This is a genomic window from Amycolatopsis sp. NPDC114505 (genome assembly GCF_055633615.1).
On sequence record NZ_JBVKDV010000001.1, the window covers coordinates 1112101 to 1167566 of the forward strand.

At 70.9% G+C, this 55466-nt stretch carries 56 protein-coding genes (2 of these 56 only partly in view); 20 read left to right on the plus strand and 36 right to left on the minus strand.

What is annotated here, in order from left to right:
- From ACZ7OU_RS05695 to ACZ7OU_RS05705, 3 genes are all read right to left on the minus strand, one after another.
- On the minus strand, positions 1-46 hold the 5' portion of the coding sequence (locus tag ACZ7OU_RS05695) for a YiaA/YiaB family inner membrane protein (protein ID WP_470240001.1). Its footprint begins 248 nt before the window's first position; the window shows 46 of its 294 coding nt (coding positions 1-46); its start codon is at positions 44-46; the stop codon falls past the left edge of the window.
- A gap of 68 nt (positions 47-114) precedes the next feature.
- Positions 115-513 (minus strand): immunity 7 family protein, encoded by a 399-nt coding sequence (locus ACZ7OU_RS05700; RefSeq protein WP_470240002.1) that lies wholly within the window; start codon positions 511-513, stop codon positions 115-117.
- A gap of 21 nt (positions 514-534) precedes the next feature.
- On the minus strand, positions 535-1077 hold the full coding sequence (locus ACZ7OU_RS05705) for a DUF2716 domain-containing protein (protein ID WP_470240003.1): 543 nt from the start codon (positions 1075-1077) through the stop codon (positions 535-537).
- 118 nt (positions 1078-1195) lie between these two features.
- Here ACZ7OU_RS05705 and ACZ7OU_RS05710 point away from each other — a divergent pair, with 118 nt between their 5' ends.
- Entirely contained in the window at positions 1196-1882 is a 687-nt protein-coding gene (locus ACZ7OU_RS05710) for an alpha/beta hydrolase (protein WP_470255886.1), read from the plus strand.
- On the opposite strand, the gene ACZ7OU_RS05715 is transcribed toward ACZ7OU_RS05710, so the two are convergent.
- A complete protein-coding gene (locus ACZ7OU_RS05715) occupies positions 1867-3342 on the minus strand; it encodes a serine/threonine-protein kinase (RefSeq protein ID WP_470254355.1) in 1476 nt (491 codons plus the stop codon). The genes ACZ7OU_RS05710 and ACZ7OU_RS05715 overlap by 16 nt on opposite strands.
- A 66-nt stretch (positions 3343-3408) precedes the next feature.
- Positions 3409-4032: a hypothetical protein gene (locus ACZ7OU_RS05720; protein ID WP_470254356.1), complete on the minus strand. Its 624-nt coding sequence runs from the start codon at positions 4030-4032 to the stop codon at positions 3409-3411.
- Between the two features lie 214 nt (positions 4033-4246).
- On the opposite strand from ACZ7OU_RS05720, the gene ACZ7OU_RS05725 reads away from it, so the two are divergent.
- Positions 4247-5386 carry a hypothetical protein gene (locus ACZ7OU_RS05725; RefSeq protein WP_470254357.1) on the plus strand — a complete coding sequence of 380 codons (1140 nt, stop codon included), beginning with the start codon at positions 4247-4249 and terminating at the stop codon, positions 5384-5386.
- Here ACZ7OU_RS05725 and ACZ7OU_RS05730 read toward each other — a convergent pair whose 3' ends face one another.
- Complete coding sequence (locus ACZ7OU_RS05730; protein ID WP_470254358.1) at positions 5387-8557, minus strand: glycosyltransferase; 3171 nt, start codon at positions 8555-8557, stop codon at positions 5387-5389.
- Positions 8558-8677: 120 nt separating this feature from the next.
- Between ACZ7OU_RS05730 and ACZ7OU_RS05735 the strand changes: the two genes are divergently transcribed.
- Positions 8678-9994 carry an alginate O-acetyltransferase AlgX-related protein gene (locus ACZ7OU_RS05735; RefSeq protein WP_470254359.1) on the plus strand — a complete coding sequence of 439 codons (1317 nt, stop codon included), beginning with the start codon at positions 8678-8680 and terminating at the stop codon, positions 9992-9994.
- Positions 9995-10146: 152 nt separating this feature from the next.
- Complete coding sequence (locus ACZ7OU_RS05740; protein ID WP_470240010.1) at positions 10147-11376, plus strand: DUF1707 domain-containing protein; 1230 nt, start codon at positions 10147-10149, stop codon at positions 11374-11376.
- A 178-nt stretch (positions 11377-11554) separates the two neighbouring features.
- Here ACZ7OU_RS05740 and ACZ7OU_RS05745 read toward each other — a convergent pair whose 3' ends face one another.
- The 3 genes from ACZ7OU_RS05745 to ACZ7OU_RS05755 form a co-directional block, all read right to left on the minus strand.
- Complete coding sequence (locus ACZ7OU_RS05745; RefSeq protein ID WP_470240011.1) at positions 11555-12223, minus strand: response regulator; 669 nt, start codon at positions 12221-12223, stop codon at positions 11555-11557.
- Positions 12220-13326 (minus strand): sensor histidine kinase, encoded by a 1107-nt coding sequence (locus ACZ7OU_RS05750; RefSeq protein WP_470240012.1) that lies wholly within the window; start codon positions 13324-13326, stop codon positions 12220-12222. The genes ACZ7OU_RS05745 and ACZ7OU_RS05750 overlap by 4 nt, the downstream gene beginning before the upstream one ends.
- A gap of 76 nt (positions 13327-13402) precedes the next feature.
- The gene (locus ACZ7OU_RS05755; protein ID WP_470240013.1) at positions 13403-14236 is read right to left on the minus strand and encodes a helix-turn-helix transcriptional regulator; all 834 of its coding nucleotides are present in this window, start codon (positions 14234-14236) and stop codon (positions 13403-13405) included.
- A gap of 101 nt (positions 14237-14337) precedes the next feature.
- On the opposite strand from ACZ7OU_RS05755, the gene ACZ7OU_RS05760 reads away from it, so the two are divergent.
- The 3 genes from ACZ7OU_RS05760 to ACZ7OU_RS05770 are packed head-to-tail and all read left to right on the plus strand — an operon-like array spanning position 14338 to position 17214.
- On the plus strand, positions 14338-15762 hold the full coding sequence (locus tag ACZ7OU_RS05760; protein ID WP_470254360.1) for an MFS transporter: 1425 nt from the start codon (positions 14338-14340) through the stop codon (positions 15760-15762).
- Between the two features lie 53 nt (positions 15763-15815).
- The gene (locus tag ACZ7OU_RS05765) at positions 15816-16340 is read left to right on the plus strand and encodes an RNA polymerase sigma factor (RefSeq protein ID WP_470240015.1); all 525 of its coding nucleotides are present in this window, start codon (positions 15816-15818) and stop codon (positions 16338-16340) included.
- Positions 16333-17214 (plus strand): VOC family protein, encoded by an 882-nt coding sequence (locus ACZ7OU_RS05770; RefSeq protein ID WP_470240016.1) that lies wholly within the window; start codon positions 16333-16335, stop codon positions 17212-17214. Before ACZ7OU_RS05765 ends, ACZ7OU_RS05770 begins: the two co-directional genes overlap by 8 nt.
- On the opposite strand, the gene ACZ7OU_RS05775 is transcribed toward ACZ7OU_RS05770, so the two are convergent.
- From ACZ7OU_RS05775 to ACZ7OU_RS05785, 3 genes are all read right to left on the minus strand, one after another.
- Positions 17211-18977, minus strand: a complete 1767-nt coding sequence (locus ACZ7OU_RS05775) for a gamma-glutamyltransferase family protein (protein ID WP_470254361.1) — start codon at positions 18975-18977, stop codon at positions 17211-17213. The genes ACZ7OU_RS05770 and ACZ7OU_RS05775 overlap by 4 nt on opposite strands.
- 30 nt (positions 18978-19007) lie before the next feature.
- Positions 19008-19400: a VOC family protein gene (locus ACZ7OU_RS05780; RefSeq protein ID WP_470240018.1), complete on the minus strand. Its 393-nt coding sequence runs from the start codon at positions 19398-19400 to the stop codon at positions 19008-19010.
- Between the two features lie 123 nt (positions 19401-19523).
- Positions 19524-20828, minus strand: coding sequence for a UDP-glucose dehydrogenase family protein (locus ACZ7OU_RS05785; RefSeq protein ID WP_470240019.1), 1305 nt, complete (start codon positions 20826-20828; stop codon positions 19524-19526).
- 145 nt (positions 20829-20973) lie between these two features.
- Between ACZ7OU_RS05785 and ACZ7OU_RS05790 the strand changes: the two genes are divergently transcribed.
- Positions 20974-21732 (plus strand): SDR family NAD(P)-dependent oxidoreductase, encoded by a 759-nt coding sequence (locus tag ACZ7OU_RS05790; protein WP_470240020.1) that lies wholly within the window; start codon positions 20974-20976, stop codon positions 21730-21732.
- 40 nt (positions 21733-21772) lie between these two features.
- Here the strand turns inward: ACZ7OU_RS05790 and ACZ7OU_RS05795 are convergent, their stop codons facing one another.
- From ACZ7OU_RS05795 to ACZ7OU_RS05805, 3 genes are read right to left on the minus strand one after another with little or no spacing between them, the layout of a single operon-like run.
- Positions 21773-22426, minus strand: coding sequence for a class I SAM-dependent methyltransferase (locus ACZ7OU_RS05795; protein WP_470254362.1), 654 nt, complete (start codon positions 22424-22426; stop codon positions 21773-21775).
- Positions 22427-22432: 6 nt separating this feature from the next.
- On the minus strand, positions 22433-22825 hold the full coding sequence (locus ACZ7OU_RS05800) for a hypothetical protein (RefSeq protein WP_470254363.1): 393 nt from the start codon (positions 22823-22825) through the stop codon (positions 22433-22435).
- A 55-nt stretch (positions 22826-22880) separates the two neighbouring features.
- Positions 22881-24521 (minus strand): TM0106 family RecB-like putative nuclease, encoded by a 1641-nt coding sequence (locus ACZ7OU_RS05805; RefSeq protein WP_470254364.1) that lies wholly within the window; start codon positions 24519-24521, stop codon positions 22881-22883.
- A gap of 90 nt (positions 24522-24611) precedes the next feature.
- Here ACZ7OU_RS05805 and ACZ7OU_RS05810 point away from each other — a divergent pair, with 90 nt between their 5' ends.
- Positions 24612-25073, plus strand: coding sequence for a DUF6474 family protein (locus ACZ7OU_RS05810; RefSeq protein WP_470254365.1), 462 nt, complete (start codon positions 24612-24614; stop codon positions 25071-25073).
- 96 nt (positions 25074-25169) lie between these two features.
- Positions 25170-25922, plus strand: a complete 753-nt coding sequence (locus ACZ7OU_RS05815; protein WP_470254366.1) for a class I SAM-dependent methyltransferase — start codon at positions 25170-25172, stop codon at positions 25920-25922.
- Positions 25923-25947: 25 nt separating this feature from the next.
- Here the strand turns inward: ACZ7OU_RS05815 and ACZ7OU_RS05820 are convergent, their stop codons facing one another.
- The 4 genes from ACZ7OU_RS05820 to ACZ7OU_RS05835 are packed head-to-tail and all read right to left on the minus strand — an operon-like array spanning position 25948 to position 29495.
- Positions 25948-26916 carry a glycine betaine ABC transporter substrate-binding protein gene (locus tag ACZ7OU_RS05820; protein WP_470254367.1) on the minus strand — a complete coding sequence of 323 codons (969 nt, stop codon included), beginning with the start codon at positions 26914-26916 and terminating at the stop codon, positions 25948-25950.
- Positions 26913-27692 (minus strand): ABC transporter permease, encoded by a 780-nt coding sequence (locus ACZ7OU_RS05825; RefSeq protein ID WP_470254368.1) that lies wholly within the window; start codon positions 27690-27692, stop codon positions 26913-26915. Before ACZ7OU_RS05825 ends, ACZ7OU_RS05820 begins: the two co-directional genes overlap by 4 nt.
- Positions 27689-28855 carry an ABC transporter ATP-binding protein gene (locus tag ACZ7OU_RS05830; protein ID WP_470254369.1) on the minus strand — a complete coding sequence of 389 codons (1167 nt, stop codon included), beginning with the start codon at positions 28853-28855 and terminating at the stop codon, positions 27689-27691. The genes ACZ7OU_RS05825 and ACZ7OU_RS05830 overlap by 4 nt, the downstream gene beginning before the upstream one ends.
- Complete coding sequence (locus ACZ7OU_RS05835; RefSeq protein WP_284743350.1) at positions 28848-29495, minus strand: ABC transporter permease; 648 nt, start codon at positions 29493-29495, stop codon at positions 28848-28850. The genes ACZ7OU_RS05830 and ACZ7OU_RS05835 overlap by 8 nt, the downstream gene beginning before the upstream one ends.
- A gap of 252 nt (positions 29496-29747) precedes the next feature.
- On the opposite strand from ACZ7OU_RS05835, the gene ACZ7OU_RS05840 reads away from it, so the two are divergent.
- The 4 genes from ACZ7OU_RS05840 to ACZ7OU_RS05855 all read left to right on the plus strand — a co-directional run bounded on the left by ACZ7OU_RS05840 (position 29748) and on the right by ACZ7OU_RS05855 (position 32720).
- Positions 29748-30302 carry a hypothetical protein gene (locus tag ACZ7OU_RS05840; protein ID WP_470254370.1) on the plus strand — a complete coding sequence of 185 codons (555 nt, stop codon included), beginning with the start codon at positions 29748-29750 and terminating at the stop codon, positions 30300-30302.
- Between the two features lie 76 nt (positions 30303-30378).
- A complete protein-coding gene (locus ACZ7OU_RS05845; protein ID WP_470240030.1) occupies positions 30379-31137 on the plus strand; it encodes a YcnI family copper-binding membrane protein in 759 nt (252 codons plus the stop codon).
- Entirely contained in the window at positions 31138-31686 is a 549-nt protein-coding gene (locus tag ACZ7OU_RS05850; protein WP_470254371.1) for a copper resistance CopC family protein, read from the plus strand.
- 5 nt (positions 31687-31691) lie between these two features.
- Positions 31692-32720: a copper resistance D family protein gene (locus tag ACZ7OU_RS05855; protein ID WP_470240032.1), complete on the plus strand. Its 1029-nt coding sequence runs from the start codon at positions 31692-31694 to the stop codon at positions 32718-32720.
- Positions 32721-32931: 211 nt separating this feature from the next.
- Here the strand turns inward: ACZ7OU_RS05855 and ACZ7OU_RS05860 are convergent, their stop codons facing one another.
- Both ACZ7OU_RS05860 and ACZ7OU_RS05865 read right to left on the minus strand, forming a co-directional pair.
- Positions 32932-33819: a phosphotransferase gene (locus tag ACZ7OU_RS05860; protein ID WP_470254372.1), complete on the minus strand. Its 888-nt coding sequence runs from the start codon at positions 33817-33819 to the stop codon at positions 32932-32934.
- A 19-nt stretch (positions 33820-33838) separates the two neighbouring features.
- Positions 33839-35224 (minus strand): tetratricopeptide repeat protein, encoded by a 1386-nt coding sequence (locus ACZ7OU_RS05865; RefSeq protein WP_470240034.1) that lies wholly within the window; start codon positions 35222-35224, stop codon positions 33839-33841.
- A 337-nt stretch (positions 35225-35561) separates the two neighbouring features.
- Here ACZ7OU_RS05865 and ACZ7OU_RS05870 point away from each other — a divergent pair, with 337 nt between their 5' ends.
- A complete protein-coding gene (locus ACZ7OU_RS05870; protein ID WP_470240035.1) occupies positions 35562-35897 on the plus strand; it encodes a hypothetical protein in 336 nt (111 codons plus the stop codon).
- A 13-nt stretch (positions 35898-35910) separates the two neighbouring features.
- Positions 35911-36333, plus strand: a complete 423-nt coding sequence (locus ACZ7OU_RS05875) for a hypothetical protein (protein WP_470240036.1) — start codon at positions 35911-35913, stop codon at positions 36331-36333.
- A gap of 365 nt (positions 36334-36698) precedes the next feature.
- Here ACZ7OU_RS05875 and ACZ7OU_RS05880 read toward each other — a convergent pair whose 3' ends face one another.
- Both ACZ7OU_RS05880 and ACZ7OU_RS05885 read right to left on the minus strand, forming a co-directional pair.
- Positions 36699-37967, minus strand: coding sequence for an MFS transporter (locus ACZ7OU_RS05880; RefSeq protein ID WP_470254373.1), 1269 nt, complete (start codon positions 37965-37967; stop codon positions 36699-36701).
- Positions 37957-39282, minus strand: a complete 1326-nt coding sequence (locus ACZ7OU_RS05885; protein ID WP_470255887.1) for a GH1 family beta-glucosidase — start codon at positions 39280-39282, stop codon at positions 37957-37959. The genes ACZ7OU_RS05880 and ACZ7OU_RS05885 overlap by 11 nt, the downstream gene beginning before the upstream one ends.
- 129 nt (positions 39283-39411) lie before the next feature.
- Between ACZ7OU_RS05885 and ACZ7OU_RS05890 the strand changes: the two genes are divergently transcribed.
- Positions 39412-40059 carry a TetR/AcrR family transcriptional regulator gene (locus ACZ7OU_RS05890; RefSeq protein ID WP_470240038.1) on the plus strand — a complete coding sequence of 216 codons (648 nt, stop codon included), beginning with the start codon at positions 39412-39414 and terminating at the stop codon, positions 40057-40059.
- A gap of 543 nt (positions 40060-40602) precedes the next feature.
- Here ACZ7OU_RS05890 and ACZ7OU_RS05895 read toward each other — a convergent pair.
- On the minus strand, positions 40603-41787 hold the full coding sequence (locus ACZ7OU_RS05895) for an amino acid deaminase/aldolase (RefSeq protein WP_470240039.1): 1185 nt from the start codon (positions 41785-41787) through the stop codon (positions 40603-40605).
- Positions 41788-41874: 87 nt separating this feature from the next.
- On the opposite strand from ACZ7OU_RS05895, the gene ACZ7OU_RS05900 reads away from it, so the two are divergent.
- Complete coding sequence (locus ACZ7OU_RS05900; protein WP_470240040.1) at positions 41875-43170, plus strand: D-arabinono-1,4-lactone oxidase; 1296 nt, start codon at positions 41875-41877, stop codon at positions 43168-43170.
- On the opposite strand, the gene ACZ7OU_RS05905 is transcribed toward ACZ7OU_RS05900, so the two are convergent.
- From ACZ7OU_RS05905 to ACZ7OU_RS05915, 3 genes are read right to left on the minus strand one after another with little or no spacing between them, the layout of a single operon-like run.
- A complete protein-coding gene (locus ACZ7OU_RS05905; protein WP_470240041.1) occupies positions 43167-44117 on the minus strand; it encodes a ribose-phosphate diphosphokinase in 951 nt (316 codons plus the stop codon). The two genes, ACZ7OU_RS05900 and ACZ7OU_RS05905, sit on opposite strands and share 4 nt — an antisense overlap.
- Complete coding sequence (locus tag ACZ7OU_RS05910; RefSeq protein ID WP_470240042.1) at positions 44114-44764, minus strand: NAD(P)H-binding protein; 651 nt, start codon at positions 44762-44764, stop codon at positions 44114-44116. The genes ACZ7OU_RS05905 and ACZ7OU_RS05910 overlap by 4 nt, the downstream gene beginning before the upstream one ends.
- 10 nt (positions 44765-44774) lie before the next feature.
- Positions 44775-45425 (minus strand): hypothetical protein, encoded by a 651-nt coding sequence (locus ACZ7OU_RS05915; RefSeq protein WP_470240043.1) that lies wholly within the window; start codon positions 45423-45425, stop codon positions 44775-44777.
- A 421-nt stretch (positions 45426-45846) separates the two neighbouring features.
- Here ACZ7OU_RS05915 and ACZ7OU_RS05920 point away from each other — a divergent pair, with 421 nt between their 5' ends.
- Together ACZ7OU_RS05920 and ACZ7OU_RS05925 are read left to right on the plus strand one after the other, a co-directional pair.
- Entirely contained in the window at positions 45847-46917 is a 1071-nt protein-coding gene (locus tag ACZ7OU_RS05920; RefSeq protein ID WP_470254374.1) for an HpcH/HpaI aldolase/citrate lyase family protein, read from the plus strand.
- Positions 46914-47762, plus strand: a complete 849-nt coding sequence (locus ACZ7OU_RS05925) for an HpcH/HpaI aldolase/citrate lyase family protein (protein ID WP_470240045.1) — start codon at positions 46914-46916, stop codon at positions 47760-47762. The genes ACZ7OU_RS05920 and ACZ7OU_RS05925 overlap by 4 nt, the downstream gene beginning before the upstream one ends.
- 17 nt (positions 47763-47779) lie before the next feature.
- Here ACZ7OU_RS05925 and ACZ7OU_RS05930 read toward each other — a convergent pair whose 3' ends face one another.
- From ACZ7OU_RS05930 to ACZ7OU_RS05970, 9 genes are all read right to left on the minus strand, one after another.
- Positions 47780-48625, minus strand: coding sequence for a CU044_5270 family protein (locus ACZ7OU_RS05930; protein WP_470254375.1), 846 nt, complete (start codon positions 48623-48625; stop codon positions 47780-47782).
- Positions 48618-49133 carry an RNA polymerase sigma factor gene (locus ACZ7OU_RS05935; protein WP_470254376.1) on the minus strand — a complete coding sequence of 172 codons (516 nt, stop codon included), beginning with the start codon at positions 49131-49133 and terminating at the stop codon, positions 48618-48620. Before ACZ7OU_RS05935 ends, ACZ7OU_RS05930 begins: the two co-directional genes overlap by 8 nt.
- Positions 49134-49195: 62 nt before the next feature.
- Entirely contained in the window at positions 49196-50581 is a 1386-nt protein-coding gene (locus ACZ7OU_RS05940; RefSeq protein ID WP_470240048.1) for an amidase, read from the minus strand.
- Positions 50582-50590: 9 nt separating this feature from the next.
- The gene (locus ACZ7OU_RS05945) at positions 50591-51346 is read right to left on the minus strand and encodes an SDR family NAD(P)-dependent oxidoreductase (protein ID WP_470240049.1); all 756 of its coding nucleotides are present in this window, start codon (positions 51344-51346) and stop codon (positions 50591-50593) included.
- Entirely contained in the window at positions 51343-52755 is a 1413-nt protein-coding gene (locus ACZ7OU_RS05950) for an aldehyde dehydrogenase family protein (RefSeq protein WP_470254377.1), read from the minus strand. The genes ACZ7OU_RS05945 and ACZ7OU_RS05950 overlap by 4 nt, the downstream gene beginning before the upstream one ends.
- Complete coding sequence (locus ACZ7OU_RS05955; RefSeq protein WP_470240051.1) at positions 52748-53521, minus strand: ABC transporter ATP-binding protein; 774 nt, start codon at positions 53519-53521, stop codon at positions 52748-52750. Before ACZ7OU_RS05955 ends, ACZ7OU_RS05950 begins: the two co-directional genes overlap by 8 nt.
- On the minus strand, positions 53518-54249 hold the full coding sequence (locus ACZ7OU_RS05960) for an ATP-binding cassette domain-containing protein (protein ID WP_470254378.1): 732 nt from the start codon (positions 54247-54249) through the stop codon (positions 53518-53520). The genes ACZ7OU_RS05955 and ACZ7OU_RS05960 overlap by 4 nt, the downstream gene beginning before the upstream one ends.
- The gene (locus ACZ7OU_RS05965; RefSeq protein WP_470254379.1) at positions 54246-55052 is read right to left on the minus strand and encodes an ABC transporter permease; all 807 of its coding nucleotides are present in this window, start codon (positions 55050-55052) and stop codon (positions 54246-54248) included. Before ACZ7OU_RS05965 ends, ACZ7OU_RS05960 begins: the two co-directional genes overlap by 4 nt.
- Positions 55052-55466 carry the final stretch of an ABC transporter permease gene (locus ACZ7OU_RS05970; protein ID WP_470254380.1) on the minus strand. Its footprint extends 530 nt past the window's final position, so the window shows 415 of its 945 coding nt (coding positions 531-945); its start codon lies off the right edge, out of view; it ends in the stop codon at positions 55052-55054. The genes ACZ7OU_RS05965 and ACZ7OU_RS05970 overlap by 1 nt, the downstream gene beginning before the upstream one ends.

Below are 55466 nucleotides of genomic sequence, written 5' to 3' on the forward strand. Positions count from 1 at the left end.
CGTAGAAGGCCGTCGTGGTGGGGGACGTCGTTCCGGATTTGGTCATGTGACCACGGTCTCGCCGGGCCCCGCGGGTGTCTTGAGCAGTACTACTCAGGCGCGGTTGCGATGTGGCTACAGCTCGTAGACGTCCAGGACCGTCGGGGCGACCGGGGTCAGGTGCGGGTCTTCGCGTTCCGTCACCTGGCCGCGGGCCATGCGGTAGACGCGGAATTCGTTGTCGTGCTCGGTGTCCTGGTCGTCCCAGACGTGGAGCAGGCCGTACGAGCCCGCGGCCAGTTCGCCGACCCTGGTGAAGAGGTCGAGGAGCTCGAGGCCGGGGCCACCGTGCTTGTCGAAGCCGGCCAAGTGGAGCATCGGCATGCCCGCGCTCCAGCGGAGGTCGACCAGGTCGAAGTCACCCGCGTCGCGGATAGCGCGGTTTACGCGGTCGACCAGGCGCTCCAGGAGCGCCGCGTCGTCGTCGCCGCTCGCGGTCGCCTGGATGGTCACCCAGCCGTGATATTCGAACACCCGCAGAACAGTAACAAGAGATCAACCGCGGGCCAGGGCGGGCGGCTTCCCGTCGCGGCGCAGGACGTTCGACAGCACTCCTTCGCCGTGCCGCTCGAACGCCGGGACCAGCTTCTCGCCGAACACGCAGAGCGTGCGCTCCCAGGGGTGGCCGAGCGTGCCGAACGAGAAGTCGGCGGACAGGAACAGGTGGTAGTCCGCGCGCGGGAACACCGGCACCGGCCAGCGCGCGCCCGGGGTCATCAGGTGCGGGCGGACGCGGTAGGACTGGTGCTGCCAGTGCAGCGCCCACATCCAGTCGTCGGGGCCGCAGACCTCGCGGAACGCGGCCATCGCGATCGCCGAGACCTGGTGCTCCTCGACCGCGTACGGGCCGAGGCGGAACTCGGCCGAGGCGCGGTCCAGGTCGCCGGGCGAAAGGTCCCAGGTCCGGGACGGCGACGGCTCGCGGAAGCCCGGCCACGCGTGGGCGTAGGTGCTCGGCCAGAACCCCAGCTTGTCGTACACCCAGTACCAGGCGGGTTCGTCGGCGACGCGGGAGACGGCTTCCCAGGCAGCATTCACTGTTACGACCTCTGACTTGACCAGGCACGAAAGAACACGCGAAAGCTTCGTGTTCGGCCTCCGGTTTGTCCAGTCCTCATTCGCTCCGCGCGAACTGTGTCACTCGACCGGGTGTGTTCTGTCAGATTGTCACCATGCGAGTCCTCTCGTTCACGGTGCCTTCGTCCGCGACGGCGCCTGGTGGTGGCAGCCGACGGCGGACGTGCTCGCCCGGCACGGTCTGCGCAGCTCAGCCGTGGTGCTGCCGAGCTGCGAGGGCGAGCCGCGCGGCGACCTCCACGACGACGCCGCGGCCGTCCGCGCGCTGCTCGACGCCTCCGACGAGCCCGTTCTGCTCGTCGGACACTCGTACGGCGGGATGGTGATCACCGAGGCCGGAGACCACCCCGCGGTGCGACGGCTCGTCTACGTGACGTCGTTCCTGCCGGACGTCGGCGAGGCGCTCGCGGACTTCGGCGGCGCCGAGCCGCCGCGGCACGTCAGCCACGGCGACGGCACCGCGAGCGTCCGGGAGGAGCTGGTGCGGCCGCTGTTCGCCCAGGACTTCGACGACACGACGTACGCCGGCGCCGCGGCCCGGCTCACGCCCCAGAACGAAGCGGTGTTCGGCCAGCGGACGACGACAGCGGCGTGGCGGGCGATCCGGTCCACCTACCTCGTCTGCGCCGACGATCGGGCGACGTTGCCGGAGATGCAACGGAGCCAGGCCAAGCGCGCCACCGAGGTAGTCGAACTGCCCGTGCCGCACCACCCGTTCGTCACGCGGCCGGATCTGGTGGCCGAGGTGCTTCAGACGATGAGGTAACCCATCAGGAACTCCTTCGTCTTGCCTTCGCAGCCGGCGTCGAGCGAGTCGAAGTGGCTCGCGCCCGCATTGCAGCGGTAGAGCGCCCGCGTGCTCACCCCGGACGGCGGGTTCGCGTAGACATAGCCGAGCAGGCCGAGCGACTGCTGACTCTCGCACTTGCCGCTCTGGTCCGGCGAGGTGAACCAGTCCTTCTGGTCCTTCACCTTGCAGGCGAACAGCTTCCGCGTGCCCGGCTCGGCCGTCGCGACGAGGGAGCCGAACACGCCTTCCTTGGTGAACCCCGCCGGCGGGCCGACCTTCTTCGTGCCGCTGAAGTGCCCGCCTTCCGGGTGGTGGTACCGGATCAGCGGCACTTCGGCCGGGTGCGGCTTGTCCGCCGTCGTCGACGTCGGAGTGGAACTCGAGGACGGCGTCGGCTTCTTGGTACTCGGTTTTTTGGTGGTCGGCTTCGCCGAGGTCGACGTCGGCGTCGGCGTGGCCCCGGCGGCGACCGGCGTGGTCCGGTCCGGTTTCAGCAGGAAGATCGCCCCGAGCGCCGCGACGACGGCGACCGCCACCCCGGTCAGCACCAGCGGCAGGCGGCGCTTCTTCCGCGGCGGACCGTCCACTGTGGCCGTTGGCGGCGTGGCGAGCCACGCGGTCGGCGACGGCGACGCCGGGACGCCGGCCGTGCGCGCGGTTTCCAGCAGCCGTCGCAGGCCGGACGCGCCCAGCCGGTCCGAAGCGGACTGCGTGAGCAGCCCGCGGACGGCGTCGGCGAGCGGGCCGCGGGTGCGCTCCAGCACCGGCTGCTCGTACATGATCGCGTGCAGGGTCGCGGCCGTGGTGGTGCGCTGGAAGGGCGCCCGGCCTTCGGCGGCGTGGAAGAGCGTCGCGCCCAGCGACCAGAGGTCCGACGCGGGGGACGGCCCGGCCCCGGCGAACAGCTCGGGCGCCATGTACCCGGGCGAGCCCATGACGCCGCCGGTCTGCGTCAGCGACGGGTCGTCCATCGCCCGTGCGATGCCGAAGTCGGCGAGCTTCACGCGGTCGCCGGGCAGCACCATGATGTTGCTGGGCTTGACGTCCCGGTGCACGACGCCGGCCGCGTGCGCGCTCTCCAGCGCGCCCAGCACCTGCAGGCCGAGCGCGGCGACGCGGTCGTTCGCCAGCGGTCCTTCGCGCCCGACGACGTCGGCGAGCGTCGGCGCGATCACCAGCTCCATGACGATGAAGGTCGCGCCCTGCTCGCTGACGACGTCGTAAACCGTGACGACACCGGGATCGTTGAGCCGCCCCGCCGTGCGCGCCTCGCGCATGACCCGCTCGAGGTGCGCCGGCGACGCGCCCGGCGGCGTGGCCAGTTCCTTCAGCGCGACCAGCCGCCCGAGCACCCTGTCTTCGGCGCGCCAGACGACGCCCATGCCGCCGCGGCCCAGCTCGGCCGAGATCGCGTACCGCCCCGCGACCAGTCTCATCGTCGCCCCCTGACGCTCGGGGGCGATGCTAAGGGAGGCGCCGGGCGGGCCCGGCGCCTCCCCGGCTCAGGCGGCGTCCCAGAGGGTGAGGAACGCCGAAGCCTCGCTGCGGGCCCAGGGCCGCAACCGTTCGCGGTCACGCGTGGAGAGCTGGTACTCCTTGCCGCGCCGGACGTCGATCACCAGCGCGTGCCCGCCCGGCAGGATGTCCGGCATCGCCTGCTCCAGCACCCACAGCGCCAGCTGCGCCGAGGACTTCGCCAGCGGTTCCTCCTTGAAGTAGAGCCAGGTCGCGTAGCGACGGCCGTCGCTCTTGCGGAGCCCGAGCTGCGGGCTTACGCCGATTTCGAGGTCGCCGATCCGGCAGCGGCCGCGACCGACCTCGACCAGCCGCGGCGACTTCCGGCCGAGGTACCGCAGCCAGCCCTCGGCTATCGCCGCGTAGTGCGGCTTCGTCCGGTCGTCGGCGGCGTTGACGAGGGCGCGCAACGCCGTCGCGTCCTGCCCCGCCGCCCGCCCGGACCGGACGGCGTTCGCCGCCCGCCGGTAGTAGTTGAACGCCGCCCGCGCCGGATCCTCGTACTGCCGGCGTTGCCGCCGGACGAACGACGACCGCGACGGACCGTTACTCGCGCTGTAGCCCACGAACGTGGACAGGGTGATGTAGGCCATGGCCCTGCCTTCCTCCATCACGCCACCCGCGGGTGCGAGTGGCATCTCCCCTGGACAACGCCTATTTTAGAACATATGTACGACAGTTTCGGGGGCTGATGAGGTGACGGTCGGCGGGGACTCCCGGAAAGGGCGGACTTGCGCTAGGTTGCCGATCAACCTCGAACCGCAACCTCGCAGGTCGGCCCCACGTGCCAAACTGATGCCCCGAATGGTGGATGGGGGTCCATGGATGAGCTGGCAGGAAGAGCTTCGCCGTCTCGACACGGAGCTTGCCGAAGGCCGCATCGAGCCTGCTGAACACCGCAAACAACGCGACGAGCTGCTCGCGCAGGCCTCCGGTTCGACCGTGCCCTCACCCGTCCCCTCGCCGTTGCGCCGTCCGGGTGACACCTGGCGGAGCGCCAACCCCGCGAGTCACCCGGTGCCGCCGCCGCAGCGCATCGAATCGCCGCGATCCGCGGTGCCGCACCAGAAGCCCCACCCGCCCTGGCAGCGCACCGGGCTGCCGGTGACGATGAACGCGAGCCCGGTGCCGACCATCCCGGACCACATGACGACGGCGCCGAGCCCGGCCGACATCGTCCCGACGCGCTACCTGCGCATCGACGGCCCGGCCCGCCACGAACCGGGCAGCCGGTTCCCGCCGATCACCCCGCCCCGCGGCGAAGCCTCCGTGCCGCCGCCGCGCGACACCGGCTCGGAGGAGCCACCGGGCAAGCACCGCTTCGGCGGTGACGGCTCCGGGCGGGCCTGGACGACCTGGCCGTTCATCTCGCTCGGCGTGCTCGTGGTGCTGGCCATGATCGTCGGCGCGACGGTGTGGCTCGGCCGGGACGAACCCGCGTCCGACAACCTGGCCTCGCTGGCGCCCACGCTGTCGCAGGCGCCGCCCGCCGCCGCCACCCAGCCGCAGCTGGAGGACCAGGTGCCGCCGCTGCCGGGGATGCAGTACCCCGAGAGCTCGACGATGTCGCTGGCGAAGGGACTGGACCTCAAGCTCTTCCCCAAGGCGGTCGCCCAGACCTTCTCGCAACACGGCGTCACCCAGTTCGTCTACCGCGCTTCGACCGCGGGCGACACCGGCTACCTCGCGTACGCGGTGCCGACGACCTCCCCCGGCGACGCGAAGGCCGTCATCGACTACCTGCGCACGGCCGCGCTCGCCGGCGAGTTCACCCCGCTCGCCGCCGACGACAAGGTCGTCACCGGGCCCAGCGGCGACCGGTGGATGAACGGCACCTGGTACACGTCGGGCAAGGTCGCCGTCGTGATCTGGGTGTCACGACGGGCGAACAAGGAGCCCGCCGGGCTGAAGAGCAGCCTGGACAACGCGCTCACGGTGTTCCAGAAAGCGCTGCCGCCGAGCTGATCAGGCCGGGTCGAGCAGCGCGGCCAGCGTGCCGCGGGCGACGTCGGCGCCGAACCGGCGGTCCACCACGGTCTTGCCCTCCTCCGACAGCCGCCGCCAGAGCTTGTCGTCCTCGAGCAGGGTGACGATCCCTTCGGCGAGTTCTTCGGCCGACGCCCCGACGAGGATGTCGCGGCCGTGCGTCAGGTGCATGCCCTCGGTGGCCAGCGGGGTGGCGACGACGGGGACCCCGCACGCGAGGCTTTCGCCCAGCTTTCCCTTGACGCCGGCGCCGAAGCGCAGCGGCGCGACGACGACCCGGGCCTCGGCGTAGGCGCTGTCGAGGTTCTGCACCCAGCCGCGGACGACGACGCCTTCGCGGGCGAGGTCGAACATCTCCTGCGGCGGGTTGCTGCCGACGATCTGCACGACGGCGTCCGGACGGCGGCGCCGCACGAGCGGCATGATCTCGGTGGCCAGCCAGCGCGCGGCGTCCCGGTTGGGCACGTGGTCGAAGCTGCCGACGAAGAGCACCCCCGAGCGGCCGTCCGGGGCAGCCGACGTGCCGTCGACCCGGTGCACGTTGGACAGCACCTCGACCCGCGCCGCGGGCACGAGCTCCCGCAGCAGCTCACGCTCCACATCGGACACCGTGAACGTGACGTCGGTGGCGCGGGTGAGCCCGAGTTCGGACTCGCGCAGCACCTCGGCGCGCCGCCGCAGCGTCAGCTCCTCGCGGGTGTCCCCCAGCCGCGCGGCGAGGTCGGCCTGCCGGTTGAGCCGGACGAAGTGCAGGTCGACCGTGTCGTAGGCGATGACGCAGTCCGGCGCGTGCTCGCGGACCTGCTCCAGCAGCTGCCACGCGACGTGCGGCCGGGAAAGCACGGCCAGGCGCAGGTCGGCGCCGGCGTCGCGCAGGAACTCCAGCTGTTCGCCGAGCCCGGTCACCACGGTGATCCCCGCGCGGTACAGCGCCCCGGCGTACGGCTCGGGGAGCGCGTTGTTGAGCGGCATGAACACCACCCGGTGGCCGAGGCCGACGAGCAGCTCGAGGATGCGGAACATCCGCACCGAGCCGGAGTCCTTGTCCGGCATCGGCACCTGGTGGTCGGCGACCAGCACGGTGCCGCCGCGGTGACCGTCCTTCGTGCGCTGCCGCCCGGCCCAGACCGCGCGCGGGCTCGCCTCGGGGAAGTGGTCGCGAAGCTGGACGCTCCACTTGTCGACGAAGACGCCGCGGTTGAGCTCCTGGTGGCGCTTCACGCCGGAGGAGACGTCCGTGCCGTTGGTGATGCCTTCGTGGTGCACGACGACCGACGCGGGCTGGACCATCGTGCGGTACCCGTTCGCGCGGACGGCGAAGGCGAGGTCGGTGTCCTCGTAGTACGCGGGCGCGAAGCGCTTGTCGAAGCCGCCGATGCGCTCGAACAGCTCGCGGCGGACCAGGACGGCCGCGCCCGAGCAGTAGTCGACGTCGCGCAGGGCCTGGAACCACGGCGCGTCCGGCGACTGCAGCCTGCCGTAGTTCCAGCCGGTGCCGTCGGCCCAGATGATGCCGCCGCACTCCTGGAGCCTGCCGTCCGGGTACACCAGCTTCGAGCCGACGAGCCCGACGTCGGGGCGGGACTCGACCACGGCGACCAGCTCGTCGAGCCAGCCCGGCCGGACCTCGGTGTCGTTGTTGAGGAAGAAGATGAAGTCGCCGCGCGCGTTCTCGGCGCCCAGGTTGCAGGCCCCGACGAACCCGAGGTTCTTCGGCGCGCGCACCAGCCGGACCCCGGCGCAGCCCGCGACCCGGTCGGCGGAGTCGTCGCGCGACGCGTCGTCGACCACGATGACCTCGAACGGCGTCGAGGGCAGGTGCCGCTGGATCGAGTCGAGGCAGCCGCGGGTGAACGGCCAGTTGCCGTAGACCGGGATGACGACGCTGACGATCGGCCGGTCGCTGGTGGTGACCGCGACCGGTCCGGGCACCGGCGGGGTGGCGGGCACCGCGCCCTTCTGCCGCCCGAGGGCCGTCTCGTAGAGATCGCGGCGCTGCGTGCCGCGCGGGGCGTACTTCTCGATCGCGCCGCGGTACCGGCCGAGCAGCCGCTGCGCGAGCGCGGACGTCTCGGCGCGCAGCTTCTCGTTCTCGGCGGCGAGCCTGCCGACCGTCTCGGAAAGCCCCGCGTTGTTGCCCGCCAGCCACTCCAGCCGCTCGCTGTCGTAGCCGTTCTTGCGCTTGAGGAGGTTCAGCTCGTCGGACGCGCGCCGCCGGTCGTCGCGGGCGCGTTCGGCCTGCCCGGCCGCGTCGTCACGCTCGGCCGCCGCCCGCCGCTCGGCGGCCGTGACGTCGGCCAGCTCGGCGGTCAGCCGGCTCACCGAAGCCGCCGCCTGCTCGCGCTCGGCTTCGGTGCGGGCCAGCTCGCCGCGCAGCCGCGCCGTTTCGGCCGCCGCGCCGGCGACGAGTGTCAGCTTCGCGTCGACCATCGCCGACGTCGAGGGCACCTCGACGGGCTCGGCCGACGCGACGGAGACGAAGTAGGTGTGCGGCGCGCCCGGCTCGACAGCCCAGGAGCCGTCGTCGTCCGGCCGCACGGTGAGCACCTCGGCCTCCGTACCCGGGCCACCGTGGATCAGCGAGCCGACGGCGACGTTCTGGCGCAGCACGACGACGTGCTCGAAGCTGCCGGCGAGCAGCGACCGGAAGGCCGGCCCGGTCAGCTCGTGGACGTGGTAGGGGTTCTCGTTGCCGTGATCGTGGGTGTAGACCTCGATGTCCGGCGTGCTGCATAGGAAGATCCCGCCCGGCGCGAGCCGGTTGCGGACCAGCTCCATCAGCCGGTCCTGCGCCTCGACGTGCTCGATCGCCTCGAAGCAGGTGATGACGTCGAACCGCTCGCCGTCGAGGGCCGCCGGGTCGGTGATCGAACCGACCTCGAAGCGGACGCCCGGGTAGTTCCGCCGGGCGTGCTCGACGGCCGCCGGGTCGAGTTCGAGGCCGACCACTTCGGTGGCCGCGCCTGCCATGAGCGCGCTGCCGTAGCCCTCGCCGCTGGCCAGGTCGAGGACCCGCTTGCCGGTGGCGAAGCGGGTCGCGAACGCGTAGCGGTGGTAGTGCTCGTAGATCACCTGGATGTCTTCGGTCCACGGCACGCACCGCTCGCCGGTCCATTCGATCAGGCGCTCGCCGCTCGTCCCCTTGCCCATGGCGGGCAGATTAGCCGCCCGACCAGGTCCGCCGGGGCCGACCTCGCCTTTCGGGCGGCACCGCGGGCAGCTTCCCCGGTTCCGGCACGCCCGGCCCGGCCCCGGCGCTACGATACGGCCGTGCCCCCCAGCCTCCGTCCGCAGTCGCCTGCCGGCCGGCGGCAGCTGCAGACGCCGGAGTCCTGGCTCCCGAAGGAGCACAACCTCTACCGGCCCCGGCACAGCAACCGCCAGCGCACGGCTTTGACGTGCGCGATCGCCTTCTTCCTCACGCCGGTGCTGCTGTGGGTCGTCGGCGTGCAGCCGACGACGTTCGAGAACCGGCCGCTGCGGCCGTTCCCGAGCCTCGGCGACGGCTGGGGCTTCTTCACCGGGCTGACCGGCTGGGCCACCGACCACCTGCCGCTGCGGCAGGCCGGCGTGCAGGCCGCGGACGGCATCGGCACCGGCCTCTTCGGCGACCCGCCGGGCTCCGGGCAGGGCACCAACCACGACACCGTCGGCATCGACCAGGGCCAGCAGCCCGCCGGCACCGGCGACGTCCCCGGCTACGTCTACCCGGGGATCATCCCGGGCAAGGACGGCTGGCTCTACCTGGGTGAGGACGTCACCGCGAAGTGCCGGCCGGTGATGGACCTCGACCACGTCGTCTCGGCGCTCCACCGGCTGCGCGTGGCGGTCGAGAGCTCCGGCCGCAAGTTCGTGCTGGTCTTCGCACCGGACAAGTACACGGAGGAGCCGTCGCACCTGCCGGACGACTACGTCGGCAAGGCCTGCGCCCAGGCCCGGACCACCGACTTCTGGAACCGGGTGCCGCGCGAGACGGGCGCGATCGACCTGCGGCCCTCGCTCGCCGACGCCGAACGGCGGATCGGCCGGTCGGTCTACGACCCGAACGACACGCACTGGTCGTACGACGGCGGCCTGGTCATGACCTACGCGCTGGGCCAAGCGATCGCGCCCGGCTCCACGGCGAACTGGCACGCGGCGCCGATCGGCGTCCGGCCGTGGCCCGCGGACCTGTCCATTCTGCTCGGCCACACCGAGCAGAAGCAGATGACGGCCTACAGCCTCTCCACCGACGGTGGCGTCGATCGCGCCCGCTACATCGCCAGCGACTTCCGGTTGCCGCTCTACCTGACGCAGCCGGACGGCGCGCGGCCGGCCGGTTCGATCAGCCAGTCCGTCGGCCTGGTCGCCGACTCCTTCACGCAGTTCGCGACGCCGTTCCTGGCCGCGACCTGCCAGGACGTCACGATCGTGCACGCCGACACCGTGGCGCGGAGCACCGGCGACCAGCTGGCCGACATGTTCGCCGACCGGGACGTCGTCACCTTCGAATTCGTCGAACGGAGCGTCACCGGCGGCTCGTCGCCGCTGCTGCGAGACCAAGCGATCGACGAGCTGGCGAAGGCACTGGCCCGGCACCCGCGCTGACCTCGCCGACCGCACCGCGGCTCACATCGATAACGACGGGGTGGTGGTCGCCGACGGGTGAGCGGACCCGTGCACAATGGCTGCGTGCGGCAGGGAGATCGGGCCGTGCGTCCGCATGGTTCGGGGATTACCTACCCGAAGGGGGTACCGGGGTGACCTGGCAGGAAGAGCTGCGCAGGCTGGACGAGGAGCTCGCGGCCGGAAGCCTGTCGGCCGACGAGTACCGGACCCGGCGCGATCGGGTGCTGAGCATGGCCGTCACCAACGCCGACGGCCCGCAGCAGCAACAGCCGTCGCAGCAGGCACCCGGGCAGCCGTCGTCCGCCGCGGAGACGCAGATCATCCCGCCGGTGTCCCCGCCACAGCAGTCCGATCCCAACCAGCAGGCGGCCTCGGCGGAGGCCACGCAGGTCGTCTCCTCGGCCGACATGGGTGGCGAGCGCACGCAGGTCGTCCAGCCGTGGCAGCAGCAGCACCCGAACTCCCCGTCGCACGGGTTCGCCCAGCCGATGCAGCAGCAGCCGGGCCAGTACGGCCAGCAGTCCCCGGCGGGCGGGTTCCCCGCGCCGCAGCAGAACCCGTGGGACGCGGCCCCGCAGAACGTCAGCCCGCCTTGGGGCGCCTCGGAGTTCCCGTCGCTGGCGCAGTCGAACAACGCCGAGTGGATCAGCCAGGGCCCGGAGGGCTTCCAGACGCAGCCGTCCGGCAAGGGCAAGAAGATCGCGTTCGCCGCGCTCGGGCTCGTCGTGCTGGTGGGTCTCGGTTTCGGCGTCTGGGCGCTGTTCATCAAGGACAGCGGCGAAACCCCGGTCGCGCAGCCGACCACCAGCCAGCAGCAGCCGCCGCCGCTGCCCTCGACCAAGCCGCTGCCGGAACCGCCCGCGGCCAAGCCCGAACCGGCTGACAACGCGGCGGCGCTGGTGACTCCGGCCGGCAAGACCCGCGTCGGCGGGGGCACGTTCGACATGGCCAAGCTGGAGGCGTCGAAGTTCCTGCCGGCCACGGTCATCGAGCGGCTCAAGTCGGAAGGCATGACCGAAGGTCTGCTCAGGACCTCGACCGACGGTGACGTCACGCTCGCCGTGTACGCCCTCGAGATGCCGAACGCGCAGGCCACCAAGCCGGTCGCCCAGGAGTACGCGAACGCCCAGCAGGAAGGCGGCGTGACCGCCGCGCGCGACCTGTCGCTGCACGGGGTGCCGGTGTTCGCCACGCCGGACGGTGGTCAGCAGTCCGTGTATCGCGCGGTCTACGTCCTGTACAACCGCGTGATCATCGTCGAGGCCTTCGGCTCGGACAAGGCCACGGCCCTCGACTCGTTCAAGACGTTGCTGAACGCGCAGGTCCAGAAGTCGCCGCCGACCGAGCGCACGAACAGCTGACCGGTCGCCGGCTGACCCGAAGGTGTGACTTCCGCCGTGTCGATGAACGCCGTCCCACTCCCGGACGCCCTGTAAGCAGAGCATCGGTGGTGGGAAGGAGGCGACATGATCTGGATCTGCCTGGTCGCCGTCCTCGCGGTGGTGTTCCTGGTCCGGGCGTTCCTGGTGGTGCGCCGGGTCAGGCGGAGTGACGTGGGGTGACCAGCCCCGACTCGTAGGCCAGCACCACCAGCTGCGCCCGGTCGCGGGCGCCGATCTTCGTCATGATGCGGCTGACGTGGGTGCGGGCCGTCGCCGTGGAGATCACCAGGTGGGCGGCGATTTCGTCGTTCGACATGCCGCCCGCCACCAGGCCCAGCACCTCGCGCTCGCGGTCGGTGATCTCGCGGACCGCGCTCGTGTCGATGCGCCGGTTCTCCGGGCGGCCGACGAACTCCTGGATCAGCCGGCGCGTGACCGTCGGTGCCAGCAGCGCCTCGCCGGCGGCGACCACCCGCAGCGCGCGCAGCAGTTCGACCGGCTCGGTGTCCTTCAGCAGGAACCCGCTGGCGCCCGAGCGCAAGGCTTCGTAGACGTACTCGTCGACGTCGAAAGTGGTCAGGACCAGCACCTTCGTCCCGGCGAGGTCGGGGTTCGCGGTGATCCGGCGGGTGGCTTCGAGTCCGTCGACGCCGGGCATCCGGATGTCCATCACCACGATGTCCGGCTTGTGTTCGATCGCGCCGGCGACCGCCTGCTCGCCGTCGCCGGCCTCGCCGCAGACTTCGAAGCCGTCCTCGGTCTCCAGCAGCACGCGGAACCCGGCGCGGACCAGGACCTGGTCGTCGGCCAGCAGGACGCGGATCATGCTTCCCCCTCGATCGGTAGCTCGACGCACACTTCGAAACCGCCGTCGACCGGCCCGGCGGTGCACCGCCCGCCGAGCGCGGCGGCGCGTTCGCACATGCCCCGCAGACCGTGGCCCGGGGTCGGCTGGGCGGTGCCGCGGCCGTCGTCGCGCACCCTCAGCGTGAACGTCCCCGGCTGCCGTTCGAACCGGACGTCGACGCGGTTCGGCTGGTCGGCGTGCCGGACGACGTTCGTCAGCGACTCCTGCAGGATCCGGTAGGCGGCCGCGTCGACCGGCGCCGGGAGGTCGCCGGCCTCGCCGTGGACGTCGACCGTGAGCCCGGCGTCGCGCGCGTGTTCCAGCAGCTCGGCGGCCTGGGCAAGGCTCGGCGCGGGTGCCTTGTCCTCGCCCGAGCGCAGCACGGCCAGGGTCGCGCGCAGGTCCTTGAGCGCGGACGCGCTGGCCGCCTTGATGTTGAGCAGCGCCTCCTTCGCCTGCTCGGGCCGCCGGTCGGCGACGTGCGCGGCGACGCCCGCCTGGACGTTGATCATGGCGAGGCTGTGCGCGACGACGTCGTGCACCTCACGGGCGATCCGCAGCCGCTCCCGCTCGGCGAGCCGGTGGCGGTGCTCGTCGGCCTGCTCGCGGCGGGCGGCGAGCGCGTCGAGCTGGTAACGGACGGCGGTCCCGACCCCGATGACGGCGACCAGCCACACGACGACGAACCCGGCGCCGGCCTCCAGCGTGAACGACCTGATCGTGACGACGTGCACGGCGTAGGCCGCGGCGAGCGCGGAAGCTCCGGCGATCCCCGAGGTGAGCGGGCCGCGCTGCCGGGTCAGCACGAACAACGCGATGGTCGGCACCAGGATGATCGGCCCGCCGGGCAGGCCGGAGGCGTAGTAGCCGAACGCCGAAGCGGCCGTGACCAGGAAGAGCGTCAGCGGGAAGCGGTGGACGAGCAGCAGCGTCAGGACGGTCGCGGCCAGCCACGCGGCGCCGGGCGGGGTCAGCGGCGTCGCCCCCGGCTGCCACCGCGACGACGCGCTGGTCGCCCCCAGCACGAACACGAGGACGACGAGGGTGCGCACCACGCGTCCCACCCACGGCGACCATCTCATGCTGCGAAAGCTACCGGTCGCCGGGCCGCGGCGCGTCCGTCCTGAAGCGACTCCCGGCGTACGTCCGGCGCCGTAGTCACTCGAACATGAGCGGCAGCTTCGCCGCCGTCTCCTCGTCGGCCGGGGTGTACGTCGACACCGTGATCTCCGAGCGGCGGCCGGAGTAGAGGTACGTGAAGTTGAACCGCAGCAGCCCGACGTCCGGGTGCAGGTAGCGCTTGGTGCGGATGGGCTCGGAGTTGACGTCGTGGTGCGGCCAGAGCTCGGCGAACAGCGGCGACTCCGCCTTGAGGCGCTTGACCAGGTTCTTCCACGCCGGCTCGGCGACGTGCTCGGCCATCGCCGCGCGGAAGGACGCGATCACGCGCGGGATGTTCGTGTCCCAGTCGAGCATCCGCTCGCGCCACCGCGGGTTGAGCAGGCACTGGACCAGGGTGTTGCGGTCCTCGAACGGGATCGCGTCGACGTCGCCCATCAGCCAGGTGTAGCCGCGGTTGTAGCCGAGCAGGTCGCAGCGGGCGTTGCGCACGGCGACCGGGTACGGCTCCAGCTTCTTCAGCATCATCTCCAGCTGGGGCGAGAGGACCTGGCAGTCCTTCTCGCTCTCCGGCTCGGGCGCGCCGGCCAGTCGGAAGAGGTGGGTGTGCTCGTGCGGGTCGAGCCGCAGCGTGCGGGCGATCGCCTGCAGCACCTGCTCGGACGCGTTGATGTCGCGGCCCTGCTCGAGCCACGTGTACCAGGTGACCCCGACGCCGGCGAGCTGCGCGACCTCTTCGCGGCGCAGCCCCGGCGTCCGGCGGCGGCCCAGCAGTGGCAGGCCGACCTGCTCGGGCGTGATCCGCTCACGCCGGCTGCGCAGGAACCTCGCCAGCTCTTGGCGGCGGAGCTCGGATTCGACGGCGGTGGTCATGGTGCCAGGATCGCACGCGCCCGAACCTGGTACCAGGTAGTGGTGGTACCTGGATAAACAGCAACTGGTACTAGTTTGAGTTCGGGTCGATCGTAGTAGTCATGACCACGACTCAACTCGCGCCGATCACCCCCGGCGCCCCGGCCAGGCCGGGACTGACCCCCGCCGGCCTGGTCACGGTGCTGCTGGGGGCGGCGCTGCCCATCATCGACTTCTTCATCGTCAACGTCGCGCTGCCGACGATCGATGCCGACCTCCACGCGTCCACGGCGACGCTGGAGCTGGTGGTGGCCGCTTACGGCATCGCGTACGCGGTGCTGCTGGTGGTCGGCGGCCGCCTCGGCGACTCGTTCGGCAGGCGGCGGCTGTTCTTCACGGGACTGTGGCTGTTCACGCTGACGTCCCTGGCCTGCGGGATCGCCCCGACCGCGACCACGCTGGTGATCGCCCGCGCCGCGCAGGGGGCGGCGTCGGCGATGCTGCTGCCGCAGGTCCTCTCGATCATCCAGGCGACGACGTCCGGCGAAGAGCGTTCGCGGGCGCTGGGGCTCTTCGGCGCGACCGGCGGTCTGTCCACTGTGGTCGGCCAGCTGCTCGGCGGCGGCCTGGTGGCGGCGGACCTGTTCGGCACCGGCTGGCGGCCGATCTTCCTGGTGAACGTGCCGATCGGCCTGGTGGTGCTGGTGATGGCGCGCCGCCTGCCGGAAAGCCGCGCGCACAACCCGCTGGGCGTCGACCGCCTCGGCACGCTCCTCCTTGCGACGACCCTGCTGTCGCTGCTGGTCCCGCTGATGGAGGGCCGCGCACTGGGCTGGCCGGTGTGGTCGATCGTGCTGCTGGCGCTGTCGCCGTTCTCGGCCGCGGCTCTGGTGCACGTCGAACGGCGCTTGGAGCGGCTGGGCGGCACTCCGCTGCTGCCGCCGTCGGTGCTGCGCCTGCCGAGCGTCCGCCGCGGGCTGATGGTGGCGGTGCCGTTCTTCGGCGCGTTCGGCTCGTTCATGTTCGTGTTCGCGATGACGCTGCAGGAGGGCCTGCACTTCGGCCCGCTGGGCGCCGGCGCCGCGCTGACCCCGCTGGCGGTCGCGTACTTCACGGTGTCGATGCTCAGCAGCCGGCTGGTGGCCCGCTACGGCCAGAAGGTGGTGCCGATCGGCGGGGCGATCACGGCGGTGGGCATGGTGGCGCTGCTGTGCACGACGCTGGCGGCGTGGCCGCACGTGACCATCCTCGATCTGGCACCGGCGATGGTGGCGATCGGCGTCGGGAACGCGCTCGCGATGACGACGTTGTTCCGGATCGTGCTGTCCCACGTGCCGACCGACCTGGCCGGCGTCGGCTCGGGCGTGATGACGACCAACCAGCAGACGTCGCTGGCACTGGGGGTCGCGACGTTGGGGAGTTTGTACGCCGCGCTTTCGGGTTCGCTGGGGAGCCGGGACGCGTTCGCGCTGGTGATCGGGGTGGTGGCGCTGCTGGCGGCGATCGTCGCGGTCACCGGACGGCGGCTGCCCGACCCCCGGGTCTGAAAAAGTCCGGATTCACCCGTCGGAAAAGTCGTGCGCCGGACGACTATGAGGGTGTGACGGAACCTCGGGTACGACCGGACCCGGCCTTCGCGCTGCTCGGGCTCTACGAGACCGCGCTGCCGGAGGTTTACGGGTACCTGCTGTCCCGCTGCGGCGACCGCACGCTCGCCGAGGAGCTGACGTCCGAGACGTTCCTCGGGGCGGTCGCCGCCTGTCGCAAGGAGTACGCACCTCCAGTGAGCACCGGGTGGCTGATCGGCGTCGCCCGGCACAAGCTCGCCGACCACTGGCGGCGCAAGGAACGTGAGGAACGCGGGCTGCGGCTGGTGCACGACAGTGAGCCGGACGTCGAGGACCCGTGGGACGAGCAGCTCGACGCGCTGCGCGCGAGACAGGTGCTCGAATCCCTCGGGTCGCACCACCGCGCGGCCCTGACCCTGCGGTACGTCGACGGCCTCGGCGTGCCCGAGGTCGCCGGCCACCTGGGACGCAGCGTGCACGCCACGGAGGCGTTGCTCGTGCGGGCCCGTGCCGCGTTCCGGCGCGTCTACGAGGAGAAGGAGGGTCGCGATGCTTGAGCCTTTCGACGCGCTTCGCCGGCCTTCCGAGCGGGTCGGTCCCGACCCGGACTTCGCCGCCGAACTGCGCGACAACCTGCGTCGCGTCATCTTGAACGGAGCCGATATGACGACCACTTCAGAGGCGCCGGCCACCGACGCCGAACTGCGCTCGCTGACGCCCTACCTCGCGGTGTCCGACGCGCGGGCCGCGCTCGACTTCTACGTCGACGTCTTCGGCGCGTCCCGCCGCGGCGAGCCGATCCTCATGGACGACGGCCGCATCGGGCACGCCGAGCTGGCCATCGGCGACGCCGTGCTGATGCTCGCCGAGGAGTACCCGGAGATCGGGCACGTCGCGCCGCAGACGGGCGGCGCGTCGGTGCGGGTGGAGGTGCCGGACGCGGACGTCAGCGTGAACCGGGCGCTGGAGCTGGGTGCGACGCTGATCCGCGCGGTCAGCGACTCGCCGTACGGCCGCGGCGGCTCGTTCCGCGACCCGTTCGGCCAGCGGTGGCTGGTCTCGCAGGCGTCGCCGAAGCCCGAGCCGCAGCCGAAGCAGGGCGAGTCGATGTACTTCACGTTCCAGGTCCCGGACGCCGAGCCCGCGAAGACGTTCTACGGCGCGGTCCTCGGCTGGCAGTTCTCCCCCGGCTCGACCGAAGGCGCCTGGGGCATCGAGGGCGACGGACGGCCGGGCGGCCTCTGGGGCGGCCCGGGCCGCCAGGTCGGCTGGAAGCTGATGTTCGCGGTGGACGACCTCGACGCGGCCCTCACCCGGGTAGGCGAACAGGGCGGTCAGGCGGGCGAGATCGAGAACCACCCGTACGGGCTCACCGCCGACTGCACCGACAACCAGGGCATCGAGTTCTGGCTCTGGCAGCAGCCGAGCTAACGGCCCGCGGCGTAGCCCTGCATTCCCCGGGCGTTGGCCGCCGCGCGCAGCAACTCGCCGTCTCGCGACACCGCGGCCAAGCGTCCCAGCGCCCAGTCGCCCGCGTCCACGATCTCGTGGCCGCGGGCGCGCAGCGCGTCCAGAGTGGACGCGCCCAGCCGGGACTCGACCACCAGCTCGCGCGGGTTCCACGAGCGGGGGTAGAACGAGCTGGGGAACGCCGTCGTGTGCCAGGCCGGGGCGTCGATCGACTCCTGGAGGTTCAGGCCGCCGTACACGTGGGCCAGCCAGAAGCACAGCTGCCACTGGTCCTGCTGGTCACCGCCCGGGGTGCCGAAAGCCAGCGTCGGGACGCCGTCGCGCAGGGCGAGAGACGGCGACAGCGTGATCCGGGGACGCTTGCGGGGCGCCAAGGAGTTCGGCAGGCCCTGCTCCAGCCAGAACATCTGCCCGCGCGAGTCGAGGCAGAAGCCCAGCGACGGGATCGTCGGGCTCGACTGCAGCCAGCCGCCCGACGGCGTCAGCGACACGAGGTTGCCCGCCGCGTCGACGACGTCGAGGTGGACCGTGTCGCCGCGGGTCTCTCCCTGGGGGCCGACCGTCGGCTCGCCCGTCGCGCCGCCTTCGGCCTTCACGCCCTGCAGCGAATCCAGGATCGCCGGGAGCCGGGCCGGCCCGCGGGCGTCGCCGGGACGAAGCTCCGCGGACGCCGTGTCGGTGATCAGGGCCCGCCGGGAATCCGTGTAGGACGCGGAAAGCAGCACGTCCAGGGGCACGTCGGTGTCGCCGTACCAGGCTTCACGGTCGGCGAAGGCCAGCTTCGCCGCCTCGGTCGCCAGGTGCACCGTGCGCTCCGACGGCACGCCGTCCACAAAGGACAGCTCGTCGCGGAAGCCGTGCATCAGCAGCGCCTGCTGCAGCAACGCCGGACCCTGCGTCCAGCCGCCCATCTTGACCAGGCGCCAGTCGCCGACGTCCGCTGAGGCCGGTTCCTCGTACGACGCCGACCACGACGCCAGGTCGTCACCGGTCAGCAGGCCCGCGTGGTCGCGACCGGAGTCGTCGCGGAACGCCTGCCGGCTGAACGCGTCGATCGCTTCGGCGACGAAACCCTGTGACCAGGCACGACGTCCCGCGTCGATCTGTGCTTCGCGCCCCGAGACGGACTCCGCTTCACGCAGGAGACGCTCCCAGGTGTCCGCCAAGACGGGGTTCCGGTGCAGGCCGGAAGCCGGCTTGCCGTCCGGCATCCACAGCGCCGCCGACGTCGGCCAGTGCTCGGTGAACAGCTGTGAGACGGCGCGGATCGTGTCGCCGACCCGCGACACCAGCGGGACGCCGTTGCGTGCGTAGCCGATCGCGTACGTCAGCACCTGGCGAAGCGACTTCGTGCCGTAGTCGCGAAGCAGCAGGAGCCAGCCGTCCCACGCGCCGGGGACGGTCGCCGGGAGCAGGCCGCTGCCCGGAATCAAATCGAGCCCCAGCGACGCGAAGTGCTCCGGCGTGGCCCCCGCGGGCGACGGGCCTTGACCGGCCAGCGCCCGCGGGGTCGGGTCGTCCGCCGTCACGAAGAGGCCGGGTACCTGGCCCGCCGGTCCGCAGAGGTGCGGCTCGGCGACCTGCAGGACGAACCCGGCGGCGACCGCCGCGTCGAACGCGTTGCCGCCGTCTTCCAGCACCGCCATCCCGGTGGCCGAAGCCAGCCAGTGCGTCGATGCCACCATCCCGAAGGTGCCGGCCAGCTCGGGCCTCGTCGTGAACATGCCCCGATAGTACGCATTGCTAAGGAACTTTTACCAGGACGTCGCCCGGCGCCGCTCCGGCTCGTACGGCTGCGTGATGATTTCCATCCCGTTGCCACCGGGATCGAGGAAATAGACCCCGCGGCCGCCGTGGTTGTGGTTGATTTCGCCGATTTGCTTCCCCATCGGATCGGCGTGGTACGTCACGCCCGTTTCGACGAGCCGCGCGAAGACGGCGTCGAAGTCGTCCTCCGGGACCAGGAAGCAGTAGTGCTGCAGGCGAAGGTCGTCTTCGGGGATGGTCGCGAAGTCCAGCCGGACGCCGTTGCGGACCTCGACGGGAATGAACGGACCCCATTCCTCCCCGACTTCGAGGCCGAGCAGGTTCGCCAGGAATTCGGCGGATTCCCGGTTGTTCCGGGACGGGACGATCAGGTGGTTCAATTCAACGGAAACGGATACTGACACGAGTGAAATGCCTCCGGGGCACTCCCGCCACCTCCATGCCTCACCCAGCCGGTGACCGACACGCGATGCCGTGCGGCCAGCCTAGCCAAGATCGACGCGTCAAGAAACCTTGATTCGCGCCGCCGCCCGCGGCCGCCCGACGCCCTGCCAGGACAGCCCCGCGTCGACGATCACCCGCGGGTCGAGCAGGTTGCGCGTGTCGACGACGTCGATGCCGTCCATGAGCTCGGCCATCGCCGCCCAGTCGAGGTGCTTGAACTCGGCCCATTCGGTCAGCACGACGACGGCGTCCGCGTCCTTCGCGACCTGGTAGGCGTCGTCGACCACGGTCATCCCGTCGATCCCGCCGTCGACGGCCGGGTCGTAGGCGGTCAGCTCGGCACCCAGCGCGCACAGCACCGACGACACGGCGAGCGCGGGCGAGTCGCGCAGGTCGTTGGTGCCCGCCTTGAACGCCAGGCCGAGCACGCCGATCCGCGCGCCGGCCAGCGTGCCGCCGACCGCGCCGGCGATCTTCGCGACGATCCGGTCGCGCTGGGCGATGTTCTCGTCGATGGCCGAGGTCAGCATCTTGAAGTCGTAGTTGACCGACTCGGCCACCTTGACCAGCGCACTCGTGTCCTTCGGCAGGCACGAGCCGCCCCAGCCGGGGCCGGGCTTGAGGAACGTCCGCCCGATCCGCCGGTCGTAGCCCATGCCCGCGGTGACCAGGTCGATGTCCGCGCCGAGCCGTTCGCAGAGCTCGGCGATGGAGTTGACGTACGAGAGCTTGAGCGCGAGGTAGCAGTTCGCGGCGTACTTCACGAGCTCGGCGCTCGCCGCGTCGGCGACGACGACCGGCGCGTCCAGCTCGGCGTAGAGGTCGCCGACCCACTGTGCGGCGGCGAAGTCGTCCGAGCCGACGACGATCCGGTCCGGGCCCAGGAAGTCCGCGACCGCGGTGCCCTCGCGGAGGAACTCGGGGTTCGACACCACCGGCACGTCCGCGCGGCCGAGCATCTCCTCGATCCGCTTCGACGTGCCGACCGGCACGGTCGACTTGGTGACGAGCGCGCAGCCGGCGGGCAGGACGTCGCCGATCTCGGCGGCCACCGCCTCGACCGCGCGCAGGTCCGCGGAGCCGCCCGCGCCCATCGGCGTCGGCACGCAGAGGAACACCGCTTCCGCGTCGCGGACCGCGTCACGCGCGCCGACGACGAACTGGAGGCGGCCGGTCGAGAGCCCGCGGGCGACCAGGTCGGTCAGCCCCGGTTCGAGGATGTCCACCCGGCCGGCGCTCAGCCGGGAGACCTTCGCGCGGTCGACGTCCACGCAGGTGACGGAATGCCCGAGGCTGGCCAGGCAAGCCCCCGTGGTCAAGCCGACGTAACCGGTACCTACCACCACGATCCGAGCTGGCGTCATGGTGCTGAAGGTGACAGCCGGAGTTGACCACGACGCTAACGGAACCGGTCGTACCCGATAGCGGTGAGCGAAGACACGAATCGCCCGTGCGAACGAGCGTTAACCTAGGTCCGGATCCAGAGCAGCAGTCCGAAGGGAACGGCAGATGCAGATCACCGACACCGCGGCGCTCGTCACCGGGGGCGCGTCCGGCCTCGGCGGAGCGACGGCGAAGGCCCTCGCGGCCAAGGGCGCGCGGGTGTTCGCGCTCGACCTGGCGCCGTCCATCGAGAAGGCCGAGCAGATCGACGGGATCACCTACGTCGAGGCCGACGTGACCGACGTCGAGCAGGTCGAGGCCGCCGTCGCGACCGCGGCGGGCTCGGGTGTGCCGCTGCGGACGGTGGTGAACTGCGCCGGCATCGGGCCGTCCGCGCGGATCCTGTCCAAGAAGGGCCGCCACGACCTCGCGCTGTACGCGAAGGTCATCCAGATCAACCTGATCGGCACCTTCAACGTGCTCACGGTCGCGTCCGAAGCGATCGCGAAGACCGAGCCGCTCGAGGACAACGCCCGCGGCGTCATCATCAACACCGCGTCGATCGCGGCCTTCGACGGCCAGATCGGGCAGGTCGCCTACTCGTCGTCCAAGGGCGGGGTCGTCGGCATGACGCTGCCCGCGGCCCGCGACCTGGCCTCGCACGGCATCCGCGTGCTGACCATCGCGCCGGGCATCGTCGACACCCCGATGCTCGCCACGGTCAGCGACGAGTTCCGCGCGACGCTCGCCGCCGGCATCCCGTTCCCGAAGCGCCTCGCGCGCCCGGACGAGTACGCCCAGCTCGCGCTGTCGCTCATCGACCACGACTACCTGAACGGCGAGGTCGTCCGCATGGACGGCTCGCTCCGGATGGCCCCGCGCTGACCCACCCGCCGGGGCGCGGCTCGTGCCCCGGCGGTCGCGGTCAGCGGGAGAGGCGGACCTCCAGGCCGATGCCGTCGGTGGTGACCGAGCAGCCGCCGAAAGCGCTCTCCGCGGCCAGCGCCTCGAACTGCTCCCGCGTGAACGCCCGCCGCCGCAGCCACCCGAGCGTCTGCCGCACGGTGAACCCGGCGACGGCGCCGACGTTCATCCCGGCCACCTCGCGGCCGATGTCCGCGCCGGTGGCCTCGTGGTTCAGGTCGTGGATCACCGCGAACCCACCCGGGCGCAGCACCCGGTGCATTTCGTTCAGCGCAGCCACCGGCTGCCGGAAGTTCTTGAACGCGGCTTGGCAGACCAGGAAGTCGAAGGACTCATCGGCGAACGGCGCGTGCGTGATGTCGCCTTGCCGGAAGTCGATCTCCAGGCCAGTGCCGTTTTCCCGCGCGATTTCGACCATAGTGTGGCTGATGTCGAGCCCGGTGACGCGGAAGCCGCGCTTCGCCAGCTCGATGGCGAAGAAGCCCGGCCCGGGCGCGACCTCCAGAATGTCGGCACCGTCCTTCAGCCCGGACGTGACCTCGGCGGCCTGCTTCCGGTACTGCGCGAGCTGCGGCTCGGTGCCGCGGTTCTTGGCGTACCAGCGGGCCTGGAAGCCCTCCATCTCGGGGACTCTGTGCTTGCGGGTGGTCTCCATCGGTTCCTACCTCTCCACGAACTCCCCCAGGTCGTCCGGGAATTCGCCGGTTTCGTGAAAGTGGCGCCAGGCATCGATGCCCGGTAGCGCGCCCGTGGTCAGTTCTTCGAGGAAGCCGCGCACCCAGCGCCCCTCGGCTTCCGTCATCGCGATGTCGTACTCGACCTCCACCAGGAACAGCCGCGGCATCAAGGGCCCTAGCTGTTCCAGGACCGCCCGCTGCGCCTCGACGTGGTCCTCGAACTCCGCCCGCCCGGCCGGGGTGATCCGGTAGACGGTCCGCTCGGGCCGCCCGCCGCAGCCCCCCGAAGCGGCGGATTTCGAGGTTTGCGACGACCTGTAGCGAACCGCGCTTGATCGGCATGCCGGCGTCCTGGCCGCGCCGCTCGAGTTCGGCAAGACAGACAGTACCGACAAGCTTCTCGGTCGGCAAGTGTCTTAGTCGGCGAACTACTCAGAGATCGAACATGTACGGGACTTCGGCCTGCGCCCGCTCGGTGATCCACTCCCGCAGCGCGTGCGTCGCCAGGACGTCGTCCTCGTTGTAGCGCAGCAGGCGCTCGCGCTGGGCGGCGTCGGGGTTCTCGCCGTCCATGCCGACCGCGTCGCGGTACCAGCGCATCGATGCCTCGCCGCCCGCCTCCGGGTCGCGCCAGGAGAACCCGGCCACCGGGGCGATCACCTTCAGGCCCTTGCCCTGGGAGCACAGGAACTGGTCGGTGACGCTGCGGAAGAGGTCGACCCACTCGTCGGAATCCACAAAGAACTGGATTTCCTTCTTCGTGGGGATGCCGAGGTGGTCGCCGAAGCGCTCGACCGAGCCGAAGAGCCAGCGGTTCTCGGCGAGCGCGTTGTAGCAGTAGGCGCGGAACGTCAGGCCGGCCGCTTCGGTGCGCTCGCGGACGTCGGTGAACCAGGCCCAGAACTCGGCGAAGGAGCGGGCTTCGTCGTCGGTCGGCAGCGGGTCCCACGTCGCGAAGGCGCGGTAGCCGGGCTCCAGCCCGATGTCGGCGCCGGTCAGCAGGCAGCCCCAGAGGTACGCGCCGGCGTCGCCGAAACTCTCCATGTCGACGTCGACCTCGACGTCGGCGCGCGGCACCTCGACGCGGTCGACGCGGCGCACCAGCGTCAGGTCGGCCAGCCAGGCGCGGGCGAGCACGACGGCGTCCGGGAACGTCACGCCCGTCCAGTTGACCTCGGGTGCCTCGCCCGCCGGGTCGAGTGCGGCCAGCTTGTCCACAGTGGACACGCCGGCGCGGCGCAGCTCCACCGCGTCCTCGCCGCGGACCACCAGGCTGACGTCGCGGGTCTCGGTGAGCACCACCTCGCACGTCGGCCACCACGGGCAGCGGCGGCACTCCAGCACGCGCGACGGCTCGGCCAGCGCCTCCTCGCCGTTCGCGGCCGCGCTGGCGATCGCGAGCCGGTCGGCGAAGCGGGCCTGGTACTCGGTGAGCGCGCTGCGCCCGCCCGGCCAGGTGCCCGCGGTGAGGTCGTGCCAGACGACGACGTCGGCGTCGAGGCCGATGACGCCGCCGAGGACGAGGCTCTCGTCGGCCTGCCCGAGCGTCTGCAGCATGCGGCGGATGTGCACGAGCCGGAGCTGGTCGCGCGGCTGCGAGCGGACCTTGCGGGTCTCGTCGGCGGCGCGGTGGGCCGGGTCGAGGTCGGTCGGCGCGGTGACGACGGCGCCGGTGCCGCGGTCGGTGATGCGGTGGCGCACGACGAGCACCGGCACGTAGCCGCGGCCGGTGCGCACGAGCAGGTCGATGCCGCCGCGCCGGTGCCCGGCCGGGTCGACCGGCAGCAGCGCACCCCAGATGTAGGGCGCTTTCTCGGCGAAGGCCTGCTCGGTCCGCTCGACGCGCTCGTGCGCCGGGAGGTCGCGGGCGATCTTCACCCAGTGGCCGGGGTTGGCGGCCATCAACCTGCTGACGATGTCCTCGCGGTGGGCGGTCGCGTCGTCGATCCGCTGCTGCGCCGTCGGGTCCGGCGGGGAAAGCGGTACCTCGCGCATCGCGGGGTCGTGCTCGAGGTGCACGCGCCGGCGGCAGCGGCTGACCGCTCCCGCGTCGAGTACCACCTCGCCCTTCATGGAGATCACTCTAGATTCCCACCGCCGAGCCGACATGCCCGCCACCCGGGCGACCAGTAAGTTCGACCTCGACACGTCGTTGGAGGTGCCATGGCGCGCAAGGCCAAGGTCGAGGGTGAAGCCAGGTTCACCCCCAAGAAGGCGAAGAACGCGGTCGCGGTGGCGAAGGTGCTCGGCCCCGTCGTGATCCCGGTCGTCGCGCCGTTCGCGGTGCGCGCGGCGGGCAGCGCCCGGGAGCTGTACGACCGCTACCAGGCGCGCAAGCTCGGCGTCGCGGTCGACCAGCTGGGTTCGTACACCGGTCGCGGCGCGGCGCTGCACGCCCGGATCGCGGGGGTGGCCGACGGCTGCCGGGACCTGGAGAAGTCGGACAAGGCGTCGGCGGCGGACAAGACGTTCGCGACCGACTCGCTCGGCACGCTGGAGCAGCTGTCGGCGTCGGTGCGGGCGGCGGAGCGGATGCCGGCGGCACGGCGCAAGGCCGTGCACCGCGCGGTGGCCGGCGAGCTGGAGCGGCTGGAAGGCAACCTGCTGCACCGGCTGGGCATCTGACCCGATCGGGTGGGCCGGGAGTAGTCTGCCGTCCGGGCCAGGGGGCCTTGGCGGCACACTTCATCCGGCGGATCACCACAGTGCAGGAGCAGGACCATGGAACTCGCGCACGACTTCGGCGCGGTCAAGGACGACGCCCTGCGCTTCCGCGAGGAGCTGCTGCTCCGGAAGGAGAAGCTGGCGCCGGACTTCGCCTGGTACCCCTACGACACCATGGCGAACGTCTTCCACCTGGACGCGTTGCTGTCGGGGCCGCGGCGGGAGATCTTCGCCGAGATCGCGGGCACGCCGGTCGCCGACATCGGCGCGGCGGACGGGGACTTCGGGTTCTACCTGGACCAGCGGCTCGGCTGCGCGGTCGACATCATCGACAACGCGCCCACCAACTTCAACGGGCTGCGTGGCGCGCGGCTGCTGACCGAGCACCTGGGGTCGACCGCGGCCGTCCACGAGATCGACCTGGACAGCCAGTTCACCCTGCCGCGCGAGCACTACGGCGCGGTGTTCTTCCTCGGGCTGCTCTACCACCTGAAGAACCCGTTCTACGTGCTGGAACAGCTCGCCCGCCGTGCCGAGCTCTGCTTCCTCTCGACGCGGATCGCGCAGGTCACGACCACCGGCACCCGGATCGCGGACGCGCCGGTCGCCTACCTGGTCAGCCCGGAAGAGACCAACAACGACGCCACGAACTTCTGGATCTTCTCCGAGGCCGGCCTGCGCCGGCTGCTGGAACGCGCGGGCTGGGAGGTGCTGGACTTCGTCACGGTCGGCTGCACCACCGACTCCGACCCGGCTTCCCCGGACCGCGACGAGCGCGCGTTCACGTTGCTGCGAAGCAAGGTGAAGTGAACGCGCGCTCGTAAGGCGGACCGGGCTACTTCACGAAGCCCTTCGAGACCATCCAGGCGTGGGCCACCTTGCCCGGGTCCTGGCCGTCGACGTCGACCTGCTTGCACAGCTGGACCATCTGCTCGTTGTCGAGCGCCCCGCCGATCTTCTCCAGCGGGCCGCGGATGTCCGGGTGTGCCTTGAGGAACTCCGTGCGCAGCGTCGGGACCGCGTTGTACTGCGGGAACGCCTTCTTGTCGTCCTCGAGCACCCGCAGGTTGAGCCCGGAGATCCGGCCGTCGGTGGTGAAGACCTCGCCGACCGGGCACGTGCCGCTCGCGACCGCCGAGTAGATCGTGCCGATGCCGAAGTTCTCGATCTTCGGGCTCTGGAAGCCGTAGGCCTTCACCGCCGCCGGGAACCCGTCCTGGCGGCTGGTGAACTCCGTCTCCAGGCAGAACACGTTCTGGTCCGGCTTCTGCTTGAGGAACGCCGCGAGGTCGGACGTCGTCTTCAGGTTGTTCTTCGCGCCGTACTCCTCGGTGACGGCGAACGCGTACTGGTCGTTGAGCGGCGAGTAGTTCAGCCAGCTGACGCCGAACTTCTCTTCGTCGGCCTTGGCCGTCGCCTCGTACTGGGCCTTCTCGCCACCGGGCACCGGGAGCTCGTTGCCCTGGTAGTTGATCCAGCCGGTGCCGGTGTACTCCCAGGTGACGTCGGTCTGCCCGGACAGCAGCGCCTGCCGCGACGAGTTGGACCCCTTGATGTCCGACAGGTCGACGACGTCCGCGCCCGCCGCGGACAGCGCCATCTCGGACAGGTACGCCAGGATGATGTTCTCGGTGAAGTCCTTGGACCCCACCGTCACCTTCAGGCCCTGCAGCGACGGGATCGGCTGGATCGAGCCCGGCTGGATGTCGTACGGCACGGCCTGGTTGACCGTCAGCCCGCACGCGGAGAGCGTCGCGCCCAGCACGGCCGCGCCGAGGACTGCCGTAATGCGCCGGAGTTTCATCGCAGCCCCTTCGGTCCGAAGAACTGTTCGGCGACCGCGCCCAGCCAGTCCACCAGCAGCGCCAGCGCGACGGCCAGCACCGAGCCGGTCACCAGCACCGAGGTCAGGTTCAGCTTGTAGCCCGTGTCGATCAGCAGCCCGAACCCGCCGGCGTTGACGAACATGCCGAACGTCGCCGTGCCCACCGCCAGGACGAGCGAGGTGCGCAGGCCGGCCAGGATCAGCGGAACGGCCAGCGGCAGCTCGACCCGCCACAGCACCGCGGTCGCCGACATCCCGATGCCGCGGCCGGCGTCGATCAGCGACTCGTCGACCTGCTGGATGCCGACCATCGTGTTCCGCAGCACCGGCAGCAGCGAGTAGAAGGCCAGCGGCAGCGCCGCCACCCACAGCCCGCCGACCGAGCCGGTGACGATGAACCAGAGGACCAGGACGCCGAGCGCGGGCGCGGCCTGGCCGATGTTCGCGATCGCCAGGAAGATCGGCGCCAGGAAACGCGCCCACGGCCGTGTCACGATCACGCCGAGCGGAACGGCGACCAGCACGACGATCGCGGTCACCACGAGCGTCATCAGCACGTGGTCCCACAGCGCCGTGAACAGCGAAGACGCGTTGAGCGTCTCCTTCTCGGTCGCGTTCAACCCGCTGGAGAACACCCAGATCAGCGTGACGGCGACGATCACCAGCACCACGACGGGCTGCGCGAACAGCCGGACGCGTTCCGCGCGCTTGGAGCCGGACTCGGTGCTGAAACCGGTATCGACGGCAGCCGTCATGCGGACACCTCCTCACCGTTCGTGTGGTCCTCGCGCAGCTGCTGGATGGTCGCGATCACGGTGTCCAGCTGGATGGTGCCCGCGTACTCGCCGCGCGCGCCGGTCACCGGCACCGAGCCACCCTCGGCGAGCATCGCCTCGAGCGCGTCCTGCAGCGTCGACTGCAGGCTGACGACGTCCCGCAGCGGTTTGCCCGCGGTGGCCAGCGACGCCCCCGCGCTCAGGTCGCGCAGGTGCACCCAGCGCGTCGGGCGGCGGCGCGCGTCCAGGACCAGCGCGAAGTGCTTGCGCTGGTCTTCGAGCTTCTTGCGGACCTCGGCCGGGTCGTCGTCGACCGACGCGGTCAGCGCGTCCTGCGCCAGCTCGACGTCGCGGACCCGCAGCAGCGTCAGCTGCTTCAGCGAGGCACCCGCGCCGACGAAGCCGGCGACCGTGTCGTTGGCCGGGTTGGCCAGGATCGCCTCGGGCGTGTCGTACTGCATGATCGACGACTGGTTGCCGAGCACCGCGATCTTGTCGCCGAGCTTCACGGCCTCGTCGAAGTCGTGCGTGACGAACACGATCGTCTTCTTCAGCTCGCTCTGCAGCCGCAGCAGCTCGTCCTGCAGGTTGCCGCGGGTGATCGGGTCGACCGCGCCGAACGGCTCGTCCATCAGCAGCACCGGCGGGTCCGCCGCGAGCGCCCTGGCGACGCCGACGCGCTGCTGCTGGCCGCCGGAGAGCTGGCGCGGGAAGCGGTCGCGGAAGTCGCCCGCGTCCAGCCCGACCAGGTCCATCATCTCCTCGACCCGGTCGTTGACCTTCTTCTTGTCCCAGCCGAGCAGGCCCGGCACGACGCCGATGTTCTGCGCGACGGTGAAGTGCGGGAACAGGCCGGCCTGCTGGATCGCGTAGCCGATCCGGCGGCGCAGGGTGTCGACGTCGAGGCCGAGCGCGTCCTCGCCACCGATGGTGATCTTGCCGGAGGTCGGCTGGACCAGCCGGTTGATCATCCGCATCGTCGTGGTCTTGCCACAGCCGGACGGGCCGACGAAGACCACGATCTTGCCGGCGGGCACGACCATGGAGAAGTCTTCCACCGCCGCTTCGCGGGTGCCGGGGTACCGCTTGGTCACGTGCTCCAGCTCGATCTCGACGCCGGAGACTTCCTCGTTCTCAGCCACGGACACCCCTAGAAATGGTGAAGCGCTTGATCAGGACGTAGATGCCGTCGAGGAGCAGGGCGAGGATGACGACCCCGACCGTCCCGGTGACGGCTTGGTTCAGGGAGTTCGTGCTCCCCGCGTTCGTCAGCCCGGAGAAGACCTCGGCACCGAAGCCGGGACCCTTCGCGTAGGCGGCGATCACGGCGATGCCCATCAGCATCTGGGTGGCCACCCGCATGCCGGTGAGGATCGCCGGCCAGGCCAGCCGCAGCTCGACCCGGGTGAGCACGCCGAAGCGGCTCATCCCGATGCCGCGCGCGGCATCGGTGATCGCCGGGTCGACGCCGTCGAGCCCGACGATGGTGTTCCGGACGATCGGGAGGAGGCCGTAGAGCACCAGCGCGATCACGGCCGTCGTCGGACCGAGCCCCGAGATCGGGATCAGCAGGCCCAGGAGGGCGAACGACGGGACCGTCAGGATCGTGCTCGCCAGCGCCGTGGCCACCGCCGAACCGATCGGGCTGCGGTAGACCGCCACCCCGATCAGCACGCCGAGGACCGCCGCGAGGATCGTGCACTGCACCACCATGCTGGTGTGCAGGTAAGCCTCCAGCCAGAGCTTGCTCGCCCGGTCGGAGATGTAGTCGAAGAGGTTCATCCGTGTCCGCTCTCCCGCCTTTGCGCAGGCCTTCACCCGATCGGGCTAGTTCCTGACCGACGGCTCAGTACCCAGCGCGACGCCGGACCAAACCCCCGTTTCGGCCTACCGGTTCCGCCAACCTTGGCCTTTCCGGGCGTGATCGGCAAGAAATGACCTGAACCACGGCGTGGCGCGGTCCGTGAACTCGGTGTGTGCTCACTTCCCGGGATCACACGCTCACGCCGGAGCGGGTCCCTTAGGCTGCTCCTCATGAGCGTTCCGGCACGGCGTCCTGCCGTGCTGGGTGCTACCCGGGGTGTGTCGCTCGCCGTGTGCGCCTCGGCGCTTTCCGTGACCGCGCACCGGATGGCCGACGGCGGCCTGCCCGACCCGGCGATGACCGTGCTGCTCGCCGGTCTCTTCGGCTGGACCGCGACCGCGCTGGCCCGCAAGGCGCGCGGGACGGTCGCCACGATCTCCCTGCTCGGTGCCGCCCAGCTCGTGATGCACCTGCTGCTCACCACGCTCGCCGACCACCACGACATGGCCGCCATGTCCGGCGGCGGCGGGCTCGGCACCGGCCTCGGCATGGTGACCGCGCACGCCGTCGCGACCTTGCTGGCCGCGCTCCTGCTCGCCCGCGCGGACGCGATGCTCCTCGCGGTGCTCGCCGTGCTGCGCGCGATCCTGCCGCGGTTGCTCGCCGCACTGCCGGTGCCGGCGGCTCCCGCGCTCGTCCCGGTGCGCGTGGCCGCGCCGGGTCACCTGGTCGGCGTCGACCTGCGCCGGATCCGCGGGCGGCGCGGCCCGCCCGTTCACTCCTGAATCCCAGCTCATCCCCCACACCGGCCCGGTCCCCGAACCGAGCCGTCCCTTTCTTGAGTTCATCAGGAGTGAACCCATGTCCCAGCACGTCTTCAAGCGCGCCGGTTTCCTCGCCGCCACCGTCGGTGCCGCCGGTCTCCTCGGTGCGGGCATCGCCTCCGCGCACGTCACCGCCAACGTCTACGGCCCGCAGCCGACGAAGGGTGGCTACGCCGCGATCGTGTTCCGCGTGCCCAGCGAAGAGCCGACCACCACGACCACCAAGGTCGCCGTCGACTTCAAGGCCGACTACGGCATCGGCTCGGTGCGGACCAAGCCGCTGCCCGGCTGGACCGCCGAGGTGACGAAGTCGAAGCTGCCGACCCCCATCACCAAGGACAACGGCACGCAGATCACCGAAGCCGTCACCGCGGTGACGTGGACCGCGCAGCCGGGCAACGAGCTGAAGGCCACCGACTACCAGGAGTTCTCGGTCAGCTTCGGCCCGCTGCCGACGAACGTCGACCAGGTGGAGTTCCCGGCGCACCAGACCTACAGCGACGGCAAGGTCGTCGACTGGAACCAGCCGACGCCGGCGGGCGGCGAGGAGCCGGAGCACCCGGCGCCGGTCGTCAAGCTGGCCGCGAAGGCCGCGGAAGGCGACGAGCACGCCGGGATGGACGCCAACACGGCGTCGACCACCGGCGAGCACACCGAAGCCGCGGCGGCTTCCGACAGCACGGCCCGCTGGCTCGGCGGAGCGGGCCTGCTCCTCGGCGCCGTCGGCCTCGGCGTCGGAGCCGGCGCCACCATCCGGGCCCGCAAGGCCACGGCGAAGCCGGGAGGCAACAGCTAAATGCGGAAGGCGCTCGTCGCGCTGGCGTTGACGGTGGTGGCCGTGCTCGGCACGGCCACCCCGGCGCTGGCGCACAACGTGCTGATCTCTTCGGACCCGGCGAACGGCTCGTCCGTCACCGCCGGCCCGCAGAAGGTCAGCCTGACGTTCGACCAGTACGTGCAGGGCGCGGACGTCAACCAGATCGCGGTGACCGGACCCGGCGGCGGCCAGTGGGCCGAGGGACCGATCAGCGTGGTGAACAACGTCATCAGCGCGCCCCTGCGGCCGCTCGGCCCGGCCGGGAAGTACACCATCGGCTACCGGGTGCTGTCCGCGGACGGCCACCCGGTGACCGGTGAGCTCTCGTTCACCCTCACCGCGGCGGGCACCGGCACACCGGCGACCGTCGACGCGGCGAAGTCGCCGGGCAGCTCGTCGTCCGCGGCTCCGCAGTCCGGCTCGACCGGGGTGCCGATCTGGGTCTGGATCGCCGGCGCGGTCGTGCTGCTGGCGATCGGGCTGACCGTGGCCCTGCGATCGGGCCGGCCCGTGGAAGAGAAGAAGTAGCAGCGATGACCCAGGCCGAGACCACCAAGAAACCCCGCTATTCGACGCTGCTGTGCGTCGTGACGGCGGGTCTGCTCGGCGCCCTGATCGGCGTCGCGCTGATGGCCACCACCCCGGTCCCCGGCGTGGTGCAGCCCAGCGCGGTGGTCTCGGCCGGCATCCCGGTCGTGCGGGTCCTGCTCGACCTCGCCGCGGTCACGACCATCGGCCTGGCGCTGCTGTCGGTGCTCGTCGGCTACGACCGGCCGAAGCTGACCGAGCCGATCATGCGGCTGGCCCGCCCGGCCGGGGTCGCGGCCGCGCTCGTCTGGGCCACGACCGCCGTCGTCGCGCTGATCCTGCAGACCGCGGAGTACAAGCCCGGCTCCTCGACGCTCTCCGCAGGGGACATCGGCGGCTACATCGCCAACGTCGGCGCCGGGAAGGCGCTCGTCATCGTCGCCGTGCTCGCGCTCGGCCACGCCGGGATCGGCGCGCTGGCCCTGCGCTTCGGCGAGAAGGTGCCCGCCGAGGTCCGCGTCGGGCTCGGCCTGTTCGCGCTGCTGCCGCTGCCGGTCACCGGGCACGCGTCGAACTGGAACTACCACGACTACACGATGATCTCGATGGAGCTGCACGTCATGAGCGCCGTCGCCTGGACCGGCGGCCTCGGCGCGATGACCGTGCTCCTCGTCGCGAACCGGACGCTGCTCGCGCACGCGATGCCCCGGTTCTCGAAGCTCGCGACGCTCTGCCTGATCCTCTCCGCGGCGACCGGGCTGTTCAACGGCCTGGTCGAGATCTCGCTCAACCCGACCATCGGCTTCTGGGCGGCGATCTTCACGACGCCGTACGGGCAGCTCTTCGTCCTGAAGTTCCTGTGCACCGGCGTCATCGCGCTGCTCGGGGCGTACACCCGCTGGCGGCTCATGCCGCAGATCGTCCGGCACAACCGCACGGCCCTCGCCGGGTGGGCGACGCTCGAGCTGACCGTCATGGGACTGGCGTTCGGCTTCGCGGTGGTGCTGACGCGGGCGCCGGTCGTCGCGTCCTGAAAGCCTTTCCCCGCAGGTAGAGCCGGTCTGAAGTCACGCCGAGTAGCTGCAACTTGCGCATTGGGATGAGAGGTAGACCATTGGGGGCGACCTGTCGGGCCGAACTTTCTACCCAGAGAAGAGCGCATTTCACAAGCGACGAACGGTCATCTGCCGTCGTCGAATGCACGTGCAGATTGTGGCGCCGATCACACGAAGTGACAGATATCGATCAACGGTAACGCGTCCACCGGGAGTCCGTCCGGGCGTTCCGGAGATCGTCCAAACGGCGGTAGAGCTCGGGGCGCACCTGCGGCCGGCTGCGCAGGATCGGCAGCACGCTCGTCGTCAGCTTCAGCTCGCGGATCGCCCTGAGCACGGCGAACCCGGGCCACGACGTCACGTCGAAGCCGTACGCCGCGGCGAACGTCCGGTAGCGCACCGGCGGGTCACCGAACCGCTCGCGGCCGACGGCCAGCGGCGTCAGGTCCCATTCCGGCGGGCCGACGCACGACGAGTCGAAGTCGCAGAGCACCGGACCGTCCGGACCGGGGATGACGTTGCCCGGGTACGCGTCGCCGTGGACCAGGCCCCTGGGCAGCGGAAACTCCAGCTCGGCCAGCGCGGCCTCGAGCTCGGCGCAGCGGTCGAGGAGGAACGCGCGGTCGCCGTCGGTGAGCTCTTCGGCGTCGGACACCCGAGCCCGCACCGCGGCGAACGGCGCCCACTCGGCGAGGCCGTCGGGCGCGGGCAGCGCGTGCACCTGGCGCAGCAGGCGGGCCAGGTCGGTGGACGTCGCCGCCCGGCCGATGCTCGGCACCTGGTGCCACACGGTCACCAGGTGCCCGCCGACCGGCAGCGGCTGCTCCACGGTGTCGAGCAGCCGGATCGCGGGGACGTCGTGGCGTTCGAAGTGCCGGGCCACGCGGACCACGGTTTCGACGCGGTGCCGGAGCCGGGTGGACCCGACGATCCGGATCACTAAAGGCGCGGTGACCAGCGCGTACACCGCGTTGTTGGTGAACCGCAGGAGCCGTGCGCCCGCCGGGTCGAAACCCAGCAGGGCGCACGTCTCGGCCAGTACGCCACGCAGCTTGCCGGAGGTGAACCGGCCGTCCAAGACGCCGGCGCCTTCGGCGTTATGCGGCGTAGAAAGCGTTGAGGCGGTCGGCGAGGTCACGGGCGTCGGCGTTGTTGCGGCGGCGTTCGGCCTCGTCCTGCAGGGGCCGCATGCGGTCCTTGACCCGCTCGGACTTGATGCCCTCGGCGCAGTCGATGGCCTTGCCGCCGACCTTGGCGCCGTGGTCGAGGTCGCCGTCCAGCAGGTGGTTGGTGGCCAGCGCGCTCAGCATGAACGTCTTGGAGCGGGCCATCTCGTCGTCGTAGGACTCGACGGCCCTGGTCAGCGCCGGGATCGCGTACTTCGTGTGCTCGGTGTTCTTCTGCGCGAGGACCGTGTGGACGGTGCCGACCATCGCGTAGACGTCCGTCTCGGTGAAGAACTTCACCCACGACTCGGCTTCGGCCAGGTTGGCGCGCTCGAACTCGTCCTTGCTCCGGCCGAGCAGCTTCACCGCCTGCTCTTCGTTGCCCATCATCGCGTAGGCCCAGGCCTCGTTCGCGCAGAGCACGGAGACCGCCAGCTCGGAACCGGATTCCTGAGCGGCGATCTGGCCCAGCTGGAACAGCTTCAGCGCGTCGTTCGGGGCGTCCTGGTGCAGGTAGACGCGGCCCATGCGGTAGAGCACGTTGGCGACCAGCGGGTGGTTTTCGCCCTGCTTGGCCAGGTCCAGCGCGTTCGCGAAGTGGCCGCGGGCGGAGTCCATCAGCCCGGTGTCGAACGACGTCCAGCCGGCCAGCGAGTGGAGGTCGGCGAGCGCCACGTACAGGCGGTTCTTGACCACGTCGGCGCCGTGCGCCTCGAGCATCTGCTGTCCCCAGGACAGCTGCGCGACGACGGCGTCGCGGCAGAACCCGCCGCCGTACTGGTAGTCGAGGGCCCGCAGGGCGCGCGTCGCGGCCTCCACCTGGCGCACGTCGGTCATGCCGATGCGCCCGGGCGCCGGCGTCCGCGCCGGTCCCGCCGACCACGTGCCCGATTCCGGACCGAACACCGCCGCACCCATCGTGACCTGGGCGGCGTGCGCGAGGAACCTCCGTCGCTTCACGGACTCGTCCTCCTCAGCCTGCTGGCCGTCGGCGGAGCCGACGACGCGTATCGCCGTGGCCTCGTCGTAGGCGAGGCCCATGTATCCACGGGGGACACCCAGGCCGTCGGCGATCCGCGTGAGGACGTCGTAGGCCATGACCTGGCGACCCTTGAGGATCTCCGACACCTCGGACTGGGACTGGCCGGTCATCGCGGCGATCTGGCGCTGCGAGACACCGTGCTTGCGAAGGAGCCGGTAGACGGCGCTGATCTCGCGGCTGGCGAGAGCAGCTCTCATCTCGGGCTGCTCCCACGCGTCAGCGGGAACTGCGTGGCTCTGCCGGGCGTCGGCACTGCCACCGTTACTGGCGTCCATCGCGCCCCCTCCACTGTCCGGTCGGGCGTCTGTGAAACAGCGTAAGCAAACCTGAGGAACTGTGTGAACTGGCGGACTGGCGCCCTGATCGGTCCGGGCGAAGTCCGTTGACCGCTTACCGTGGAACCGAGTCCGGTCACCGCTATGACGCCATTTCGACCTTCTATCGCACCCGGTTTCACCTCACTGTAGTTGTCAGATCTCCGTCACCGCCCGGACACCGGCAGCGATCACGGAGAGCTACGAAAACCGCAGTGGTCATGACAAAGCGATGTTGCAGAAGGCATCTTCGGAGCCCAACGGACCCGGAGACGGCAACGACAGAGCGGAGAAGGGCGTGGAGTTCGTGGACTCGTTCGCAGTGGGACATGCCGGCACGGCGACCCGCGCCGTGCGGCCGGTGGTCTCTCCCATCTCCGCCGTCCGCCCGGTCACCCCCGCCGCCGCGGTGGACCCCCGTACCGCGAACGTCCGGCACTACGAAGGCGGGCAGCTGGTGTGGCGCGTGCAGTGCGGCGACCTCATCAGCCGCGAGCGCGCGGTGACGGTGTTCGTCGAGGACAACCAGGTGGTACTGGTCTCGCCCCCCGGCGAGACCGCGCGGTTGACGTCCGGCCAGCTCGGACAGCTGCGCGCCGCGCTCAACGAAGCCGCCAAGATGGCGGAAAGGTAACGGTGAGCTGATCATGGATCAGGTACTCGGGCAGGTCCTCCGCAATGCGGTCTGGGAGCGCCTCGACATGCTGACCGACCTGGCGAACCGCGCCGACGCACAGTCGCTCGTCTCGGTCGCACGCTCCGAACTCCCCCGCTTGACGGAGGCGTGGCGCGCGATGCTGAAGATGCACGAGCCCGACGAGCGCGGCGACTGCCCCACCTGCTCGACCCGGTGGCACCGCTGCAAGGCGCCGTGCTCGGTCTGGCAGGTCGCGCACGAACACCTGGTGGCAGGCGGATTGGCGCCGCAGCAGTCCTCGTCGGACAGCCGGCTGCAGGGCCGCCGCCAGAGCCCCGTCCCGGCGCAGGGCCGACCGGCCCCCGCGCCCACCGCGGCCGAGACCACCGGGCGCCACGCGCTGGTGAACCCGCGCCGAGCGGTCACGGCCTGACGGACCCCCGGGCCGTCGCCACCTCCCGCGGTGGCGACCCGGAACCCCCTGACAGGCGAGCGCGGCCGACCGATCGCCCCATCGGACCCGCGTCAGCTCTCGCCCCGGCCGGGGACTGTTTCGCCCGCACCCCCGAGCAGCGCGAACCAGTCCTCGGCCGCCCCACCCGGTCCCCACCGCGATTAATCGAAAAAAATACGCGTTAGGCCTAGCCCAGGCGGTAATCCCCCGCTAGATTGATCATCGAAGAGGCCTGGACCACTGGTTCACCTCGACGTGACCCGCCTGTGAGCGGCCCCTGAATTCCGCGGGCCGGTGCCGTTGCACTCCCCTCCCCCGACCGGCACCGGCCCGCGGTTCCAACCTCAGCGAACCGCCTTCACCCGCAACACGAGCACCGCGGCCAAGAGCGTCGCGACGGCCGAAGCGGCGAAGAGTCCCGAGTACCCACCCAGGTAGGCCAGCACCAGCGGCGTCAGCAGCGGAGCGACCACCTGCGGCAGCGAGTTCGCGATGTTGATGACACCCAGGTCCTTCGCCCGGTCCTGCGCGGTCGGGAGCACCTGCGTCAGCATCGCCAAGGCGACCGCCATGTACGCACCGAAACCGACGCCCAGCAGCGGGGACGCCGCGAGCGCGACCGGCCAGCTCTGCCAAACGACCAGCAGCAAAGCGGCCAACGCCATCACACCGGACGCCGCAAGGACGTATGGCTTACGCCGTCCGGACTTGTCGGAGAAGTGGCCGGCGAGCACGGCACCGATGACGAGCGCTACGCCGTACAGCCCCATCATGATGAGCAGGCCCGTGTCGGGGTCTTCGTAGTGCACCGCGTCCTTGAGGAAGAACAGCAGGTAGAGCGTCCCGAACGCGTTGCCGAGGTTGATCATGAAGTGGCACGACCAGGCCCACGCGAAGTCCGGGTGCCGCCGCGGCGAGACCCACAGGTTGCGGAGGACCTCGCCGGCCTGCGACGACGGGCGGTACTCGACCGGCAGGCGCGCATCCGGCGTCCGCAGCACGAAGAACGCGGCGCCCACGACGACGATCACCGCGCAGACCGCGTACGCCAGCGGGATCCCGGCGATGCCGAGCATCACGACGACCACGACCGCGCCCAGCACCGTGCCGAGCATCTGCGCGATGCCGACGAGCCCGCCGACCTGCGCGCGCTGCCCGACCGGGACGCGGTCGGCGATGGCGGACATGAGCGTGGCGAGCATGCCGTTGAGGCCCGCTTGGACGAGGCACCAGCCGACGATCAGCAGCGCGACGTCCGGCGCGAACGCCAGCACCAGCAGCCCGACGGCCGCGACGACCGCGCCGATGACCGTCCACGGGTGGCGGCGGCCGAAGCGCGAGGTCGTCCGGTCGGACAGCAGCCCGACGGCCGGGTTGACGATCAGCGCCACGATCGCGCCGACGCCCATCACCAGCCCGAGCACGAACTCCTTGTTCACCTGGTCGAGCAGTTCGGCCTGCTGCGGCAGCAGCACCTGGATCGGCGCGTAGATCCCCAGCCAGAGCGCGATGTTCGCGAAGAACAGCAGGCTCATCCAGCCGGGCCGCACCCGCACGACGGGTTCGGCGAGGGCTTCCGGCAGACCGGTCGTCTCGGTGGTCTCACTGCTCATCCCGCACCAGCTTCCGGTACCAGTGGAACGAGTCCTTCGGCGTGCGCCGCAGGGTTTCGTAGTCGACGTGCACCAGACCGAAGCGTGGCGCGTAGCCCTTGGACCACTCGAAATTGTCCATCAGGGACCAGCAGAAGTAACCCCGGACGTCGACACCGGCGTCCATCGCCTCGCGCAAGGCGACGAGGTGGCTGCGCAGGAAGTCGATGCGCTCGGGATCGTGCACGCCACCGTCCTCGGCGACGACGTCGGCGAAGCTGCAGCCGTTCTCGGTGATCTGGATGGGCGGCAGCTTGTCGCGGTAGCGGCGGTGGAAGTCGAGCAGCAGCTCGCGCAGGGCGTGCGGGACGATCGGCGAGTCGTTGGTCGTCATCGGATAGCCCTCGATCGGGCGAAGGTCGAAGGGCAGCGGGTTGCCCGGACTGGGCTTCGCGACCCCCTGCGGCTCGTAGTAGTTGACGCCGTAGAAGTCGAGCGGCTGCGCGATGGTGGGCAGGTCGTCGGCGAACCCGGCGGGGAGGTGTTCGTGGAGCTGTTCGGGATAGGTGCCGAGCAGCACCGGGTCGGCGTAGAGCCGGTTGAGCAGCGCGTCGAGCCACTCCGCGGCTGCTTCGTCTTCCGCGGAGTCGTCGGTGGGCCAGATCGGCGAGTGGTTGTTGGCGGTGCCGATGTTCGTGGCGCCGGCCGCGCGGAGGGCCTGGACGGCGAGTCCGTGGGCGAGGTTCTGGTGGTGCGCGGTCGGGATGGCGTCGAGCAGAAGCGTCTGGCCGGGCGCGTACTCGCCGATGGCGTAGCCGAAGATCGACATAACCATGGGCTCGTTGAGCGGAATCCACAGTTTCACCCGATCGGCGAAGCGCTCTCCGAGGATGTGAGCGTATTCGGCGAAGCGCTCAGCGGTCGTGCGGGAGAGCCAGCCGCCGTCGTCTTCGATCGCCTGCGGGGTGTCCCAGTGGTAGAGCGTGACAGCGGGGGCGATCCCGGCTTCGCAGACGGCGTCGATGAGCTTGTCGTAGAAGCCGAGTCCCTCGGAGTTGGGCGCGCCCTTGCCGTCGGGCTGGATGCGGGGCCAGGCGATGGACATGCGGTAGGCGCCGACACCGAGCTCCGCCATCAGGGCGATGTCTTCGGGGTAGCGGTGGTAGTGGTCGGCCGCTACGTTTGCTTGTTCACCGCGGGCGATCTTGCCCTCGGTCGCGGTGAACGTGTCCCAGATGGACGGTCCGCGCCCACCTTCGCTGGTGGCGCCCTCGATCTGGAACGCCGAAGTCGAGACACCCCAGAGGAAGCCGGGCGGGAAGATCGGGTTCTGCACCGGTGCTGACCCCTTCGTCAGGCCACCCGTACGGGTGAACATGAAAAGTTCTCATATACTAGGTCTTCACTCGTCCGTGGGGAAGCCCGTCGGCACGATAAAGTCCCAGATCAGACGAGGAGGAGCGCCGTGTCCGACATCCAGGCCGCGAAGGTGCCGGCAGAAGCCACCCCCTTGCGCCGTCAGCCGGTCCAGCAGCGAAGCGCGAAGCGAGTCGAGCAGATGCTCGACGCGAGCGCGGCGCTGATCGACGAGCTTGGCTACGACGCACTCACGACGACCCTGATCGCCAAACGAGCGGGTGTGGCGGTGGGTTCGCTGTACCAGTTCTTCCCGGACAAGCGCGCGGTCGTGCAAGCGCTTACCGCCCGCAACCTGGAGAGGTTCGTCGGCGCGGTGAACGAGCGCCTGAAGCAGCTCGGTCCCGAGCACTGGTGGGACGTCGTCGATTCGATCCTCGACATCTACCTCGAGATGCACAGGTCGGTCCCGGGCTTCTCGAAGGTCCACTTCGGCGACATCATCGACCGCCAGCTGCTGGACGAGACCCGCGACAACAACGCCGTGATCGTGGATTCCCTGACGGACCTGGTGTCCACGCAGGTGGACCGGCCGGTGGAGGACCTGCGGTTCGCGATCGGCATCGCCAACGAGGTGGCGGACGCGCTGCTGAAGCTGGCGTTCCGCAAGGAGCCGAGCGGGGATGAGAAGATCGTCGCCGAGGCGAAGTACGTGGTGAAGGGGTATCTGGCGGCCCGGTTCGGGGAGCGGTCCTAGCTGTCCACAGAAGTTGTCCACAGGCATCCACAGCTGTGGACAACCCAGCGGCTTGGGCCGGTTCTGTCGGGGTGCGCCGATAGACTGGAAGCGGGGGTTCCCCCAGGGAAGGGCGGGGTGCGGCCGGGCGGTGATGAGCTGCGGCTGGACCACCTGATCGCTGCGGGGTTCGCCCGTCCGGGGATGGGACAAGACGGAGATCGCTGCCGGTCCGCGCCGCGATATCGGCGTTCTGGCGCACGGACGTAGTACCCAGCCCAGCGGTGGCGTTCGGTTGGGCGAGCCTAGGTCTGCGCCGGACGACTTCAGACGCGCGGGGCGAGGCGCCGGCAGCAGCGCCGGACGGGCTTCGGTTGTAGAGCCAAGCCGTGGGCTGGCTAACTTGCGCGGACGCGATCAGGTGCGCGGAGCCAGGTCGGCGGTGGCTGCGCCAGGGCGCGAATCAGGCCAGCCGGTTTGTGCGCCGGGCGCGCGTTCGGCTGCGCGGAGCCGAGCCGCGCCGCCGTGGCTGCGCGAGGTCAGGCCGCCGCCGGAATCGGGCGCTCAGCCGAAGTTCTGGTGCTCGCCTCGGTACGTCGGGACCGTGCGCTCCACTCGGTCGCCCATCACCAGGTGGTAGTGCGTGAAGCGCTCCGCCAGCTCACCCGCCTTCGCGTGCCGAAGCCACACCCGGTCGCCCAGGTTCAGGGTGCGGACTGCTCGGCCGGTTACCGGGGTCTGGACCTCGCCCGCTCCCTCGAAGCCGAGGAACTTCAGGCCCGTCGGGAGATACGGCGTCGGCTGGCGGGACGGACCTGTGGGCCCCGAAGCGATATAGCCGCCGGAGTACAGCGTGGCGATCTTGCGGGTTGGGCGGCGGACCACCGGCAACGCGAACAGCGCCGCCGGGCGGGGCTTGAAGCGGGTGTACCCGTCGAACAGTGTCGGGCCGATCAAGCCCGAGCCTGCCGCGATCTCCGTGACCACCGCGTCCGCGCCCGTGGACTCGATGCTTCCCGTGCCGCCGCCGTTCACGAACTCCAGGTCCGCCACTTCGCTCACCGCGCGGACCGCCTCGCCGCGGCGGCGATTCAACTCCGCCGCCGAACGGCGTTGCATCCAGCCGATCACCGCCTGGTTCAGCCTGCGGCCGGCCGCGTCGCCGAGTCCGGCGATCTGGCCCTCGTACGCCATCACGCCCACCAGGCGGAAGCCCGGCCGTGCGACGACCTGGCGGGCGAACGTCAATGCCTGCTTCGGCGTGAAAATCGGGGAACGCCTGGTGCCCACGTGGACTCCCGGCAGCGGGCGCCACGACGCGTCCAGCTCCAGGCACACCCGGATCTCCGGGTGGCCGTGGCCGAGAGCCGCGTCCACCAAATCGAGGTGCGAAGGCGAGTCGACCATGATCGTGACCGCCGCGCGGGCCTGGTCGGACGCCGCCAGGCGGCGGAGGGCTTCGTGGTCGGCCGTCGGGTAGGCGACGACGACGTCGTCCGTCGTGCCCTGCTCGACATGCCAGATCGCTTCCGACAGCGAGTAGCACATCAGGCCCTCGAAGCCCGGCATGGCGAGCACGCGCTCCAGCAACGCGCGGCAGCGGACCGACTTGCTGACGACGCGGATCGGCTTGCCCGCCGCGCGGCGGTGGAGGTCGCCGGCGTTCGCGTCGAAGGCCGCCAAGTCGACCACGGCCAAGGGTGGATCGAGGTCCTTGGTCGCCAAGTCGTACACCGTCGCACTGGTCACGAGGTCTAAAGTACGACACGAAGGCTTGAAACGCGAATACTGTTCACATACTGTTTCGGGCACTCGACGGATGAAGGGTGCGCGCGCATGACCCGGTGGACCAACTGGGCGGGCACGGCCTCCGCCTCGCCACAACACGTTCACCAGCCGCGCAGCGCGGCCGAGATCGCGGCGGCCGTCGAAGGCGTCGCCGCGGCCGGCCGGACCGTGCGCCCCTGGGGCAGCGGGCATTCGTTCACCGCGATCGCCGTCGCCGACTCCGACGCCCTCGACCTGCGCCACTGGACCGGCATCGAGCGCGTCGACCTCGAAACCGGCCAGGTCACCGTCCGCTCGGGCACCACGATCAAGCAGCTCAACGCCGACCTCGACGCGCTCGGGCTGGCCATGACCAACCTCGGTGACATCGACGCACAGACCATCGCCGGCGCGATTTCGACCGGCACCCACGGCACTGGCGCACGCCTCGGTGGCATCGCCACTCAGATCGCCGCGCTCGAGCTGGTCCAGGCGGACGGCTCGGTCGTCACCTGTTCGGCGGACGAAAAACCCGACCTCTTCGCCGCGGCCCGCGTCGGCCTCGGCGCGATCGGCGTCATCACCACCGTGACGCTCAAGTGCGAGCCGTCGTTCGTGCTGCGCGCGCAGGAACGGCCGGAGCCGCTGGAGCAGGTCCTCGAAGGCTTCCACGACTTCGCCGACCAGAACGAGCACTTCGAGTTCTACTGGTTCCCCTACGGCAAGAACGCGCTGGTCAAGCGCAACAACCGGTGCGAGACCGCCGAGCCGCTGAGCAAGGTCCGCGAGTTCGTCGACTACCAGATCATGGAGAACGTCGCGTTCGGCGGACTCTGCCGGACGGGCCGGCTGATGCCGCGGCTCGTGCGCCCGCTGAACAGCTTCGCGTCGAACATGCTCTCGGCGCGCGAGTACAGCGACCTCTCCCACCGAGTCTTCGTCACCGCGCGCAACGTCCGGTTCACCGAAACGGAATACGCTGTTCCACGTGAATCAGTGCTGGACGTGCTCGCCGAACTACGGGCAGTAGTGCCGACGCTGAAGGATCCGGTGATGTTCCCGGTCGAGGTGCGCGTCGCCGCGGCCGACGACATCTGGTTGTCGACAGCGCAGGGCCGCGACTCCGCCTACATCGCCATCCACCAGTTCACCGGCATGCCCTACCGCGAGTACTTCAGCGCGTTCGAGAAGATCGCCGGCGCGGTCGGCGGCCGCCCGCACTGGGGCAAGATGCACGACCTCGACGCCGGCGTCCTCCGCTCCCGCTACCCGCACTTCGACGACTTCCTGCGCGTGCGCAAGGAAACCGATCCGAACGGCGTCTTCACGAACACCTACCTGGACCGGGTGCTCGGACCGGCCTAGAAGAGCGCGGACACCGATTCGCCGTTGTGGATCCGGCGGATCGCCTCGGCCAGCGCCGGCGCGATCGACAGGATCTTCAGCTTCTCCGTGCGCTCCTCTTCGGGCACCGGGACCGTGTTGGTGCAGACGATCTCCAGCACCTCCGGCCGGCTGCCGATGCGCTCGATGGCCTTCGCCGCGAACAGCCCGTGCGTGCAGGCGACCCGGATCGACCGGGGTTCCAGCTCGGCGAGCTTGTCGAGCAGCTCGAGCACCGTGCTGCCCTTGGCGATCTCGTCGTCGAGGACGATGACGTCGCGGCCGGTGACCTCACCGATCACCGACGAGATCTGGACGCGGTCGTCCGGGAAGCGCTCCTTCGCGCCGGCGGCGACCTGGACGCCGAGGAGCCGCGCGAAGTGCGACGCCTCCTTCGCGTTGCCCAGGTCGGGCGAGACGACGGTGGTGCGGGAGAGGTCGTACTGGCGGAAGTGCTTGGCCAGCTCCTGCAGCGCGTGCAGGTGGTCGACCGGGACGCTGAAGAAGCCGTGGACCTGCGGCGAGTGCAGGGTCATCGCGAGCACGCGGTTCGCGCCGGCCGTGGTCAGCAGGTCGGCGACCAGGCGGCCGCCGAGGGAGATGCGCGGCGCGTCCTTCTTGTCCGAGCGCGCGTACGAGTAATGCGGCATCACGGCGGTGATCCGCGACGCCGACGCCCCGCGCGCCGCGTCGAGCATCAGGAGCAGCTCGACGAGGTGCTCCTGCACCGGCTTCACGAGCGGCTGGATGATGAAGACGTCCCGTTCGCGGCAGTTCGCCTGCAGCTGCACCTCGAGGCAGTCGTTCGCGAACCGCCGGATCTCGGCCGGCTGCAGCGGCACGCCCAGGTGCTTGCAGATCTCTTCGGCCAGTTCGGGGTGCGCACTGCCGCTGAAGACGGCGATTTCTCTCGACGCCTGGTTGATCACAGCGCTGCGATCGCCTCTCCGATGGTGTCCTCGCCCGAGATCAGCGTCAGGGTGCGGTGCACCGAAGCGGGCGCCTCGAGCAGGCCGGCGAGCACCGCGGCGACGTCGTCGCGCGGGATGGAGCCATAGCCGGTCTCCTCGGCCAGCAGGACCAGGCCGGTGCCGGGATCGTTGGTCAGCGAACCCGGCCGGAGGATCGTCCAGTCGAGGTCGCGTGCCTTGAGGTCGTCCTCCGCCGCGCGCTTGGCGCGCAGGTAGTGCCGGAACTCCTCGGTGACGTCGGGGTTCTCCGGGTTGTCGGCCCCGATCGAGCCGACCTGGATGTGCCGCCGGACCCCGGCTCGCTCGGCCGCCTCGGCGAACAGCGCCGCGGCACCTCGGTCCACAGTGTCCTTGCGGGCGGTGCCGCTGCCCGGACCGGCGCCGGCCGCGAAGATCGCGGCGTCGGCACCCCTCAGGACCTCGGCGACCGCGTCCACATCGGATTTCTCCAGGTCGAGCACGACGCCCTGGGCGCCGGCGGCCTCGAGATCCGCCTCGTGGGCGGGATTCCGGATGATCCCGACCCCTTCGTCACCGCGCGCGGCGAGCAGCCGCTCCAGCCGCAGCGCGATCTGACCGTGTCCACCAGCAATGACGACTCGCATGGAGCCGACCCTAGTGCGAAGCGGGCGCCTCGGCTGTGCGCAGGAGGTGGTCGTAGACCAGTTCGTTGACCAGGCGGGAGACCGGGTCCTCGGCCAGCACGACGCGCTCGGTGCGGCCCTCGAGGTCGAGGTCGACGACCGCGTTCGGGTCGGCCGTCACGACGGCGAGGCCGTACGCGCGGGCCCTCGGCAGGCAGTTGCCGACGTAGTCCTCGGTCAGCGTGACCGGCGACGGCAGCACCAACGCGGCCTCGCCGTAGCGGGCGAACGGAACCGCGGAGGCCATCGCGGTGCGCCAGTGGCGCGCGACGGCCAGGACGCCGACGATCTCGGCGGCCGGGGCGGGGGCGGTTCCGGCCAGCTCCGGCCAGGTCCAGGTGTCGACGGTGGCGCGGTCGGCCACCGGGCCGGCACCCATCGCGATGCGTTCGGCGTGCACATCGGTGCGAAGCTTGGCGACCACGCAGACCTTGCGGCCGAGGATCGTGGTCTCGGGGAGGACGATGCCGTTCCAGCCCAGCTGGGCCGCGGCGGTGCGGGCGAGTTCGTCGACGCTCGCGGGGAGCTCGATCGGCGGCACCACCCGGCTCGGCATCGACCGGCTGCGCTTCGCGCCACCGGCGACCGTCGAGCGATCGGTGTTCTGAGGTGTAGCCGCCACGAGTCCGCCTCCTTCTAACCTGCACCGCTGTGTGCCGGTGAAAACCGGCACCCAATCTGTCTAACAGCGCGGCGGCGCGGCGTCGCCGGGTAGTGCGAGTGGCTGCGATCGGCGGCGGCCAGCGGTCGATGACCGGTCGGTAGGCGGTCATCCGACTTCGGTCGAACGGTGCGGCCAACCGAGTGATCGCGGGGTGAGTGGCACTACCGTCCGCCCGCGACCGACTACCGGGGGCAGGGTTCGGCCCCGGCGCCCGACTAGCCCGTTCGGCGCAACCCGGGGAAAATCCACAGTGGACCCAGGGCGCTGAGCTGCGGATGTCCGCCGTCACCCACACGGCGGTGACTTACGCCGCAGCGGCGTCGCGCGCCCGGGGACTAAAGTTACCCGCCAGTTACTTAGTCGCCGCCGTGGAGGACCGATGCGCTCGCCGAAGGACTTCTTCGCCACGCTCGCCCTGGGAGCGCCCGCCCCCGTGCGGGAGATCCCGGTGACGCCGTCCCGGATGATCCACTTCTTCGACCCCGGCAACGAGAAGATGGCGGCGAAGGTGCCGGCCATCGCGCAGAAGGTGGACGTCCTGCTCGGCAACCTCGAGGACGCCGTGCGCGCCGACCGCAAGGAGGCCGCGCGCGCCGGGCTCGTCGCGATCGCCAAGGCGAACGACTTCGGGAAGACGCAGCTGTGGACGCGGGTCAACAGCCTGGATTCGCCGTGGGTGCTCGACGACCTGGTGACGCTCGTCACCGAGATCGGCGACAAGCTCGACGTGATCATGGTGCCGAAGGTCGAGGGCGCGCAGGACATCCACTACGTCGACCGGCTGCTGGCCCAGCTCGAAGCGCGCGCCGGCCTGACGAAGCCGTTGCTGGTGCACGCGATCCTCGAGACGGCCAGCGGGGTGGCCAACGTGGAGGAGATCGCCGGCGCGAGCCCGCGCATGCAGGGCATCTCGCTGGGTCCGGCCGACCTGGCCGCGAGCCGCCGCATGAAGACGACCCGCGTCGGCGGCGGGCACCCCGGCTACCTGGTGCGCACCGACCCGACGGGCGACGACCTGACCGAGGGCCGGACGACCTACCAGCAGGACCTCTGGCACTACACGGTCGCGCGGATGGTCGACGCCTGCGCGATGCACGGGATCCTGCCGTACTACGGGCCGTTCGGGGACATCCGCGACGTCGTCGCGTGCGAGGACCAGTTCCGCAACGCGTTCCTGCTCGGCTGCGTCGGCGCGTGGAGCCTGCACCCGGTGCAGATCGACATCGCGAAGAAGGTGTTCTCGCCTTCGCCGTCCGATGTGGCCTGGGCGCGGCGCGTCATCGCGGAAATGGGCGACGGCACCGGCGCCGTGATGATCGACGGGAAGATGCAGGACGACGCGTCGGTGAAGCAGTGCCGCGTGGTCGCCGAACTGGCCGACGCCCTCGCGGCGGACGACCCCGAACTCGCGGCCGCCTACGACGCCGCCACCAAGGAGGCCCTCGGATGACCGAGCTGAAGCCGAGACGTTCCGTTCTCTACATGCCCGGCGCCAACGAACGCGCGCTGGAGAAGGCCAAGACCATTCCGGCCGACGCGCTGATCCTCGACCTCGAGGACGCCGTCGCGCCGGACGCGAAGGAAGCCGCGCGCGAGCGGGTCTGCGCTGCGGTGGGCAACTACGGCTCACGGGAAGTCACCATCCGCGTCAACGGTCTCGACACCGAGTGGCACGACGCCGACCTGCGCGCGGCCGCGTCCGCCGGGCCCGCCGCGGTGGTCGTGCCGAAGGTGAACTCGGCGTCCGAAGTGCACAACATCGAGCGCGCGCTGGAGCTCGGCGGCGCGCCAGAGCACACGAAGATCTGGGCGATGGTCGAGACGCCGGTCGCGATGCTGCACGCGGAGGAGATCGCGGCGGCGTCCGAGCGGCTGACCGTGCTGGTGATGGGCACGAACGACCTGGCCAAGGAGCTGCACGCGGAGTTCGTCCCGGGTCGCGGGCCGCTGCTGGGCGGGCTGTCGCTGTGCCTGCTGGCCGCGCGCGCGACCGGCAAGGCGATCCTCGACGGCGTCTACAACGACGTGAAGGACCTTTCCGGGTTCGAAGAGGAGTGCAAGCAGGGCCGCCAGTACGGCTTCGACGGCAAGACGCTCATCCACCCCGGCCAGGTCGAGCCGTGCAACCGGATCTTCGCGCCGTCCGAGGAGGAGATCGACCGGTCGCGGCGGATCATCGAGGCCTTCGAGAAAGCCGGCAGCGGTGTCGTCACTGTGGACGGTCGGATGATCGAAAACCTGCACGTCGACAACGCGCGGCGGGTGCTGGCGCTGGCCGAGGCCGTCAAGAGCTGACGGCCCCGGCCCACGGGTCACTTCGGCAGGTCGTCCGTCCACTCGCCACTGACCGCGTACGTGTCGCCGTTCCCGTTCTTGACCGGTTTGCCATCCAGGCCGATGAACACCGACGAGCTGTCCACCTGGCCGGTCGCCGGGTCGACGACGAGGCGACCGCCGCCCGGTAGCCGCACGCTCTTGCCGTCGGGCAGCTCGGTCACACCCGGGTACCCGGCTATCGCGCGGAACGCCGCGGCCCGGACCGCCGGGGGCGACGGCACCGTGGAAACCAGGTCGACCAACCCCTCGAGCACCGCGAAGCCGAGCTGGTTCGCGGGCAAGCCGTGGCTCGTCAGCCCGCTCGTGAGCCAGGCTCGCAGGGCCGCCGGGTCCGGGGGCAGCGTCAAGATCGTGCTGAGGGTGACGTCGTCGTCGCCGTTGATCCGGATGGGCCGGGCGCGGGGCAGGAGCCTGAGTTCGCCGTTGTGGTTCTCATCGCGGTACCACTCCTGCCCGTCAGTGGTCGTCCAGTACTCCCACGTCTCCTTGCCCACCTTCGTGGTCGTGTGCCAGTACTTGCCGGTGCCGACCTGGGTGCGCTCGGCGACCGTGGCCGCCGCCAGCAGGACCGGCGGCCCCAGGTAGACCGGTGCCACCGCCTGGGGAGGCGGCGCCGGGGGCGGCGGGGTGCCGGGCAGGGTCGCCACGACGACCGCGACCGCCGCCGCCGCGGCGACGAGCCCGGTGCCGATCACCAGCGGGCGGACCCGCTCGCGGCGTCCGAGCATCCGGTTCTGCAGCCGGTGCCGGCTGCGGTCGACGACGTCCTGGGGCGGCTCGTCGGGCAGAAGGATCGTGCGCAGGGTCTCGAAGTCATTCATCGGTGGCCTCCGGGGCGAGAACGGGGGCGAGCTTCTTGCGGGCGCGCGTCAGCCGGGAGCCGACCGTGCCCGGGGAGATGCCGAGTGCCTCGGCGACTTGCGTGTACCCGAGGTCGGCCAGCGCCACCAGCAGCAGGACGTCGCGTTCGCCCGCGGTCAGCCGGGACAACGCTTTTCCCAGCTGTCCGCTCGTGACGACGCGGTTTTCGTGCCCCTCGGCCGGTCCGCGCACTTCGATCCGCGCGAGCGCGCGGTAGTGGCGGGCTTCTTTGCGGCGGTGTCTCGACACCAGGTTCGTCGCGATGCCGAACAGCCAGGCGCGCAGTTCGCCCCGGGCGGGGTCGAACGTCTTGCGGCGGTCGAACGCCACCAGGAACGTCTCGGCGGCGACGTCCTCCGCGGCCTGCCTGCCGAGCCGGCCGGCGATGTAGCGGTAGACCTCGGCGAAGTGGCGGTCGTGCACCTCGGTGAACTGCTCGACGCCGGTCGCCGGGGCTGCCTCTGTCATGGAAATCCTTCCCTTCGGCGACAGCTTCACCACCACTTCGCCGCGGGGCCGGACTTTCTTCCCTATCCGATCGGCCAGGGTCGCTGCGGCTCGCGAAGGCCTTCGTACGCCGCGGCCGCGCGCAGGACGCCGACGTCGTCGAAGCGGCGGCCCGTGAGCTGGAGGCCGATCGGGCGGCCGTCGTCCGTGTAGCCGCAGTTCAGCGAAACCGACGGCTGGCCGGACATGTTGTACGGCACCGTGAACGCGATGTGCTCGAACGGCCTCGCCGGGTCGTTCGTCGGCGACGCCCACTCCGCCGGCGGCGCCGCGACCGGGCACGTCGGGGACAGCACGATGTCGAACGCCGACGTCGCGCGCAGGGCCGCCACGCTGATGACGTCGATCTGGGCGAAGCCGCGGTAGACGTCCAGCCCGGACACTTCGGCGCCACCGGCGGCCCAGTCCGCGATGTACGGCAGGACCTTCGCGCGCCGCTCGGCCGGCAACCCCGCCATGTCCGACCAGGCGCGCGTGCGCCAGAAGACGTCCAGGCCGCTGAGCATCTCGCGCGTCAAGAACGGCCCGACCGGCTCGACGACCGCGCCCGCGGCCTCGAAGGCCCGGGCCGCGGCCGTGACCGCGTCGAGCGTCGCCGGGTCCACCGGGAGGCCCACGCCGGGGTCGAGGTGCAGGCCGACGCGCAGTCCCTGGAGCGAACCGTCGAGCGACGACCAGTCCAGGTCGTGGGGCGGCAGGCTCAGGTGGTCGCGCGCGTCGGGCGCGGACAGCACGCTCATCAGCAACGCGGTGTCGGCGACCGTGCGGGTCATCGGGCCGGCGACGCGGCCGAGGAACGGCGGGTCGACCGGCACGCGGCCGAAGCTCGGCTTCAGCCCGACCAGGCCGCACCAGCCCGCGGGCAGCCGGATCGAGCCGCCGATGTCGGTGCCGACGTGCAGCGGGCCGTACCCGGCGGCGCCCGCCGCGCCCGCACCCGCGCTCGACCCACCCGGCGAAGCCGACGGCTGCCACGGGTTCCGCGCCGTCTCGTGGAAGCTCGAGAGGCCGGACGTCAGCATCCCGTAGTCCGGCATGGTGGTCTTGGCCAGCAGGACGCCGCCGGACTCGCGGACGCGCGCGGCCGCCGGCGCGTCCTCGGCCGCCGGGACCAGCGCGGTGGCCGCCGTGCCCAGCGGTACCGGGGTGCCGCGGGTCGCGATGTTCTCCTTGAGCGTCAGCGGGACGCCATCGATCGGGCCCAGCGGTTCGTCCGACGCCCAGCGAGCTTCGGACGCCTTCGCGTCGTCGAGAGCAGCCGAAGGGTCGTACGCGTACAACGCGTGCAACTCAGGCTCTCGCGCCTCGATGCGCGCGACGACGGCTTCAGTGACCTCTACCGGCGAGAGCGTCTTCGCGCGGTACTGCGCGACGAGTTCGACAGCGGTCAGGTCGGGCAACTCGGGCATGAACGCTCCTCAGGAGGCGGGCGGTTCGAAGCGGCCATCGACAGCGGTCCAGCCGCCGTCGACCGCGAGCACGGAGCCGGTCACGAACGACGAAGCGTCCGAAGCGAGGTACACGACTGCGCCGGCGAGCTCGTCCGGACGCGCCCAGCGCCCCAAGGCGCCCTTCGTCGCGTACGCGTCGTACCACTCGGGGTTCGCCTTGATCTGCGCGGTCAACGGGGTCTCGACGACGCCGGGCGCGATCGCGTTGACCCGCACCCCGGCCGGGCCGAACTCCGCCGCGGCCGTCCGGAACAGCTGGACGAGCCCGGCTTTCGTCGCCGCGTACGGGCCCTGACCGGGCTCGACGGTCGTCCCGCGGATCGACGAGAAGCCGATGATGCTCCCCCGCCCCCGCGCGACCATGTCGGCGCCGAAGACGCGGACGACCTCGAACGCCACGCCGAGGTTCAGGGCGATGACGCGGTCGAACTCCTCCCGCGTGTAGTCCAGCAAACGTTTGCGGACGTTCATCGCGGCGGTCAGCACGACGACGTCCTGCGGGCCGAGGTCCGTCGCCGCGCGATCGACGGCGCCGGGTTCGAGCAGGTCGACCTCGTACGCCTCGCCGACGCCGGACTCGCGCGCGGCTTCGACGTCCCGGTCGGCGCAGACCACCGAAGCGCCGTGGGCGGCCAGCGCCCGCGCCACCTCGCGGCCGATCCCGCCCGCGCCGAGCACCACAGCTCGCCGTCCGTCCAGGCGGAACAGGTTTTCGTAGTTCACGGGCGCAGCACCGCCATCCTCGTCACGGTCAGCTCTTCGACGGCGAAGCGCGGCCCTTCGCGGCCGATGCCGGAGTCCTTCACACCGCCGTAGGGCATGGTGTCCGAGCGGAAGCCGGGCACCTCGTTGACGACGACGCCGCCGACCTCCAGTTCGTCCAGCGCGCGGAACGCCGTGTTCAGGGACTTGCTGTAGACGCTGGCGTGGAGGCCGTAGCGGGAGGCGTTGACCGCGGCGAAGGCTTCGTCCACATCGGACACCGTCCGGAGGCAGACGACCGGGCCGAAGATCTCTTCGTCCCAGGCCTCGACGCCGTCCGGGACGTCGAGCAGGACGGTCGGCCGCAGCACGGTGCCGTCGATGCCACCGCCGACCTGGCGGGCGCCGGACTGCTCGATCCACGCGGCGACGCGGGCGGTGGACGCGGGGTCGATCAGCGCGGACACCCGCGTCTTCTCGTCACGCGGATCGCCGAAGACGACCTCGTCGAGCCGGGCCAGCAGCCGTTCGGTGAACTCCTCGGCGACCGACGAAACGACCAGGACCCGCTGCACCGAGATGCACGCCTGGCCGGACGCGTAGAAACCGCCGCGCACCACGGCGTCCACCGCGGCCTCGAGGTCGGCGTCGCCGGCGACCACGAGAGCCGCGTTCGATCCCAGCTCCAGCAGCGTTTTCGTCGGGGCGGCGTCCCGGGCGATGCGGTGCCCGACCGCGGCCGAGCCGGTGAAGGACACCGCGCCGATCCGGCGGTCGGTCGTCAGCGCGGCGCCCACGGACGCGTCGCCGGTGACCAGCTGGACCATGGCGGGGATCGGCGCCGCCGACCGGACGAGGTGGACCAGCCACAGCGTGGCCAGCGGGGTCTGCGGCGCCGGCTTGACGATCACCGGGCAGCCCGCGGCGATGGCGGGCGCGATCTTGTGCGACGCCAGCAGCAGCGGGTAGTTGAAGCCCGCGATGCCGACGACGACGCCGATCGGCTTGCGCTTCCAGAACCCGACCAGGCCGTCCCCGGAAGGCAGGAGGTCCAGCGGCACGGTCTCGCCGTGCAGGCGGGAGACCTCTTCGGCCGCGGCTTCCCACGTGACGATCGTGCGGGCGACCTCGACGCGGCAGTCGACCAGCGGCTTGCCGGTCTCCAGCACGAGCAGGTTCTCGAACTCCTCGCGCCGCTCCTGTATCGCCAGAGCGACGTCGTTGAGCAGCTTGCGGCGAGTCCGCGAAGGCAGCGAAGCCACTTCGCGCGCGACAGCGACAGCCTCGTCGACAGCGCGTCGAGCCAGCTCCGGCGTCCCGACCGGCGCCGTGCCGACGACACTCCCGTCGTACGGGAAAACGATTTCTTCGACGTCCACAGTGGACACCCAGGCCGTGCCGACCGGCAGGCCGTCCGGGTACTCAGTCATCGTCACCTCCGCTCAGCCGGGCCAGTTCCGCACGCAGGTTCGGCGCGGCGGCCAGCAGTTCCCGGGTGTACTCGTGCTCGGGCGCGTCGTAGACCTGCCCGACGTCGCCGAGCTCGACGATCTCGCCGCGGCGCATCACCGCGACCCGGTCGCACACGTGCCGGACGACGCCGAGGTCGTGCGACACGAAGATCAGCGTCAGCGCGAACTGCTCCACCAGCGACGCGAGCAGGTCGAGGATCTGGCCGCGCACGGACACGTCGAGCGCGCTGACCGGCTCGTCGGCGATCAGCACGCTCGGGTTCGGCGCGAGCGCGCGGGCGATCGAGATCCGCTGCCGCTGCCCGCCGGAGAACTGGTGCGGGTAGCGGCCCGCCGCGTCCGCGGGGAGCCCGACCGCGGCCAGCAGCTCGTCGACGAGCTTCGGGTTCCGGCGGCCCAGCGGCTCGGAGATGATGTCGGCGACGCGCATCCGCGGGTCGAGCGAGCCCATCGGGTCCTGGAAGACGATCTGCAGCTCGGACCGCAGGAAACCGAGTTTGCGTTCGGGCAGATCGTCGATGCGTTTGCCCTGGAACGAGACCGTGCCCGACGTGGGCTTGTCGAGCGCGGCCAGCAGCCGGACCAGCGTCGACTTCCCGGAGCCGGACTCGCCGACGATGCCGAACCGCTGCCCCGCTTCGACGTCGAAGCTGACGCCTCGCAGCGCGTGCACGTCCCGCCGGGCGTACCGGCGTTCGAGGTCGCGGACTTCGATGATCGTCATCGCCGGGCCTCCAGGTCCGAGGCGTCCAGGAGCTTGCGCGTGTACTCGTGCTTCGGCGACGTCAGCACTTCGCGCGTCGAGCCCGCTTCGACGATCTCGCCGTCGAGCATCACCAGTACGCGCTCGCACACCGACGCCACCACCGCGAGGTCGTGCGTGATGAACAGCAGCGCGCTCTCGGCCGGCAACGACGTCTTGATGAGCGAAAGGATCTGCGCCTGCACGGTGACGTCGAGGGCGGTCGTCGGCTCGTCGCAGATCAGCAGGGACGGCGCGTTGGCCAGCGCCATCGCCAGGACGACGCGCTGCCGCTGCCCGCCGGACAGCTGGTGCGGGTACGCGCGAGCCGTGTCCGGCAGCCCGACCGCGTCGAGGAGTTCCGCCGCGGATCGGCGACGGCCGTGGATCCGGCCGGGCTCGGTGACCTGACGGCCGACGCGCATGGCCGGGTTCAACGCCGTCATCGGCTCCTGGAACACCATCGCCAGCTCGTCGCCGCGCAGCCGGGACAGGTCCTTTTCGGACATTCCGAGCAGCTCCCGGTCGCCGAGCCGGATCGAGCCGGACGCGTGCAGCTCCTCGGGCAGCAGACCCATGATCGACAACGCCGTCAGCGACTTCCCGGACCCGGACTCGCCGATCAGACCGACGCGCTCACCGGCGCCGATCTCGAAGGAGACGTCCTTGACCAGCTCACGGACCCGCAGCCCCGACACCGAGAGCGTCATACCTTCGCCGCCAATCGGGGGTCCAGGCGGTCGCGCAGGCCGTCGCCGAGGAGGTTGAACCCGAGCACGGCCACGGCGATCGCGATGCCCGGCACCAGCGCCAACCGCGGCTGCACGGTCAGCAGCTCCTGGGACTCCTGCAGCATCCGGCCCCACGACGGCGTCGGCGGCCGCGTGCCGAAGCCGAGGAACGACAGCGCCGCTTCGGCAAGCACGGCGATCGCGAACGACACCGACGCCTGCACGATCAGCAGTCCGGAGATGTTCGGCAGCACGTGCCGCACCGCGATGGTCAGCCGCGACCGGCCGCCGGCGCGGGCGGCGAGCACGAACTCCGTGCTCATCACCTGCAGCGTCCCGGACCTCGCGATCCGCGCGAACGACGGGATGGTCGCGATGCCGATCGCGACCATCGCGGTCAGCGTGTCCGCCCCGAACACCGCGCCGAACATGATCGCGAGCAGCAGCGCGGGGAACGCGAGCACGAGATCGTTGACGCGCATGACGAACTCGCCGAGCCACCGCGGCGACATCCCGGCCAGGATGCCCAGCGGCGTGCCGATCACCGCGGCGATGCCGACCGCGACCACACCGACGTACAGCGTGGTCCGCGCGCCGACCATGATCTGGCTGAGCAGGTCACGGCCGAACTTGTCCGTGCCGAAGAAGTTCTCTCTTCCGAAGCCCAGCAGCCGGTGGGCCGCGTCGACCTTCACCGGGTCGAACGGCGTCCAGAAGAACGACAGGACCGCGGCGAGCACGACCAGCCCGACCAGCACCCCGCCGATCACGAGATTGCGCATCACGAACCTCGCAATCGCGGGTCGAGCACGGTGTAGAGGACGTCGACGACGAAGTTGACCAGCAGCACGCCGGCGACCAGCACGAGCACGATCCCCTGCACGGTCAGCAGATCGCGCGACGACACCGCGTCCAGCAGCATCGAGCCCAGGCCCGGCAGCACGAACACGCGCTCGACGACGACGGCGCCGATCAGCAGTGTCGCGAGCTGCAGTCCCAGCACGGTGACGACGGGAACGGACGCGTTGCGCAAGCCGTGGCGCACCAACGCCTGTCCGGGACGCAGGCCTTTCGACCGCGCGGTGCGCAGGTAGTCCTGGCCGAGCGTGTCGAGCACGGCCGAGCGCACATAGCGCGTGAGCACCGCGCCCTGCACCAAGCCCAGCGAGAGCGCGGGGAGGATCAGCCCGCGGAGG

Bases quoted from the DNA above. Each gene is read 5' to 3' on its own strand.
- ACZ7OU_RS05965 (WP_470254379.1), bottom strand. From the start codon at position 55,052: ATGCGCAATCTCGTGATCGGCGGGGTGCTGGTCGGGCTGGTCGTGCTC.
- ACZ7OU_RS05880 (WP_470254373.1), bottom strand. From the start codon at position 37,967: ATGAGCAGTGAGACCACCGAGACGACCGGTCTGCCGGAAGCCCTCGCC.
- ACZ7OU_RS05930 (WP_470254375.1), bottom strand. From the start codon at position 48,625: ATGAATGACTTCGAGACCCTGCGCACGATCCTTCTGCCCGACGAGCCG.
- ACZ7OU_RS05845 (WP_470240030.1), top strand. From the start codon at position 30,379: ATGTCCCAGCACGTCTTCAAGCGCGCCGGTTTCCTCGCCGCCACCGTC.
- ACZ7OU_RS05840 (WP_470254370.1), top strand. From the start codon at position 29,748: ATGAGCGTTCCGGCACGGCGTCCTGCCGTGCTGGGTGCTACCCGGGGT.
- ACZ7OU_RS05775 (WP_470254361.1), bottom strand. From the start codon at position 18,977: ATGTTCACGACGAGGCCCGAGCTGGCCGGCACCTTCGGGATGGTGGCA.
- ACZ7OU_RS05825 (WP_470254368.1), bottom strand. From the start codon at position 27,692: ATGACGGCTGCCGTCGATACCGGTTTCAGCACCGAGTCCGGCTCCAAG.
- ACZ7OU_RS05935 (WP_470254376.1), bottom strand. From the start codon at position 49,133: ATGACAGAGGCAGCCCCGGCGACCGGCGTCGAGCAGTTCACCGAGGTG.
- ACZ7OU_RS05755 (WP_470240013.1), bottom strand. From the start codon at position 14,236: ATGACCACCGCCGTCGAATCCGAGCTCCGCCGCCAAGAGCTGGCGAGG.
- ACZ7OU_RS05850 (WP_470254371.1), top strand. From the start codon at position 31,138: ATGCGGAAGGCGCTCGTCGCGCTGGCGTTGACGGTGGTGGCCGTGCTC.
- ACZ7OU_RS05790 (WP_470240020.1), top strand. From the start codon at position 20,974: ATGCAGATCACCGACACCGCGGCGCTCGTCACCGGGGGCGCGTCCGGC.
- ACZ7OU_RS05720 (WP_470254356.1), bottom strand. From the start codon at position 4,032: ATGGAGGAAGGCAGGGCCATGGCCTACATCACCCTGTCCACGTTCGTG.
- ACZ7OU_RS05940 (WP_470240048.1), bottom strand. From the start codon at position 50,581: ATGCCCGAGTTGCCCGACCTGACCGCTGTCGAACTCGTCGCGCAGTAC.
- ACZ7OU_RS05920 (WP_470254374.1), top strand. From the start codon at position 45,847: ATGCGCTCGCCGAAGGACTTCTTCGCCACGCTCGCCCTGGGAGCGCCC.
- ACZ7OU_RS05715 (WP_470254355.1), bottom strand. From the start codon at position 3,342: ATGAGACTGGTCGCGGGGCGGTACGCGATCTCGGCCGAGCTGGGCCGC.
- ACZ7OU_RS05900 (WP_470240040.1), top strand. From the start codon at position 41,875: ATGACCCGGTGGACCAACTGGGCGGGCACGGCCTCCGCCTCGCCACAA.
- ACZ7OU_RS05815 (WP_470254366.1), top strand. From the start codon at position 25,170: ATGGAACTCGCGCACGACTTCGGCGCGGTCAAGGACGACGCCCTGCGC.
- ACZ7OU_RS05820 (WP_470254367.1), bottom strand. From the start codon at position 26,916: ATGAAACTCCGGCGCATTACGGCAGTCCTCGGCGCGGCCGTGCTGGGC.
- ACZ7OU_RS05950 (WP_470254377.1), bottom strand. From the start codon at position 52,755: ATGACTGAGTACCCGGACGGCCTGCCGGTCGGCACGGCCTGGGTGTCC.
- ACZ7OU_RS05770 (WP_470240016.1), top strand. From the start codon at position 16,333: ATGCTTGAGCCTTTCGACGCGCTTCGCCGGCCTTCCGAGCGGGTCGGT.
- ACZ7OU_RS05875 (WP_470240036.1), top strand. From the start codon at position 35,911: ATGGATCAGGTACTCGGGCAGGTCCTCCGCAATGCGGTCTGGGAGCGC.
- ACZ7OU_RS05805 (WP_470254364.1), bottom strand. From the start codon at position 24,521: ATGAAGGGCGAGGTGGTACTCGACGCGGGAGCGGTCAGCCGCTGCCGC.
- ACZ7OU_RS05960 (WP_470254378.1), bottom strand. From the start codon at position 54,249: ATGACGCTCTCGGTGTCGGGGCTGCGGGTCCGTGAGCTGGTCAAGGAC.
- ACZ7OU_RS05955 (WP_470240051.1), bottom strand. From the start codon at position 53,521: ATGACGATCATCGAAGTCCGCGACCTCGAACGCCGGTACGCCCGGCGG.
- ACZ7OU_RS05855 (WP_470240032.1), top strand. From the start codon at position 31,692: ATGACCCAGGCCGAGACCACCAAGAAACCCCGCTATTCGACGCTGCTG.
- ACZ7OU_RS05785 (WP_470240019.1), bottom strand. From the start codon at position 20,828: ATGACGCCAGCTCGGATCGTGGTGGTAGGTACCGGTTACGTCGGCTTG.
- ACZ7OU_RS05750 (WP_470240012.1), bottom strand. From the start codon at position 13,326: ATGAGATGGTCGCCGTGGGTGGGACGCGTGGTGCGCACCCTCGTCGTC.
- ACZ7OU_RS05795 (WP_470254362.1), bottom strand. From the start codon at position 22,426: ATGGAGACCACCCGCAAGCACAGAGTCCCCGAGATGGAGGGCTTCCAG.
- ACZ7OU_RS05810 (WP_470254365.1), top strand. From the start codon at position 24,612: ATGGCGCGCAAGGCCAAGGTCGAGGGTGAAGCCAGGTTCACCCCCAAG.
- ACZ7OU_RS05925 (WP_470240045.1), top strand. From the start codon at position 46,914: ATGACCGAGCTGAAGCCGAGACGTTCCGTTCTCTACATGCCCGGCGCC.
- ACZ7OU_RS05910 (WP_470240042.1), bottom strand. From the start codon at position 44,764: ATGCGAGTCGTCATTGCTGGTGGACACGGTCAGATCGCGCTGCGGCTG.
- ACZ7OU_RS05835 (WP_284743350.1), bottom strand. From the start codon at position 29,495: ATGAACCTCTTCGACTACATCTCCGACCGGGCGAGCAAGCTCTGGCTG.
- ACZ7OU_RS05745 (WP_470240011.1), bottom strand. From the start codon at position 12,223: ATGATCCGCGTCCTGCTGGCCGACGACCAGGTCCTGGTCCGCGCCGGG.
- ACZ7OU_RS05865 (WP_470240034.1), bottom strand. From the start codon at position 35,224: ATGGACGCCAGTAACGGTGGCAGTGCCGACGCCCGGCAGAGCCACGCA.
- ACZ7OU_RS05725 (WP_470254357.1), top strand. From the start codon at position 4,247: ATGAGCTGGCAGGAAGAGCTTCGCCGTCTCGACACGGAGCTTGCCGAA.
- ACZ7OU_RS05730 (WP_470254358.1), bottom strand. From the start codon at position 8,557: ATGGGCAAGGGGACGAGCGGCGAGCGCCTGATCGAATGGACCGGCGAG.
- ACZ7OU_RS05760 (WP_470254360.1), top strand. From the start codon at position 14,338: ATGACCACGACTCAACTCGCGCCGATCACCCCCGGCGCCCCGGCCAGG.